Genomic DNA, 55,144 nt, shown 5'->3' with positions numbered 1-55,144 from the left:
TCTGCTTGACTCGGTGATCACGCTGTTTCGCGAAGAGGCCAACAGCCGTGCCCTGCGGCTGTCTACCCGTCGACCCAAACGCCGCATCTACGTGACAGGCGATCCGCTGCTGGTGCGACAATCCCTGATTAACCTGATTCAAAACGCCCTTCGCTACACGCTACAGGGGGGCGTACTGGTCGCCATCCGACCACGCGGTGAGGAGTGTATGGTAGAGGTGTGGGATACGGGTGTCGGTATCGCCGATGACGAGAAAGGTAAAATCTTCTCACCTTACTATCGCCCTGAGCTGGCATGGAAGATAGACAGCGCCGGACACGGGCTGGGACTGGCCGTAGTGGCCCGTTGTGCCAAGCTGATGAAGGTGAAGTACGGGATGCAATCCATTGAGGGTAAAGGCTCACGCTTCTGGATGCGCTTCACTCAATATGCTGGCGAAGACATCACGCTGGACACTCCACCCGCCTGTGATAGCACCGCCACGCCGGTACGCTATGCACCGCTGCACGGTTCCTGCCTGGTCGTCGATGACGACCCGCTGGTGACGTCTGCCTGGGAGAGCCTGATGAGCGTATGGGGAATCAACGTGCGCTGCGCGGCCTCCGCTGAAGAAGCGTTCGCCATAATCGACGAGGGCTTTAAGCCGTTCGCCGTGCTGTGCGACCAGCGCCTGCGATCCGGCGAAAGCGGCTTCGACGTTCTTAAAGCGCTTTTTGAACGTCTGCCGGATATGAGCGGCGCGATAGTCAGCGGCGAATTTAATTCACCGGTTCTGCTGGAGGCAGAACAGGAAGGGTACCTGGTGCTGCGTAAGCCTCTGGAGCCCGCTAAATTGTATGCGCTGCTGACGCAGTGGTCGGGATGACGTGGATAAAAGGGCGTGTAGAAGTCTTGATTTGGTGCCCGGGATCGGGAACTTTCAGTTACTTACCAATTCCGGCCGCTTTCGTCGCAATATGTCCGATCCCATCCCTGTTGTGGTGCTGGGACGCCTGGCGGTAGATCAGTCGCTTCATGGGCTGGGCGTTGGTCGGGCGCTGTTACGCGACGCCGGGCTGCGGGTGATCCAGGTGGCGGAGACCATCGGCATCCGCGGAATGTTGGTTCATGCCCTGTCGGATGAAGCGCGGGAATTTTATCTGCGGGTGGGGTTTGAGCCATCACCGATGGACCCGATGATGTTGATGGTGACGCTGGGGGATTTGGTGAAGAGTATTTAGCAATTATATTTCTACCCTTCCGCTTTAACTAATGTACTTAGATAAAAATACTCGCGGAAGAGGGATGCTGTATCGGGGTGATGAAATACTGGAATATTTGTATTGACCTGCCCCAGAAAGCAAAAAACCAGCCCTAAGGCTGGTTTTTTTAAATAGTGGTGCCCGGACTCGGAATCGAACCAAGGATTCATTGCCACAACAACGAAATCACCGAATAACAGTAAGTTACCTTTACGCTTCGATTCCGAATGTACCACTGTTTTGTACCATCAATCAATAATTGCTTTAGATACAATTAGCGATCACATGGTCAGCTAGCCTGTCATGTTCAACATCCATTTTGTCCATGAGATCAATTTGGTTTGGTGCCCATTGACCACGAACTAAAACCTGTCTAGTTGGGCGCACACTTTGGAGATATTTAAGCGGTACGCTTTGAATAATGCTGTCTGGTGCCATGACGTTTAGGTCTTCTACTTTTGCTACAGGGTCTGAGGTAACAAAACTTGGCACTGCATTGTAAGAAGTTATGGTAGCCAAACTAGGAATTAATGCATTTTGGACTGCCGTGCTAATCACGTTTCTGTGTGCTAGGTCAGCACCTACCTCAGTTGCTACAGTTGCACCCTGTTTTTTTCTCATATCAAAACCATTGAACACCCATCCGGCAAATTTCGGCTGCCCTTTAGTCTGTAAAACGGCATCATGAACATTACCAGCAAGGTAACGTGCTACACCTTGTTGCCAATCAGTCGCAAATTTTGGAAGCATCTCGCCGATCAAACCGATGCAGTAGGCCGAAAACATATCTGCTGTGCATGGGACAATGAAGTAATCGGAGCAGTACAAAGCAGAGCGAACTAACGTATTGAATGAAGGTGGAAGATCAATCAATACGAAGTCGTAATCAACACCACTAGTTTGTGATGCTGCCTCTGAAATTAAATAGGGCATCAGGAAGCGATAAATGCTTGTACCAGCAATTAAGTCTGTACCGACATTGAGCGTGTCTGAAAGGTTGTTAAGCCAGAAGTCGCCCGCCACGATGTCTAAATGACCAGCCTGTCTAGGCATTGGGTGCTTGGGATGATTAATAATTACTTCTGGAGGTCTGTTCTGCTGAATGTAAGGTTGACCAAAAGCCCTAATGGTTTGACCAAAGGGCTTCTGAGCGTTAGTTTCTAAAAGCCTTGCGAAATTTGTATCGCCGAGCGTAGCAATTGAAAGGTTGCATTGAGGATCGAAATCGATCAGCAAAACGGATTTACCTTTGGCTGCTAAAGCAACGCTGAGGTTCCATGTAAGAGTTGTTTTACCTACTCCACCTTTGTTATTAAAAAGAGATAAAGTAACCATAACGTACTGTTGCCCCTGATTTTATCATTTAGGGGGTTACCTTAACATAAGCTCTTATCGGTGGCAGGGCATATCAAACGAATAACGCATTTCTCATATATAGATCACGTAAATTACCTTCAGAGAAAAAATAAGTAGCGGGTTTGCTCTCCAGGCGGGATGGCGATAACTATATGAAAAAACGTCAAATGTTTCGACCTCCTCTTTGACACTTGACTATTATCAAAGAGAAGGCAAATTCATTAACTGGTTAGATGATTACATCACCTTGCTAGTATAGTCCCAGTTCCTGATTTAATTGATGCATCTTAGCTTTGGCTTCATCGATTTGACTATCGGTTACGCCACGCTCCTTAAGGGCTGAGCGTATAGTCTCAATGTGAGGCTAAGGGGACCGGAAACGGCACCCAGAGAGGTGCCGCTATGACAATTACCAGCGAAGATCTGATGTTGGCAAAAATGTTACTGCTTCTACCATTTCTTCCATGTCATATCGTATCTGCATTGTGATAGGAATATGAAAATCCACAACGGTGAAACGTTCAACCCAGCCAATTTCCTGTTTCATAATAACTCTTGGGGGAATGCTATTTTCTGGTTCTCCGAAATTTTCATGTACCCATCGACGTGACATTTCAACTTGGAATGGCGTCGGCAATTCGTTAGGGAAATATCGGTCTCTGCCTTTCTTCAATATTTTAATAATAACTTGCGATAACGTTTTTTCTTGATTGTTTTTGAAAGAAAGAAAAATCCCTTCTTTTTTCATGTCGATAGACAAGAACTCATCACTTTGAGTTCCTTGAGGCCTTGTTTTGTAAGGTATTATTCCAGCATCGAATACAGCTTGATAACCTTTACCCAAGCTTCTAATCAATACTTCAACGTTTGCAGTCATTAGTATAACCCTTCATTTTTGTTAATTTCATGCATCTCTAAACGTTTTTCTTCTAACAGCTTGTCAGTTGCACCTAGCTCTTTTAATGATTCCTTTATTGTATCAAAGTCTTTATCAATAGCCGCTCGTAGATTATAGGAATCGGGACCTTTTTGACTCATGTTCCTTCCACCATAAGTTGCGCTTAGTTTCCTATGAACCTTCGCAGGAATAGCGATTGCAGCAACTCTATCTGACATCTGTTTTATGATTTGATCATCAAGGTCTGGGTATTCGCGTTTCAAATATAGAATAACAGCTTGCCTTGACGGCATATGGTCAACATGGTATTTCCCCTGTCGCGAGCGACCTTCGAAATCGCAATAGCGGGCTACTTCCAGCAGTTCCACAGGAGGCTTGCTGAGGTAGATGTAGATTGGCGGATGTACGTTGCCCGGAAACACCAGAATGTAATCCCGGAAGTCCTTTTCCTGTGGTGGTGGCGTGGTGGTGATGGTCACGCTCTGAATATCCGGGTGCTCAAGCCCCGGTATCGTGACGGTTCCTGCCTGTGGGCTGTTATTCCCTGTGTTCCAGCCAGCTTGTGAACCCGGCGTGTTTGCTGGTGTCCATGTGATTAGCGGCTTATCGCTTCGTTCGTCTCCCCAGAATTCATAACTGCCGTCGCTCTGTTTCTCAAGCATTCGGACCCTGACCTGATCACGTCCACTGGCTGCACTTGTGTGATAGCCAACCGCTTTCAGCTTTCCACTTTCCTCGTCTGTCACCCAATTATAGCGAACACGGGTTGGAACGGTTCCCTTGCTGTGGGCCACGTCTGCCAACTTCTCCGGCGTGAGTAGATCACTCTTCTCACCCTTTAGCTGTGACTGAATGATGGCTCCCATGACTACGAAGGGCAGATTCATCGCCAGCTTACCGTTCCAGATCTCAGGCCCGGAAAGGTGCTTTATCGAGTGTGTTAACGCTTTGGCGGCGTCCTGACTGGCTTTAGCCGTTGCCCCCCCGGCAGAGGCAGCCATCCCGGCTTCGGCGGACCCTGCGACTAGAGGCATAGCTTCCGCTTCACCAAAGAAAAAGCCTGTGACTTTATCGAAGAGTGATTTCTTCGGTGGCTCTGGTGGCTGTGCATTTTTCTTCTTCTTTGCGGCCTGTGCGTGTTGTTCTGGCTCAGGGTCTGGCTGAGTGGGTTGTGACTGATAGAAACTCATTTCGCCGATGTTGCTTTGTGGCTCTTCTGACTCCCCGGCATCGGTATTACCAGTACCACGCAGGACAGACTTTGCAAACACCGGGACAGCGGCTATAGCGGCGGCAGCTATTTTGTTCATGGGCCATTCCGCTGCCCGCTTGCGATGCTCCTCAAAAGGATCGCTCGGACTATCTTCCACCCAAATCGTCGTACTGCCCAGCACCTGATTGTTTTTGCAGTTGCAAAGTACCTGATCGCCCGTGGCTACGCAGGGCTTGTTTTCAGCAAAGTAATACGCAGTGCCATTGATCTGAAATGGCCCGTTGCAGATATCTTTTGGGCACCATGCCATATCGCCATTCAGGGCAATATTCCGGCCTTCAATAATCGTCGAAGAAGCTGAAATCACCTCTCCGCCGCTTGTGGTCTTGTCTCCAAGCCTTACCAGTGCTCTGGTCATAATCCCTCATGAATCATATTGATATCGCGAGCATAATACCCAAGACATGACTAAAGCTAAATCAATCAGGGTGAAAAATGTTCGGTTTGATATAGGGGGCACTATTGACGGCTGGGAAGTGGAGTCAGGGCTGGTGTATTGGTGATTTGAAGTCTGACAGACAAGGCTACAGTGGTCAGAGGGGGGACTTAGAAGAAATGTTTAGGCCGGATGAAAGAGGTAAAGCAGCGACATTAGCGGTCAAAACGACCAGAAATCTACCGGAACCCCAGAAAGCAAAAAACCAGCCCTAAGGCTGGTTTCTTTAAATAGTGGTGCCCGGACTCGGAATCGAACCAAGGACACGGGGATTTTCAATCCCCTGCTCTACCGACTGAGCTATCCGGGCAACGGGGCGCATTAAACCCGATCTGCCCTCTGCCGTCAACGAAAAATGTTGTTTTCGTTACAGACTGCGCAATCTCTCACCATTTCGCCGCACTCTTAAGCGAAAAAGTGCGTCCAGAGCGCGGAGAGCGGCATGGCGAGCAGCAACGCGGGCAGCATGTTCACCACGGCAAACATCTTGATTCCGCAGATACGCAACCCTGTCGCCAGCAGCAGCAGGCCGCCAACCGCGGTGAAGTCCGCCATCATCGCAGGTGTCGTCAGGGGCAGGATCAGCGTGGCGCAGGTGGCAAGCGCCAGCTGGATCAGCAGCATCGGTACGCAAATCGCGGCTACGGCAATGCCGAGCGTGGTGGCAAAAATAGTGGCCGTAAAGAAATCAAGAAACGCCTTCGCAATCAATATGCTTGGGTCACCCGTCATCCCTTCCTGCATGGAACCGAAAATCCCGGTGCCGCTGGCGCAAAACAGAATAATTATCGCGACATAGTTTTGAATAAACGACTCATGGGTGCCGTGTTTCGCCTTGCCCGGGCGGGCGATCAGGTTTTTGGCTTTGCCTACCGCATTATTGATGCCTTTTTCCAGGTAGCAAAATTCACCAATGAGCGCGCCGAGCAGGGTCGCGAGCACCATGACGGGCAGGTTGGCGCATTTGATCACCAAAAGGATGCCGATGCCTAACGAGGCCAGGCCAAATATGGAGGGCATCGAGGTGCGAATACGTTCCGGCAACCGCTGGCTTAACACTGCGCCGAGTACGCCGCCTAACAATACGGCACCGGCGTTGATAAAGGGTCCAATTACCACCGTTAACTCCTGTTACTTAATCATTGGTATTGCATGATTATGACACGACAACGCTGCATCACGCTTAGCTTTGCAAGGCTAAGTGCATACTGATTCCTTCTTGCGCCTAAAAATAAAAGGTGACATTATTGCGCGAATTTTCTCCTCCCTGTCTCACCGCCCGGTGAGGGTAACTGCGCCTATGAAAACCATGAAAATTGCCGTCAGCCGCGAGCTGGTCTCTACTGTGTCTACTCACCGGGAAATGGTGACGCTGGATAACACTGATTTTACCGATGTGGCGGCAGTGGTCATTACGGTCGCTGAAAGCTGTAGCGGCATCCTTGCGCTGCTGAAACGTACGGGCTTTCAGCTTCCGGTATTTATGTTCTCGCAGGAGCAGACGAATGTTCCTGAAGGTGTCACTGCTGTAATAGCAGGAAAAGCGCAGGAGTTCCTGGAACTGGAGTCTGCCGCCTGCCGTTACGAAGAGGATCTGCTGCCGCCTTTCTTCGACACCCTGAGCCAGTATGTTGCGATGGGCAACAGCACTTTTGCTTGCCCCGGGCATCAGCACGGCGCGTTTTTCAAAAAGCATCCCGCCGGGCGGCAGTTTTATGACTTCTTCGGTGAGAACGTGTTTCGCGCCGATATGTGCAACGCCGACGTAAAGCTGGGTGATTTGCTGATTCACGAAGGTTCCGCCAAGCACGCGCAAAAGTTCGCGGCAAAAGTCTTCAATGCCGATAAAACCTACTTCGTGCTGAACGGCACCTCAGCCGCGAATAAGGTTGTTACCAACGCGCTGCTGACCCGCGGCGATCTGGTGCTGTTCGACCGTAACAACCATAAATCGAATCATCACGGCGCGCTGATTCAGGCAGGGGCCACGCCGGTCTACCTTGAAGCGGCACGTAACCCATTTGGTTTTATCGGCGGGATTGACGAGCACTGCTTCGACGATGCGTATCTGCGAAATCAGATCCGTGACGTTGCCCCGGACAAGGCCGATGCGCCTCGCCCGTTCCGTCTGGCCATCATTCAACTGGGCACCTACGACGGGACGATCTACAACGCCCGTCAGGTGATCGATAAGATCGGCCACCTTTGCGACTACATCCTCTTTGACTCTGCCTGGGTAGGTTACGAACAATTTATCCCGATGATGGCGGAAACGTCCCCGCTGTTGCTGGAACTGAACGAGAACGATCCGGGGATTTTCGTGACCCAGTCGGTGCATAAGCAGCAGGCCGGGTTCTCACAAACGTCGCAGATCCATAAAAAGGATAACCACATTCGCGGTCAGGCACGTTTCTGCCCGCACAAGCGGCTGAACAATGCCTTTATGCTACATGCCTCAACCAGCCCGTTTTATCCGCTGTTCGCGGCGCTGGACGTGAACGCCAAGATCCACGAAGGTGAAAGCGGACGCAGGCTGTGGGCGGAGTGCGTCGAACTGGGCATTGAAGCGCGCAAGGCGATCGTCGCCAACTGCCATATGATTAAACCCTTTATCCCACCGGTGGTGGCGGGGCGTCCGTGGCAGGATCATGCGACACACACCATCGCCAGCGAGCGTCGCTTCTTCAGCTTTGAGCCAGGCGCGAACTGGCACGGTTTTGACGGCTACGCCCGTGACCAGTATTTTGTTGACCCGTGCAAGCTGCTGCTGACCACGCCGGGTATCGATGCGGAAACCGGTAACTACACCGCGTTTGGTATCCCGGCGACGATTCTGGCGCACTACCTGCGTGAGAACGGCATCGTGCCGGAGAAGTGCGATCTCAACTCAATCCTGTTCCTGCTGACCCCTGCCGAAAGCAGCGAGAAGCTGGCGCAGCTGGTGGCGATGCTGGGACAGTTTGAACAGCACATTGAAGACGATACGCCGCTGGCCGACGTTCTGCCGACCATCTACCAGAAATATCCCGTTCGCTACCGTGATTACACGATCCGCCAGCTGTGCCAGGAGATGCACGATCTCTACGTCAGCTTTAACGTGAAAGATCTGCAAAAGGCGATGTTCCGCCGGGAAAGCTTCCCCGACGTCGTGGTGAACCCTCAGGATGCCAACCAGGAGTACATTCGCGGGAACGTGGAGCTGGTGCGTATTCGTGATGCCGGAGGACGCATTGCCGCTGAGGGCGCGCTGCCGTATCCGCCAGGGGTGCTGTGCGTGGTGCCGGGTGAAGTCTGGGGCGGGGCGGTACAGCGCTATTTTCTGGCGCTGGAGGAGGGCATCAATATGCTGCCGGGCTTCTCGCCGGAGCTGCAGGGTGTGTACAGCGAGAAGGATGCCGACGGGATTAAGCGGTTGTATGGGTATGTTTTAAAGTAGACCCTCTCTCGAACGTAGGCCGGGTAAGCGTTAGCGCCACCCGGCGATGTGCCCGGTGGCGCAAGCTTACCGGGCCTACAATACTGCATCAGGCTTCTGCGCGGCGGTACATCCTCCTCGGATGCCCAATCTTCCCGTACAGCATCTCTACGCTGAGAAACCCCGCCTCCACGCAGTGTTCCAGATAGCGCCGGGTGGTGGTCTTACTCAAACCCGTTTCGCTCACCACTTCATCCACGGAAAAGCAGTGCGTTGCTTTGGCGTTAAAAAGTGTTTGTACCAGCGCCAGCGTATTCTCTTCAATTCCTTTGCTGCCGTTGTCCTGACGGTAATTTTTTGCCTGCAATTGATAGAGGGAATCCACGTTCTGCTGGTCGACAATCTTCCAGACCCGCTGCTGCTCGGCAAACTGCACAAAGCGCTCCAGCGACTGGCTGAGCCGCTTCCAGGACACCGGTTTGAGGATGTAGTCAAACGCGCCGTTGCGGATGGCCTGGCTGCAGGTGTCCATGTCACTGGCGGCAGTGATGAAAATCACTGAGCAGTTGGCGCGGGCCAGCATGGGGTTGCTGATAAGCGTGATGCCCTTGCCGTCCGGCAGGTAGTTATCCAGCAACATCAGCTGAGGCTGCTTGCTCTCAAGCTGCGTCTGCGCGTCAGCCAGTGAAGAGGCAATCCCGACCAGCCTCAAACGCGGATGTTTACCGATCAGCTCCGCATGCAATTGCGCCAGTTCGTTCTCGTCTTCAACAATCAGTACGTCGATAAGTTCATGTTGCATAATCATTATCTTCCAGTTCTTGTGCGGGACGCCGGGCAGCTCCCGTGGCGGGAATAAACAGTGAGAAAATGGCACCGCGCGGCGTGTTATCAGCAACTTCGATGGCGCCGCCCGCCTGCGTGACGTAGCTTTCAATCAGATACAGGCCAATACCGTGATCGCCGCGCGTTTTGGTGGTAATGCCGCGTTCAAATATTTGTTCACGGATCTCCGGTTTGATGCCAATACCCTGGTCGGCGACTTCGATGATGAGTTCCTGCTCGCTCAGTTTTATCAGCACTTCAACCGGCGCATGCGGAAGCGGTGCGCGCTGCGTCGCTTCAATCGCGTTATCCAGCAAGTTCCCGATAATCGAGATGAGTTCCGATTCAAGCAGCGGCAGGAAAGGTTTATCCATCCGGCAGGCGGGGTCGAAACTCAGCTCCACGCCTTTCTCCCGCGCACGCGCGGCCTTGCCTAACAGCAGGCCGCAGAGCGTCGGGGAGCTAAAGCGCGACGAGATAAAGTCCAGCAGCTCCTGTGCGTGCTCTGACTGCGCCTGAATATAGCCAATCGCCTCTTCATAGCGGCCCATGTGCAGCAGGCCGGAAAGGGTGGTCATCCGGTTGAGCTGCTCGTGGCGCATGATGCGCAGGTTATCAACGTAGCGTTTAACCTGGCTGAGCTGGGCGCTGAGCGTGTCGATCTCATTGCGATCGCGGAAGGTGATCACCCAGCCCTGCAGCGAGTTTTCCAGCATGATCCTTACCCGGCTGGCAATGACCGTAAGATCGTTAAAGCGGCAGATTTCATCATGGGTGTCTTTCGCCAGCATGGTATGCGTATTGAAGAACGGAACAGGATCGATCACCTGGCTAATCAGTTGTCCGCGCAGCTCGCGGGCGGGCTGGCTTAAGCCTAATAACTTGCGTGCCGCCTGGTTGATCACTTCGATGCGCAGATCGTCATCGATAGCGATGACCCCTTCATAGATGGATTCCATCATCGCCTTCTGCTGGCGTACCAGCAGGCCAATTTCGCGTGGCTCCAGCGAGAAGATCTGCTTCTTTATACTGCGGGTGAAAAACCAGGAGAAGATAAACAGGGCGATCAGCAGCAGCACGGCGGCAATCAGAATGTTAACCACTTTATTGACGGTGATGGTATCCAGATAGCTGGTGAGATAGCCCACCGAGACAATCCCCACGACGTGCCCCGCATCGTTAAAAATCGGCGCTTTACTGCGAAGTGAAATACCTAAGCCGCCCTTGCGGATAGTGGTCGTGCTTTTACCCTGCAGAACCTCGTCGTTATCGCCGCCGACCAGCGTTTTTCCCACCCGGTCAGCAAACACCGAATGAAACAAATGCAGCCCTTTATTATCGCCAATCACAATAAAACTGGCGTCGCTGTGGGCCGCTATTTTCTGCATAAAGTCGCTGATGCCATTGATATCTTTCTGTTCGACTTCTTTTCGCAAAGTAGGAATAAGCGCAATTTCTTCGGCCTGTATTTTTGCACGTGCGCTCATTTCCTGATAAAGCTGCCTTCCAACGTCGACGTAATAATATCCACCCAGTAGCGCAAACAGTACCGAGAAAAAAGCGACCAGCGAAATAAACAGCTTGATCTGAAATGACACTTTCATAACTATCACGCCGGGTATCAACAAGGCAGGCTAATATATCATCTTTTCTCGTGGTGACGCCTGCTTTGCAGAAAACTTGTGATCCCTTGCACAGCAGCGCCTGTAAAAGATTTATCCGATACGCCAGGCGTCTTAAGGCTAAATTAATAAATGTTATTTATCTGTTCATTTAAGAAAAGAAACCATTAAAACCACGGAAATAAATAAGGTGTAAATCACATTAAATAAAAGAAACCATTAAAACCATAGCTGCCATTAAAACTTCGCTTTTAATATGCCATTCCTCACATAAAGTAAGCCTTTGTGACTCTAAGCTGAACGCACAAAATAACCAAGGGGCTTATTATGAGCACAACTGACGATTCTTTCTCTGTTACCCACGACCCGATTGAAATTCAGCGACCTTCGCTCAAAGAGCGCTGGTGGCATATTATGGATACCTGGAAAATTGGGATTATTCCTCTGCCGCTGTTCGTTCTGGCGGGCGCGCTGATTGCCATTGATTGCCTGGGCGGAAAACTGCCGAGCGATATCGTGGTGATGGTTGCCACGCTGGCCTTCTTCGGCTTTGCCTGCGGCGAGTTTGGCAAACGCCTGCCGATTGTCGGCAAGCTCGGCGCGGCGGCGATCTGCGCTACCTTTATCCCTTCCGCGCTGGTCTATTACGGCCTGCTGCCGGATGTGGTGGTCGAGTCCACCACTAAGTTCTACAAATCCACCAACATTCTCTATCTCTATATCTGCTGCATTATCGTCGGCAGCATCATGAGCATGAACCGCACGGTGCTGATTCAGGGCTTCCTGCGCATCTTCTTCCCGATGCTATGCGGCGAAATCGTTGGCATGCTGGTGGGGATGGGCGTTGGTCTGGCGCTGGGTCTTGAGCCGTTCCAGATCTTCTTCTTTATCATTCTGCCGATTATGGCGGGCGGCGTCGGGGAAGGGGCAATTCCGCTTTCCATCGGCTATGCCACCCTGCTGCACATGGACCAGGGCGTGGCGCTCGGTCGCGTGCTGCCGATGGTCATGCTCGGCGGCCTGACGGCAATCATCATCTCCGGCTGCCTGAACCAGCTCGGTAAACGTTACCCGCACCTGACCGGTGAAGGCCAGCTGATGCCTAACCGCGCGAATGCCGATGCCACCGTCTCTCAGCCTGCATTTTCCGGCAAAGCGGACGTCACCACTATCGCCTCCGGTGCGCTGCTGGCGGTGCTGCTCTACATGCTGGGCATGCTGGGACACAAGCTGATTGGTCTGCCTGCCCCGGTCGGCATGCTGTTTATGGCGGTGCTGGTGAAGCTCTGCAACGGTGCCTCTCCGCGCCTGCTGGAAGGCTCGCAGGTGGTGTACAAATTCTTCCAGACCTCCGTGACCTACCCAATCCTCTTTGCCGTCGGCGTGGCCATCACCCCGTGGCATGAACTGGTGGCGGCGTTCACCGTCAGCAACCTGCTGGTGATCGTCAGCACCGTTTCCGCACTGGTGGCAACCGGCTTCTTCGTCGGCAAAAAGATTGGCATGCACCCGATTGATGTCGCCATCGTCTCCTGCTGCCAGAGCGGGCAGGGCGGTACCGGCGACGTGGCGATCCTGACCGCAGGCAACCGCATGAGCCTGATGCCGTTCGCCCAGATTGCTACCCGTATCGGCGGGGCGATTAACGTCTCTATCTCACTGCTGATTCTGGGCAACTTCCTCGTTTAAGTTTTCAGGAAAGAACAATGAAACTCGCAAGCTTTTTATACCAGGGAAAACGCAGCTACGGCATCGTCCAGGCCGACGGCGTGATTGATTTAGGCCGCCGTCTCGGCGACCGCTACGGCGACCTCAAGGCGCTGCTGCAGGGCAACGGGCTGGCGCAGGCCACCCGCTATATTAACGACGCGGTGGACGTGCCGCTGAGCGCCATCACCTTCTTACCGGTGATCGTGCAGCCGGAAAAAATCCTCTGCGTGGGCATGAACTACGCCGACAAGCGCAAGGAGTTTGACCAGCATAACCCGGCCCCGACGCTGTTTGTCCGCTTCCCGGATTCACAGACCGGCCACAACGAGCCGGTGCTGAAGCCGCGCCACTCCAGCGAATTTGACTATGAAGGCGAGCTGGCGGTGATCATCGGCAAAGGCGGGGAGAACATCAGCCGCGACGACGCCCTGCGCCACGTGGCGGGCTACAGCTGCTACATGGACGGCTCCGCCCGTGACTGGCAGCACACCTGGTTTACCGCCGGTAAAAACTGGCGTCAGACCGGCGCGTTTGGCCCGTGGATGGCGACAGCGGACGAAATCCCGGACCCGCATCAGCTGGCAATCCGCACCTGGCTGAACGGCCGCATGGTGCAGGAAGACAACACCAGCAGCATGATCCACAAGGTTGCGGAGCTGATCGAGTACATCAGTACCTTTACCCGCCTCAGTCCGGGCGACGTGATCATCACCGGATCCCCGGGCGGGGTGGGTAAAAAGCGTAACCCGCCGCTGTTTATGAAAGAGGGCGATCGCATTGAGGTGGAGATCGAGCATATCGGTCACCTGAGCAACGTGATTATGGAAGCGCCGGCCGTTGGGCTTGCGGCGGCACACTGAGTAAGGCGGCATGAACAGTCAACCCATCGATTTTCGCCACACCCTCGTGGCGAAGCATCCGGAACGCTTAAGCCAGATCCGCTACCTGCTGGCAGACAGCGGCCTTGGCCTGGACAACGACATCACGCTGTTTGTCGAAGCCTGGTCCGGCTCGCAGCTGGTGGGTTGCGCAGGGCTTGCTGCCAACGTCATCAAATGCGTGGCGGTCAACGAGCAGCTTCGCGGCGAGAACCTCAGCGCGCGGCTGCTGGCAGAGGTGGAAAATGCGGCGCTGGAGCGCGGCCATTTTCACCTCTTCCTCTGCACCCGTCCGTGCAACCGGGAGCGCTTTGCCCGCAGCGGCTTCTGGCCGATTGCCCAAAGCGGGAACAACGCGGTGCTAATGGAGAACACCCCGCAGGGGATTGAACGCTACTGCCGTTCCCTGCGCGCGAAGCGCAAGTGCGGGGAGAACATTGGCGCGATAGTGATGAACGCCAATCCGTTCACCCTCGGCCACCGCCATCTGGTGGAGCAGGCGGCGACGCGGTGCGATGCCCTGCATCTGTTCGTGGTGCGTGAAGACGCCTCGTTCTTCCCGTTCAGCGCGCGCCTCGAGATGGTGCGCGCGGGCGTGGCGCATCTGCCGAACGTGGTGGTGCATGAAGGCTCGCAGTACATCATCTCCCGCGCCACCTTCCCGGCCTACTTCCTGAAGGAGACCGGCAGGGTGCAGCAGGCGTGGAGCGAGATCGACGTGCTGATCTTCCGGGACTTTATTGCTCCGGCGCTGGGCATCACGCACCGCTTTATCGGCTCGGAGCCGTTTTGCGATATCACCCGCCAGTACAACCAGACGCTGCACGACCTGCTGGCCTCGCATATCGACGTGGTGGAAATGCCGCGCATCAAGGCCACCGGCAACGCCATTTCGGCCTCGGAAGTGCGCCGCTTACTGAAGACACAGCAGTTTTCCCGGATCCGGGAGATTGTCCCGGACTCCACCTTCGCGCACCTCGAAGCACATTACCGTGCGAGTGCGGAAGTCGCTTAATTACCAGGAATTTATCATGAATATTGTAAGGGAGGCGCTGGCCGGAACGCAGGAGTCCAGCGACCTGATGGTGAAAATCGCTCCCGCTCACGGCGAGCTGGAGATTGTCATCCACAGTGAAGTGATTAAGCAGTTTGGCGAGCAGATCCGCCAGGTGGTCAACGACACATTGCGCGCCATGAACGTGCACCAGGGATTAATCATTATTGAAGACAAAGGGGCGCTGGACTGTGTGATCCGCGCCCGCCTGCAGAGCGCACTGATGCGTGCCGCCGATGAACAGGCCATCAACTGGGGGGCGCTGAAATGAGCAAACTCCGCCGCAGCATGCTGTTCCTGCCGGGTGCCAACGCCGCCATGCTCTCCACCGCCTTTATCTACCGTCCTGACTCCATCATGTTTGACCTTGAGGACGCCGTCGCCCTGCGCGAGAAAGACACCGCGCGCATGCTGGTGTTCCACGCGCTTCAGCACCCGATGTATCAGGATATCGAAACCGTGGTGCGCATTAACCCGCTCAGCACGCCGTTTGGCCTGCTGGATCTGGAAGCCGCCGTGCGGGCAGGCGTGGATGTGATCCGCCTGCCAAAAACCGACACCCCGGACGATATCTACGAGCTGGAAGGCCACCTCGAGCGTATCGAGCAGGCGTGCGGCCGCAAGGTCGGCTCCACCCGCGTGATGGCGGCGATTGAATCAGCCATTGGCGTCATCAACGCCGTGGCGATTGCCCGCAGCTCTCCGCGCCTCATCGGGATTGCGCTGGCCGCCTTTGACTACGTGATGGACATGCAGACCGAGCGCGGCGACGGCACCGAGCTGTTCTACGCCCGCTGCGCCGTGCTGCACGCCGCCCGCGCGGCGGGCATCGACGCCTTCGACGTGGTGTGGTCAGACGTTAACGACGAGGCCGGATTCCTGCGCGAGGTCGATCTGATCCGCAAGATGGGCTTCAACGGCAAATCGCTGATTAACCCGCGCCAGATTGACCTGCTGCACAACGCCTACGCCCCGACTCAGGAAGAGGTGGATCACGCCAAAAGGGTGATTGAGGCGGCAGAAGAGGGCGAGCGTAACGGCCTGGGCGTGGTGTCGCTCAACGGCAAAATGGTGGATGCACCGATTATTAACCACGCGCAGGTGGTGCTGGAGCGCGCGGCGGCCTCCGGCGTGCGTCGGTAAGGATGAGATGATGAATCAGACAGAACTTCTTCACGTGAATTTTCCCCATCTGCGGGACTTAAAACCCTTCGATACCGCCCACAGCGCCACGCCGTGGCTGGCGGACAGCGACGCGAAGCACAGTCGCAAGCTCTGCGCCTCCATTGAAGAGGCGGTGATGCGAAGCGGCCTGCAGGACGGGATGACCATCTCCTTCCACCATGCGTTTCGCGAAGGCGATCGGGTGATCAACACCGTCGTGGCGCTGCTGGCGCGGATGGGTTTCAAAAACCTGACGCTGGCCTCCAGCTCGCTGATGACCTGCAACGACGCGCTGATCGAACATATCGAAAGCGGCGTTATCACCCGGATTTACACCTCGGGGATGCGCGGCAGGCTGGCGGATGCCATCTCCCACGGGCTGATGGACGAGCCGGTGCAAATTCACTCCCACGGCGGGCGCGTGAAGCTGCTCCAGGACGGCGAGCTAAATATCGACGTGGCGTTTCTCGGCGTGCCGTGCAGCGATGAGTTTGGCAACGCCAACGGGACGCACGGCAAATCCTGCTGCGGCTCGCTGGGCTACGCCATGGTGGACGCGCACTTTGCCCGCAAGGTGGTGCTGCTGACGGAAGAACTGGTGCCGTTCCCCAATATGCCCGCCAGCCTGGTGCAGGACCAGGTGGACTACATCGTGCAGGTGGAGAGCGTGGGCGACCCGGCGAAAATCAGCGTCGGCGCGGCGCGCGTCACCAGCAACCCGCGCGAGCTGATGATCGCCCGCTATGCGGCGGACGTCATTGAACACTCCGGCTACTTCAAACCGGGCTTCTCGATGCAGACCGGCTCCGGCGCGGCGGCGACCGCCTGCACGCGCTTTATGGAAGAGAAGATGGAGCGCAGCGGCGTGAAGGCGCGCTTTGCGCTTGGCGGCATCACCGGCAGCCTGGTGGATCTGCACGAGAAGGGGCTGATCGAAAAGCTGCTCGACACCCAGTGCTTTGACGGCCAGGCGGCGGCTTCGCTGGCGCGCAACCCGAACCACGTGGAGATCTCCACTAACGTCTACGCCAACCCCGGCAGCAAGGCAGCAAGCTGCGACCAGCTCGACGTGGTGATCCTCAGCGCGCTGGAAATCGACGTCGATTTCAACGTCAACGTGATCACCGGCTCCGATGGGGTGATGCGCGGCGCGTCCGGCGGGCACTGCGACGTGGCCGCCGCGGCGAACCTGACCATTGTGGTCGCGCCGCTACTGCGCAGCCGTATTCCGACGGTCGTGAAGCGGGTGACCACGCGCCTCACGCCGGGCGAAAGCATTGACGTGCTGGTCACCGACCACGGCATTGCGGTCAATCCGGCGCGCCCGGAGATCCGCGAGCGGCTGCTGGAAGCCGGGCTCAACGTTGTGGATATCAGCGCGCTTTACGCGCGGGCGATTTCCCTGACCGGCGTACCGAAACCGATTGAATTTACCGACAAAATCGTCGGGGTGATCCGCTACCGCGACGGCAGCGTGATCGACACCGTACGACAGGTGAAGGAGTAAGTATGATTTCAGCGACACCCGTGCGGGCGGGTGTCAGCCTGGACGAACTGCTGGCGGCGAAAGATCGCCGTGCGGCGCGCCAGGCCGACATGCTCACGCACTATCAACAACCGGTGATTTCCCTCACGCTGGTCACGCCGGGGGAAATCAAAGACAGCCTGCGCTATCGCAATACCATGGGCGTGGCGCTGCAAATGTGCGACCAGCTGCTGTGGGAGAACCGCTGGCAGGTGCTGGACCGCCAGGTGCTGTGGCTACCGACCGGGCCAGAAGCCCTGTGGTGCGTGGCCCATCCGGCGGCGGAAATCAAAGCGCACTGTGCGGATCTGGAGCAGACGCACTCTCTCGGCAGGCTGTGGGATCTGGACGTGATCTGCCCTCAGCACGGCCACGTCGGGCGTCAGTCGCTGGGGGCGAATCTCAGACGCTGCCTGATCTGCGACGAGCCCGCTCACGCCTGTTCCCGCTCGCGAAAGCATCCTGTTGAGGCGGTGGTTTCCCGCGTGGAGAAGACGATCGATGACTGGTTTGCTCGCGACTAAACAGCGCCCGGTTGACGTGCCCGCGCTTGCCGAAGCGGCGCTGTGGCAGGAGCTGGAGCTGACGCCCAAGCCGGGGCTGGTGGACAAGCTCAATAACGGCTCCCATCGCGATATGGACCACGCGCTGTTCGTCCGCAGCATTGCGGCGATTACGCCTTGGTTTTCGCGCTTTGCTGAGCTGGGTTGCACGCATGCAGATAAACCTGCTGCCGAACAATTAAGGATTATCCGCCCGATGGGGATGGCCTGCGAGCAGGCGATGTACGCCGCGACGAACGGAGTGAACACTCACAAGGGCGGGATTTTTGCCCTGGGTTTACTGTGCTTCGCTGCCGGGCGTGTGAAAAACATCTCCGCAGACAGCCTCTGTTGTGAGGTGAGTAACATCTGCAGCGGGCTGGTATCGCGTGAGCTGGCCGCACGCAGCGGGCAGGCGACGGCGGGCGAGCGGCAGTTTCAGCAGTACGGTTTAACTGGCGCGCGCGGCGAGGCGGAGAGCGGCTTCGCGACAGTGCGTAAGGCTTTGGATTCGTGGAACGGACAGTCGCTTCACGGCCTGCTGTTGCGCCTGATGGCGGTTAATCAGGACAGCAATCTCGTATCGCGCGGCGGCATGGAAGGGTTGCGCTACGTTCAGGGCTACGCGCGGGAATTACTGGCTAACGGCTGGGATCGTGAGGCGTTGCTTAGAATGGATAAGGCATTGATTGAACACAATCTGAGCCCGGGCGGCAGTGCGGATTTGCTGTCGGTGGGGTGGGTGCTCTCTGCAATAAAATAGCCGGGTGGCTAACGCTTACCCGGCCTACTCTCCGTGCTTTTGTAGGCCCGGTAAGGCGAAGCCGCCACCGGGCAAAAGACATCAAGGATCAATGCGCGATCGGCTGCGCACCGTGTGGTTCACGTACGTGCTTGTACTTGAACAGCGCGATAAACGCGAAGAACAGCACCAGCGAGTACGCGGCGAAGATCAGCCACACTGGCTGCCAGTCGGTGATGCCGTTGGTGGTGTACATCTCAACCACTTTACCGCTCACCACGCCGCCCAGAATACAGCCGAAGCCGTTGGTCATCATCAGGAACATGCCCTGCGCGCTGGCGCGGATTTCAGGCTTCACCTCTTTTTCCACAAACACCGAACCGGAGATGTTGAAGAAGTCGAAGGCGCAGCCGTAAACAATCATCGACAGCACCAGCAGCACGGTGCCGAACGCGCTCGGATCACCGTAGGCGAACAGGCCGAAGCGCAGCATCCATGCAGCGATACTGATCAGCATGACGTTTTTGATGCCGTAGCGGCTCAGGAAGAACGGGATGGTCAGGATGAACAGCGTCTCAGAGATCTGAGAGATGGACATCATCACCGACGCGTGCTCGACGATAAAGCTTCCGGCAAACAGCGGGTTGTTATCGAAGCTGTGCAGGAAGGTGTTGCCGAACATGTTGGTGATCTGCAGCTCTGCGCCCAGCAGCATTGAGAAGATAAAGAAGATCGCCATGCGTCTGTTTTTAAACAGCGCGAACGCGTCCAGGCCGAGCATGGCGCTCCAGCTCTGGTTTTTCTGCTGGTTAGAAACTGGAATGTGCGGCAGCGTCAGGGTGAACAGCGCCAGTACCACGGAGAGCGCGGCACCGATATAGAGCTGCATATGGCTCAGCTCAAAGCCCGCGAAGCTCACGCCCCACATCGCCATGATAAAGCCGATGGTGCCCCAGATACGGATTGGCGGGAAGTCGGTCACGATATCCATTCCCGCAGACTTGATGCGGTGGTAGGAGATGGTGTTGATCAGGCCAAGCGTTGGCATATAGGCCAGCGAGTTAAGCAGGATCACCATGAACATCGCCCCCGGCGTGGTCACTTCGGCCGCCATAAACAGCGTCCCCGCACCCACCAGGTGGCAAAGCATGTATAGCCATTTCGCACTTAACCATTTATCCGCCACGATACCGAGCAGTGTTGGCATGAAGACAGCCGCGATACCCAGCGAACTGTATACGGCACCGATAGACGCACCGTCGAACTTGAGCGTCACAAACATATAGGAGCCGAGTGTGGTCAGCCAGCTACCCCACAGGCAGAACTGCAGAAACGACAAAATTTTAAGCTGCAGCTTAAGGTTCATGTTACTTTCCTCACAAGTGAGCGGGAGATATGTTGTTTTGGGAACATTCAGGGTTGTTATTTGATGCAATTCTATCAGTTGGCAACGATATGTTTTGTTACCTCCCGCAAAAAAATGCAATCCACATTAATTTGCAGTTTGGATTGTGATGCAAATAACATTTTCGTATGGGTGTTCACGTTCCCTCTCCCTTTTGGGGAGAGGGTTAGGGTGAGGGGGCGTTTTTTAGCGACGACGATAATTCTTCTGCGCCGTATTCACCTTATACAGATAGCGGCGGGATTCCGCAGACGGGTGGCGGGTGGTGAGGGTTGAGTAGACATCCCCCGGCGCCATGCTGTTGATGATGTTCGCGGCCTGCACCTTATCGCTGGAGAAGACGCGCAGCACGCTGCCCGCACCGCCGTTATAGGCGGTGATCACCGCATAGCGGCGCGACGTTGGGTTATCAATTCCGCCCAGGTACACATTATTCAGCATCGCCAGATAGGCGGTGCCGGTATCGATGTTGCTCTGCGGGTCGAACAGATAGCTGCGGCTCGGCGTGCCGGATTTACCCTGCGAGCGGAAGACGTCTTTACCGGCGCTGTGCTGCACAACCTGCATCAGCCCCAGCGCGTCGGAGCGGCTTACCGCGTACGGGTTGAATGAAGATTCGGTCTGCATAATCGCCAGGATCAGCGACTCATCCACGCCGTATTTACGTGACGCCTGACGCACCATCCCAATGTACTTATGCGCACGCTTGTCGAGGTGGTTCGGCACCAGGTTGATGGTGATGCTGTAGATGATCTTCAGGCCGTTCGAGCGGCTTTTCAGGCGCGTTTGCAGCAGATAATCCGCGAAGTTCGTGGCGCGGCCTTCCCAGCGGATCGGCTGACCGGTCTGATCGACGACCTGGCCGTACAGGAACGGCTCTTTGGAAATGGTAATGTCGTCAGCGTCGGAGTAGAGATCGATAGAGCCCGGATCGTCACCCATCAGCAGGGTTTTGATAATCGCCTGACGCAGGCGCGCAGCAGGGTCAGTGCCTGCGATGGTTTCAACCGTGATCGTACCGTCATCAAAGTTGATGTGGCTACGGGTCTGATAGGCATCGGTGTACTTAACGTAGTCCTTAGGTCCGGCGATAAGAACTTCGTTAAATCCCCATATGTTTTCGATGTTGTGGGCAAACTGCCCCATCAAAATGTCAAAACCGTTGGTGTCCTTAACCCAGGCTTCGTTGTAATCATCGCCTTTTTTGGAAGAACAAGAGACAAGCAACGGCGCAACAAGAGCTAGCGCTAAAAGTTTTTTCATCATTCCGGGAGTGCGTGTTGTGTTTGCTTAGTCGTTGCTATTGCCCGGCGGCGCTACGCTTGCACGGGCCTACGGTTTTGTAGGCCGGGTAAGCGCAGCGCCACCCGGCAACAGCCGCTCAATATTATTTTTCCGGTGGCGTATAGCCTTCGATGTGCACGTCTTTACCTTCGAACAGGAAGCTCACCATCTCCTGCTCCAGCAGCTTCCGGTGTTCAGGGTTCATCATGCTGAGTTTTTTCTCGTTGATCAGCATGGTCTGCTTTTTCTGCCACTGTCCCCAGGCTTCTTTGGAGATTTCATTGTAGATGCGTTTACCCAGGTCGCCCGGATAAAGCTGGAAGTCCTGGCCTTCAGCGTCACGCTGCAGGAAAGTACAAAAAATCGTTCTGGCCATACTCATTCCTCTTTTTCTTGCCGATGCTAAACCATTGCACCGGCACGTAATTGTTGTAACAGGCGCTCCACGGGAGCCGCCAGCCCGACTGAAGGCGGTTGCGCTAAGTTATACCAGAGAGCGGTGCCTTCATCCATGCACGAGGTGAATGAGGACACGGGAAGCCACATGGGCACAATATCCAGATGGAAATGGCTGAAGGTGTGGCGAAACGCCGTCTGCTGCGTCAGGTTATCGGCGGCTATTCCGCGCTGTTTAAGCCATTCACGCAGCAAATCTTCATTTTCAAACTGTGGGAAGCAGTATAGACCGCCCCACAGACCGCTCGGCGGACGCTGGGCAAGGAACACCTCATCGCCGTGTTGCATCAGCAGCATATAGCCGGTGCGCTCCGGCAGCGTCTGTTTGGGTTTCTTACCGGGATACTGCGCCCACGAATGGTTGGCATACGCCACGCAGAGATTATTCACCGGGCAGAGTTCGCATTTTGGTTTTGAGCGCGTGCAGACCATCGCGCCCAGATCCATCATCGCCTGGTTAAAACGCTCCACCCCTTTCACCGGGGTGACCGCTTCGCTGATCTCCCAAAGGCGTTTTTCTACGTCTTTCTTACCCGGCCAGCCGTCGACGGCATAGCAGCGTGCCAGCACGCGCTTCACGTTGCCGTCGAGGATCGGGAAATGCTTGCCTAATGAAAGGGAAAGAATCGCGCCTGCGGTGGAGCGCCCGACGCCGGGGAGATCGGCCACCTCGTCAAAGGTTTCCGGGAATTTACCGTTATGGCGCGTCGCGACCTGCTGCGCGGCCTTGTGAAGATTACGCGCGCGGGCGTAATAGCCCAGGCCTGTCCACAGGTGCAACACTTCGTCTAATGGCGCGTTTGCCAGATCGTTGACCGTCGGGAAGCGCGCCATAAAACGCTCGAAGTAAGGAATGACCGTGGCGACCTGCGTTTGTTGCAACATCACCTCGGAGAGCCATACTTTGTAAGGCGTTTTTTCAATTTGCCAGGGCAGGGTTTTACGCCCGTATTTGTCGTACCAGTCCAGCACCTGGGCTGAAAATTGAGAGGCTTGCATGGTCATCGATTCACATAATCAGGGACGCAGATTGCAGCACAGCGTCAATCTGCTGTAAACCGGATCTTTCCCATGCTTGCATAGAAGCCTTAACTTTGGATAATGCCCGTTTCCCGAACACTCTCACAAGCAGACAACTCTTTTATGAAAAACGACGTCATTTCACCGGAATTTGATGAAAACGGTCGCCCGCTGCGCCGTATTCGCAGCTTTGTCCGCCGTCAGGGCCGCCTGACAAAAGGGCAGCAACACGCGCTGGACAACTACTGGCCGGTGATGGGCGTTGAGTTCACTGAACAGCCTGTCGACTTCGCCGACCTGTTTGGCCGAGAAGCGCCTGTGACGCTGGAGATCGGTTTTGGTATGGGCACCTCGCTGGTGACCATGGCGAAAGCGCGACCGGAGCAGAACTTCCTCGGTATCGAGGTGCATTCGCCGGGCGTCGGTGCATGCCTGGCAACGGCCCACGAAGAGGGCGTTGAGAACCTGCGCGTCATGTGTCACGACGCGGTGGAAGTGCTGCACAAAATGATTCCTGACAATTCTTTGAACATGGTTCAGCTCTTTTTCCCTGACCCGTGGCACAAAGCACGTCATAATAAACGCCGTATCGTTCAGGCACCGTTTGCCGAGCTGCTGAAAAGTAAGTTAAAACTGGGCGGCGTCTTCCACATGGCGACCGACTGGGAACCATATGCGGAACATATGCTGGAAGTGATGTCCTCGCTGGACGGCTATAAAAACCAGTCTGAAAGCAACGACTATGTACCGCGCCCGGATTCACGTCCGGTGACAAAATTTGAACAGCGTGGCCATCGTCTTGGTCACGGTGTATGGGACTTAATGTTCGAGAGGGTGAAATAATGGCAAAGAATCGTAGCCGTCGTCTGCGTAAAAAGATGCACATCGAAGAATTCCAGGAAGTGGGCTTCTCTGTTGCCTGGCGTTTCCCGGAAGGCACCAGCGTGGAGCAGATCGATCAGGACGTTGACGCGTTCATTAATGATGTGATCGAGCCAAACAAGCTGGCCTTCGACGGTAGCGGCTATCTGGCGTGGGAAGGTCTGATCTGCACCCAGGAAGTCGGTAAATGCACCGAAGAACATCAGGCGCTGGTACGCAAATGGCTTGAGGACCACAAACTGGAAGATGTCCGCATCAGCGAACTTTTCGACGTTTGGTGGGACTAATAAAGCAAGTACAGGGCCAGCATTAGCTGGCCCATTTTGTCTGAGGGAGTGTTAAAGATGCGCAAAACGTTGCTGGCGGTTGCTTTACTGGCAATCGGATCCACCGCCCATGCGGAGTATAAATGTAGCGTCACCCCGCGTGACGACGTGGTGTTAAGCCCGCAAACCGTGCAGGTCAAAGGCGAGAACGGCAATCTGGTGATTACGCCGGATGGTAACGTGACGTTTAACGGCAAACCGCAGAACCTGACTGCCGCGCAGCGCGAGCAGGCGAAGGATTACCAGGCCGAACTGCGTACCGCACTGCCGTGGATTAACGACGGCGCGCTGACGCGCGTTGAGAAAAGCCGCGTGGCGCTGGATAAGATCATCACCAAAGAGGTGGGTGAGAGCAGCAATATGCGCACCCGTCTGACCAAGCTGGACAAGCAGCTTAAAGAACAGATGAACCGGATTATCGAGAATCGTACCGATGGTCTGACGTTCCACTACAAGGCGATTGATCAGGTCCGTGCTGACGGGCAGCAACTGGTGAATCAGGCGATGGGCGGCATCCTGCAGGACAGCATCAACGAGATGGGGGCGAAAGCCGTGCTGAAAGGCGGCGGTAACCCGCTGCAGGGCGTGCTGGGTAGCCTTGGCGGCTTGCAGACCTCGATTCAGAACGAGTGGAAAAACCAGGAAGATGATTTCCAGCAGTTCGGCAAAGACGTGTGTAAACGCGTGGTGTCGCTGGAAGATAGCCGGAAGGCGCTGGTGGGGACGCTGAAGTAAGATCTCTGCGCGCTGGGCCCCTCACCCCGGCCCTCTCCCCATGGGAGAGGGGGTTAGAGTTCCCTCTCCCTGTGGGAGAGGGTTAGGGTGAGGGCATCAGGCATTGCAGTCGTTGAAGAATGATATTTAACACTTCATCTTCGTTAACGCGAAATTCATTATTCCAGAACCGTACGACTTCCCACCCGTGCGTATTCAAAAACGCGGTACGACGTGAATCATAGTCCTCTTCACCCTGATGTTGCCCCCCGTCCAGCTCAACGATCAGTTTCGCCTTAAAGCAGGCAAAATCGACGATATACGGGCCAATCGGCATCTGGCGGCGAAACTTATACCCATAGAAGCGACGGCCTCTGAGCAAATACCAGAGGCGTAATTCTTCGGGCGTCATTTGTTTGCGGAGTTGTTTTGATTTGTCCATCCCCACACTCTGCCAGCCTTTCCCTCAGCCGGCAGAACGGGATGCAAAATCCTGAATCAGCCTTCAGGAATCTTCGGCGAGGAACAGCTCAAGAAGGGAGTTTAAGAACAATTTGCCGTGCTCGGTGATCTGCCAGTATTCCTCACACTCGGTCAGATACCCCTGCGCCAGCGCCTCGTCGATCTGCGGGCGAATCACCGATTCCGGCAGACCGGTGTACAGCGCAAACTCCGCGCGCGGCGCGGCTTCCAGCAGACGGAAGCGGTTCATGAAGAACTCAAACGGCTTATCCGCCGCCTCGACGTCGTGCTGACGCTCCAGATAGCGGCCTTCCATATATCCACGCGGGTGCCGGGTCTTAGCGGTGCGCAGAATGCGCCCGTCAGGGAAGGTGACCTTGCCGTGCGCGCCGCAGCCAATCCCCAGATAGTCGCCAAAGCGCCAGTAGTTCAGGTTGTGCTGACACTGGTAGCCCGGCTTCGCGTACGCGGACGTTTCATACTGCTGGTAGCCCGCAGCGGTTAACAGTTGGTGACCCTGCTCGAAGATATCCCACAGCGCGTCGTCGTCCGGCAGCACCGGCGGGCGGGAACCGAACAGCGTGTTTGGCTCGATGGTGAGCTGATACCACGACAGGTGCGGCGGGTTCAGTTCGATCGCCTGGCGCAGGTCGTCCAGCGCTTCTTCCAGCGACTGATCCGGCAGGCCGTGCATCAAATCCAGGTTAAAGCTGCGAAGATTAAGCCTGGTCGCCAGGTTCGCCGCGCGCTTTGCCTCTTCCGGGCCGTGAATGCGGCCCAGACGTTTCAATTTCGGCTCGCTAAAGCTCTGCACGCCGATGGAGATGCGGTTCACCCCCGCACGCTGATAGTCGACAAAACGGTCGGCCTCAACGGTGCCGGGGTTGGCTTCCATCGTAATTTCAGCATCCGCTGCCAGGTTCAGACGCGCGCGTACGCCGTCCAGCAGCGTTTGCATTGCCGGGCCTGAAAGCAGGCTCGGCGTACCGCCACCAATGAAAATGGTCTTAACTTCACGTCCCTGTGCGTAAGCGACATCGGCGTCCAGATCGGCCAGCAGATGCGCAACGTAGTCATCATGCGGCACTTCACCCTTCAGCGCGTGCGAGTTGAAATCGCAGTACGGGCATTTCTGCACGCACCACGGGATGTGAATATAAAGACTCAGAGGTGGCAAATTAGCCATTACGTAACGCTTCCAGTAACAGTTTCAGTGCGCGTCCACGGTGGGATATCGCGCTTTTCTCTTCGCGGGTCAGTTCCGCGGCGGTTTTGTCCTCGGTCGGGACAAAGAAGATCGGGTCGTAGCCAAAGCCGCCGTTGCCCGCTGCTTCACGGGTAATCACGCCCGGCCAGCTGCCGTGGCAGACGATAGGCGTCGGGTCTTCCGCATGACGCATATAAACCAGTACGCAGTGGAACTGCGCGGTGCGCTGTTCGTCCGGTACGTCTTTCAGGGCGACAAGCAGCTTTTCCAGATTCTGCTGGTCGGTGGCGTCCACGCCGGAATAGCGTGCAGAGTAAATCCCCGGCGCACCGCCGAGAAAATCCACGGCCAGGCCGGAGTCATCGGCAATCGCGGGCAGGCCGGTGACCTGTGCGGCGTGGCGCGCTTTGAGGATCGCGTTTTCGATAAACGTCAGCCCCGTCTCTTCGGCGGACTCGACGCCAAGCTCGGTCTGGGCGACCACGTCCAGCCCAAAATCATTTAATAGCGAGGCCAGCTCGCGCACTTTACCGGCGTTACCGGTCGCGAGAACAACTTTCTGCATGGTTTAGTCCTGTTCTGTCAGAGCCGCGACTTCCGTCGGGATTGCTTGCGGATTGAGGATTTTTACCTGTTTATGCCGCCCAAGTTCACCTTTTTCAATGATGACCTGGCTTTTGGCGACGCGAAACTGTTTTGCCAGATATTTGGTCAGATGCGCGTTCGCCTGGCCGTCAACCGGCGGGGCGGTGATGGCGACTTTTAACTCGTCGCCATGCAGCCCAACAATACTGTCACGGCTGGCTTTGGGCTGAATGTACAGCCGCAAAACCAGCCCGTCAGCGCAGGTGCTTACGGCACTCATAGCGCCATCCACAGCCCCGGCAGCAGCATGTTGCCCGTGGACTGTAACAGCTCAGCGATACCCATGTTGACCACATACAGCAGCAGTACCAGGATCATCGGCGAGAAATCAATACCGCCCATCGAAGGCAGCAGGTTGCGAATAGGGCGCAGCAGCGGTTCGGCCAGTTGGATCAGCGCATATTCAACCGGACTACGGCCCTGGCTTACCCAGCTCATTATCGCCATCACCAGCAGCACCCAGAAGATCAGCAACCCGACGGTTTTGACCAGAATCAAGACCGCAGCAATCCAGATAATCGGCTGGAAGGTGATGACCATAAACAGCACGATCGCTTTGATAACGCTCAGAATAAACGCCACCAGCAGAGACGAACTGTCGATGGGACCCATCGCCGGAATAATACGGCGCAGCGGCCCGACAACAGGTTGCGTGATTTTCACAACAAACTGGGAAAACGGATTGTAAAAATCACAGCGGGCCCACTGCATCCAGACGCGCAGTAAAAGCGCCATCGTATACAGCTCAAGCACCGTTGAGAGCAGGAAAGTCAACGTCTTCATGGCGTTCCTCAGGTTTCCTTATTATTTTGAGTAGTCGCGCGCACCGAAAATTGCCGTGCCGATGCGCACCATAGTGCTGCCTGCCGCGATGGCGGCTTCCATATCATCCGACATGCCCAGTGAAAGCGTGTCTACCGTTTCATAGCGCGCTTTAAGCGCCTCAAATGCTACAGCCATTTGCTGTGCCACGGCAAACTGCCTTTCATAACTTGACTCAGGTGCCGGAATTGCCATCAGCCCGCGCAGGGTTAAACGCGGCAGGGCGGCGACTTCTTCTGCCAGCGCATCCAGTTCGCTCAGCGCAATGCCGGACTTGCTGTTTTCATCACTGATGTTGATTTGAATCAGCACGTTAAGCGCGGGCATCTCTGCGGGCCGCTGGTCGTTCAGACGGGTAGCAATGCGCAGTCGGTCAACGGTATGGCACCAGTCGAAATGCTCTGCCACCAGACGGCTTTTGTTCGACTGCAGCGGGCCGATAAAGTGCCACTGCAGATCTGAATTCCCCTGCTCCTGGAAGGCGCGAATTTTATCGACGCCTTCCTGCACGTAGTTTTCGCCAAACGCCCGGTGGCCTGCCGCTATCGCTTCTGCGATGGCGCTCGCAGGCTTAGTTTTGCTGACTGCAAGCAGGGTAATTTCTTCTGAAGCACGGCCGCAACGCGTTGCAACGGCTGAGATTTTGTCCCGGACCTGTGCCAGGTTATGCGCAATGTCGTTCATTTTCCGAGGAGTAGTCTATGGATGTGGAAGAAATTGTGGCCCTTAGTGTAAAGCATAACGTCTCCGATCTACACCTGTGCAGTGATTCACCGCCGCGCTGGCGCAGATTAGGCCGCCTTGAACCGGCCCCGTTTCCAGCCCCCGACGTTGAGGCGCTATTAAAAACCTGGCTCAACGATGAACAGCAGGGCGCGTGGTGGGCAAACGGACAGGTAGACTTTGCCGTCACGCTCACAGGCAATCAGCGTCTTCGCGGCAGTGCGTTTACGCATATGAAGGGGGTGTCGATCGCTTTGCGACTGTTGCCGCTCGCGTGCCCGCAGCTTTCTGCACTGGGTGTGCCCAGGGCTATCCCGGAACTGCTCTCCAGTGACAGCGGGTTGATTCTGGTGACGGGTGCGACCGGAAGCGGAAAATCCACGACGCTCGCGGCGATGGTGGATTTTCTCAACCATCACACTGACGGCCATATTCTGACGCTCGAAGATCCGGTGGAGTTTATGTACCAGAGTGAACGCTGCCTGATACAGCAGCGGGAGATGGGTCAGCACAGTCTCTCCTTTGCCGAGGCGCTGCGTAGTGCGCTGCGCGAAGATCCGGACGTTATTCTGCTGGGAGAGCTGCGCGACAGCGAAACCATCCGCCTTGCGCTGACGGCGGCCGAAACCGGGCACCTGGTGCTGGCGACGCTGCATACACGCGGCGCTTCGCAGGCGATTGAACGGCTGGTGGATACCTTCCCGGCGCAGGAGAAAGATCCGGTGCGTAACCAGCTGGCAGGCAGCCTTCGCGCTGTACTGGCGCAAAAACTGCTCCAGGACGTGCAGGGCGGACGCGTGGCACTTTATGAACTGCTGGTGAACACCTCGGCGGCGGCGAATCTCATCCGCGAAGGGAAAACGTGGCAACTACCCGGCATCATACAAACGGGTCAGCAGGTGGGGATGCAGAACTTTGAGCAGAGTCTGGCGGAAAGGCGGGCGCAGGGGCGGCTGTAGGCCCCGGCGCTCAGTAACCTTGTTCGAAATAGCTTTCGAGAATGATGACAGCTGAGGCGGAGTCGACGCTGCCTTTGTTCAGCGCCCGGAAACCACCGTGCTCAAACAGGCCTGCGCGCGCTTCGACGGTACTCAGACGTTCATCGTGGAGCTTTACCGACACGCCAAAGCGGCCATGAATTTTGTTGGCGAACTTACGCGCGCGGGCGGTGAGTGGCTGTTCGGTGCCGTCCATGTTCAGCGGCAAGCCTACAATCACGTCGTCCGGCTGCCACTCTTTGAGCAGGCGCTCGATGAGGTTCCAGTCCGGCGTGCCGTCGTTGGCCTTGAGTGCCGTCAACGGGCGCGCCGTGCCTGTGATGCGCTGACCCACGGCGACGCCGATGCTTTTGGTACCAAAATCGAAGGCCAGAAGCGTTCCGCTCATTACGCGTGCCCCGCTACGCCTGGCATGGTCAGAATATCGATGCCAATCAGTTTCGCCGCGTCACGCCAGCGATCGGCGATAGGCGTTTTAAACAGGATGTTCATATCGGCAGGTGCGGTCAGCCACGCGTTATCCAGTATCTCTTGTTCAAGCTGGCCTTTCTCCCACGAGGAGTAGCCCAGCGCGACAAGCACTTCGGAAGGTTGCTCGGCAGTGCCCAGCGTTTCAAGCACGTCGCGAGAGGTCGTGACGACGGTGTTGTCGGAGATACGAATACTGGAAGAGAAGACCGGCGGCGTATGCAGGATAAAACCACGATCTTCCGCGAGCGGGCCACCCAGCATCACCGGTTTATCGAGACGGATCTCCGGGAGACGCGCTTCAGCGGTGATTTTCAGCTTGTCCAGAATTCCTTCAACCTGCAGGTTTTCCAGCGGCTTGTTGATGATAATCCCCATCGCACCGTCTTCGTTGTATTCGCAAATATAAACCACGGCGCGGCGGAAAATCGGATCCTGGAGAGCAGGCATGGCAATAAGAAAGTGATGCTGTAAATTCATTGTCAGAGGTACTGTTTCCTGGTTTAAAAAGCGACAGCGCCCAGTATGGGGATAAACCTGGGCGCTGTCACAGATTATTTCTGTAAACGTTTTTCGATAGCGTCCATCAGCATTCCGGTGATCGAGATCGGGAACTCCGCTTCGATTTCACGGATGCAGGTCGGGCTGGTGACGTTCACTTCGGTCAGGCGATCGCCGATGATATCCAGCCCAACGAAGATCAGGCCTTTGGCCTTCAGCGTCGGCCCGACGCGGCGAGCAATTTCCCAGTCGCTTTCGGTCAGCGGACGGGGTTCACCCCGGCCACCAGCGGCCAGATTACCGCGGGTTTCGCCACCCTGAGGAATACGCGCCAGGCAGTAAGGTACAGGTTCGCCATCTACAACCAGCACGCGCTTATCGCCGTCTTTGATCGCCGGAATGTAGTTCTGCGCCATGCAGTAACGCGTACCCAGTTCGGTGAGGGTTTCGGCAATCACGCCGATGTTCGGGTCGCCTTCCTTCACGCGGAAAATCGACGCGCCGCCCATGCCGTCTAGCGGTTTCATGATGATATCGCCGTGCTTCTGCCAGAACGCTTTCAGCTGCGCCTTGCTGCGGGTCACCAGCGTTTCCGGCGTCAGGTCAGAGAACCAGGCGGTGTAGAGCTTCTCGTTACAGTCGCGCAGGCTTTGCGGCTTGTTGACGATCAGCGTGCCTTTCTCTTCAGCACGTTCGAGAATATAGGTGCTGTAGATGTATTCGGTGTCGAACGGCGGATCTTTACGCATCAGGATCACGTTAAGGTCGGCCAGGGCGATGTCCTGCTCGGTGCCGAATTCGTACCATTTGTCGTAGTTCTGCTCGACGTTAACGATGCGGGTGCGCGCGCGCGCTTCACCGTTGATCAGGTAAAGATCGTTCATCTCCATATAGTGGAGTTCATAGCCGCGACGCTGCGCTTCCAGCAGCATGGCGAAGCTGGAATCTTTCTTGATGTTAATGTTTGCGATGGGGTCCATCACGATGCCGAGCTTGATCATGTTCTTCTCCGTTATTACTTCAACCCAGATCGCCAAACCGTACCTGTAGCGCGGTAATGGCCGTGAGTGCCGTTGTCTCAGTGCGCAGAACGCGAGGTCCCAACAGAATATCAGTAAACTGGTAACGTGCCGTCATCGCAATTTCGTCCGCCGACAGGCCGCCTTCGGGGCCAATCAGCAGGCGTACGCGCTCGACGGGCAATGGCAGCGTATTGATGCTGGCGCTGGCGCGCGGATGAAGATTGAGCTTCAGCCCGCTGTCCTCTTCTGCACACCAGTCTTCCAGGTCCATCGCCGGGCGGATCTCCGGAATACGGTTGCGGCCACTCTGTTCACACGCCGCAATGGCAATTTTCTGCCACTGCTGGATCTTTTTGTTCAGACGTTCCGCATCCAGTTTAACGCCACAGCGCTCAGAAAAAAGTGGCGTAATGAGGCTTACACCCAGTTCAATGGATTTCTGAATCGTGAATTCCATTTTCTCACCGCGCGACATTACCTGGCCCAGATGGATGTGCAGCGGCGATTCCCGGTCATCCACGTCGCCACGCAGCACGTTAACGTGCACGCTTTTTTTATCAGACCGCGTGATTTGGGCGTCGAAAACCTGGTTCGAGCCGTCGAACAGCTGTATTGCCTGACCTGCACCCATGCGCAGCACGCGGCCCACGTGGTTGGCGGCGTCATCAGACAGGGCGATTTCACGGCCTGCGGTAATCAGTTCAGGATGGTAAATGCGGGGAATGCGCATAGTCAGAAATTCCATGTGTCATGCGATATAAGCGAATTGCCGTAGTGTAGGTTAGCTCTTTTGCGCCTGGCAAGCCCGCTGGACGTAAGGGTTGTGATTCCCCTGGACTTTGGCGATGCGCTCGTCGCGCTGGCATTCCCACTCGGTTACCGGGTACTGCTTGTCCCAGGCGTTGAACAGCTGCGTCTGCTGGCGGGAGAGGTTGAGGTCGTAACGGTCACGCATATAGAAGTAGGTGCGGGCGATACTGCCGCGCGCGCGGGCAGGGGGCTCGGCGACTTTCTCTTTGAAATCCACCTTCATGCCGCACTGACCGTACTGGCCTTCGCCACCGTTCCACTGGCTGTACATAAAGTTGCCGCGGTCACCGTTCACTTCGCCAACCGCAGGCTGCAGGTTGTGCATATCGCTTTCCATCTGGCGATAAACCGGATCTTTGGAACAGTTTTTACGCCCGCCATCCTGCCAGCACTGGCGCTGGTGGCCAAACTGCCACGCCGGGACGACATGTTCCCATTCAATGCGGCTGGCGCGGTTTTCATTTTTACGCACCTTATAGCCGCAGGATTCGAGGTCAACGACGCCTTTTTTACCCTGCCAGTTAATTTTACAGCCGCAGTAGAAATCACCCGGCACATCAGCGTTCACCTTCACGCCAGCGGCTTTGGCCTGAGAGAAACTGTTGATACCGTCGGCCAGAGCATGGCCGGAGAGCGCCGTCGCCAGAAGGGCAACCGCGAGAGAAACATTACGGGACATCTTACACTCCGTGTCAAAACGAGCCCGCAACGTAACGAATGTTGTTCCCGTATGCAATCAGTCAGATCAGGAAAGTTCCTGAAAGTTCAGATAATTATTCGGCGACCAGCGGTTCGCCGCATTTTACGCAGCGGTAGGTTGCCTCGCCGCGCACCACGCGGTTATGACGGCGGACGGTGAGCTGGTGCTGCTGGCATCGGCAGCGGTAGGAAAATGTATTGCGACGTACTGATTCCAGTTCGAACTGATGCGTGCGGCGAGCCGGAACGCCGAGCACGGCTTCCATCATCCACTTCCACTCTTTCCCGTGGGGCGCGACGCGGCCAAAGTGCTTCCACACCAGCAGATGCGCCAGCTCGTGCGGCACCACTTCCTCAATAAACGCCTGCTGGTTTTCCATCATCAGCACCGGGTTCAGGCGGATCTCATACGATTCCAGCCAGGCGGTGCCTGCTGCGGTTCCACGCTGCTGATAAACCAGCTTCGGTTCAGGATAGTTGCGGCCGAGCTTAAGGTTGGCCTGGGCGAGTTTTTCCCGCAGGCTGCGCATAACGGCTTGCTGAATGGCGATGGGGAGACGGGGAGCTTTCATAGGGGCAGAGCATAAAGCGCGAAGCAGGGAGGTGCAAGGGGCACCTCCCGCCAGAGAATTAGTCGTGTGCGCCGATTTCGCGCAGAGGACGACCTTTCATCAGGTTACGTTCAATGTGTTCCAGTGAAACGTGTTTGGTTTCTGGAACCAGCCAGATAGTCAGAACAATAAAGAACAGGTTCAGACCGGCGTAGACCCAGAAGGTGTTGGCATTGCCCAGGGTATTGAGCATGGTCAGGAACGTTGCGCCGACGATCATGTTGGCAATCCAGTTTGTCGCGGTGGAGCAGGTGATACCAAAATCACGCCCTTTCAGCGGCTGGATCTCAGAGCACAGCACCCAAATCAGCGGACCGGCGCTCATTGCAAACCCGACGATAAACATCAGCAGCATTGCCACCGCGAAGTACTGGGCGGTTGGAGAGTGAATGCCCACATGCATCATGGTGCCCAGCACGCCCATGCCGACGGCCATCACCAGGAAGCCCAGCGTCAGGGTAGGCTTACGCCCCCAGCGGTCCACCAGTCCGATGGCGATAAAGGTCGCCAGCACGTTGGTCAGGCCGACAATAACGGTGCCCCACATCTGCTCGGTCGTGTTGGTATAACCCGCCAGCTCAAAGATTTTTGGCGCGTAGTACATGATGACGTTCATCCCGGTGAACTGCTGCATCACCTGCAGAAGCACGCCGAGGAATACCGCGCGGCGGAAGTTGCTGTTCTCTTTAAACAGCGCCCAGCCGGACTGTTTCACCTTCAGGCTTTCGCGGATCTCTTCCAGCTCGTTTTTCGCCTCTGCGCTGGTATCGCGCAGGCGGAGCAGCACGCGTTCAGCATCAACGAAGCGGCGTTTTGCGGCAAACCAGCGCGGGCTGTCCGGCAGGAAGAAGACGCCAATCAGCAGCAGGATGGCAGGAATGATGATTACGCCGAGCATCCAGCGCCATGCGCCGCTGTAGCTAAACGCGGTATCGGAAAGGTAAGCACCCAGAATACCGATGGTGATCATCAGCTGGTACATGGAAATCATGCTGCCGCGGATTTTCTCCGGCGCGATTTCGGAAAGATACAGCGGTGCGGTATAGGAAGCGACGCCGACAGCCAGGCCCAGCAAGACGCGGGAAAGAATGAGCACTTCAACGTTAGGGGCAGCAGCAGAGAAGAGTGAACCGGCAACGAACAGGATCGCGCCGATCATCAGGCTCTTTTTGCGTCCGAGCTTGAAGGAGAGCCAGCCGCTGCCAACGGCACCGACTGCCGCACCAAACATCATGGAGCTGACCACCCATTCCTGGGTATGCGCGGTAATCTGGAACTCGTCTGCGATGAAGGGAAGTGCGCCGGCAATCACGCCGATATCCAGGCCAAAAAGTAATCCTGCCAGGGCGGCGAGGAAGCAGACGAAGAATGTCATCGCCTTGTTGGACGTACGCCCTTGTTTATTATTGTCAGGCATTATGCCCTCCATTTGATTTATCAGTTTTGTCGATGTTAAGGGTAGGTGAGTGACCCGTAAAAATATGTGAGACAAATCACATTGGTGTAATCGGTTACACTAACGTGCAACCGTAAAAATAATTAAAGCTTTGAAAATATAGAGGTAAATGAGGTGATGCGCATCGCGTTTGTTTGAATTTCAGACTTAACTGAAATGAAATGTAACAGCAGAAGAAAGGCGATCATGCAAAGAGATTATTCTGAAAGCGGGATATATTCGGCAGGGTGTAAGCGGTTTCAAAGGGTGTGGCTTTGAGCCGCCACCGACATAAAAAAGGCCAGCACAAAGGCTGGCCTGTTAAACACTGTCAGTCGATTACTTCAGACCGGCAGCCTCACGCAGCAGGGCGGCTTTGTCGGTTTTTTCCCATGGGAAATGTTCGCGACCAAAGTGACCGTATGCCGCGGTTTCTTTGTAGATTGGGTGCAGCAGATCCAGCATCTGAATCAGGCCGTATGGACGCAGGTCGAAGAACTCGCGCACCAGCAGGGTCAGCTGTTCTGAAGGCACTTTCTCTGTACCGAAAGTTTCCACCATGATGGAGGTCGGTTCAGCCACGCCGATTGCGTAGGAAACCTGAATCTCACAGCGGTCAGCCAGGCCAGCAGCAACGATGTTTTTCGCAACATAACGTGCAGCGTACGCGGCAGAACGGTCAACTTTAGACGGGTCTTTACCGGAGAATGCACCGCCGCCGTGACGCGCCATGCCGCCGTAGGTATCCACGATGATTTTACGACCGGTCAGGCCGCAGTCGCCCATTGGGCCGCCGATAACAAAGCGTCCGGTTGGGTTGATGAAGAATTTGGTTGCAGAGCTCAGCCATTCGGTTGGCAGAACTGGCTTGATGATCTCTTCCATCACGGCTTCCTGCAGCGATTTCTGATCGATATCTTCAGAATGCTGAGTGGAGAGAACTACCGCATCAATGCCAACGATTTTACCGTCGTCATACTGGAAGGTAACCTGGCTTTTCGCATCCGGACGCAGCCATGGCAGGGTGCCGTTTTTACGCACTTCAGCCTGACGCTGCACCAGACGGTGTGCGTAGGTAACCGGTGCTGGCATCAGCACGTCGGTTTCGTTAGTTGCGTAGCCGAACATCAGGCCCTGGTCGCCCGCGCCCTGCTCCAGTGGATCGGCGCGATCAACGCCCTGGTTGATGTCCGGGGACTGTTTGCCGATGGCGCTCAGTACCGCGCAAGAGTTGGCATCAAAGCCCATATCAGAATGTACATAGCCGATCTCACGCACCGTGTTACGGGTGATCTCTTCGATATCAACCCATGCGCTGGTGGTGATCTCACCGCCGACCAGAACCATGCCGGTTTTGACATAGGTTTCACACGCTACGCGCGCTTTAGGATCCTGGGCAAGGATCGCATCCAGCACCGCATCGGAGATTTGGTCAGCAATTTTATCAGGATGTCCTTCTGATACGGACTCGGACGTAAACAGGTGTTTTGCCATGTTTTATTTCACCTAAGAGGAATTTGGTTAGCTCGAACTGCTGTGTGGAATAGCCAAAGGAGAGTATTCTACCAAGGCCTGCAGGTTTTTGACACTGGCAGTCTGAGTGTTAATCAGTATAGATGGATTAACATCTGGACGTCCATTTTAGGTCACTTCTTCACCCGATTTCCAGTTTTTTTTGACTTACCTCTCACTGTGTTGAAAACAAAGCTGGAAATATTTCCTGACGGCACTGGCAACCCACGCATTTTTGTTTTGCATTTTCCCCACCTTCTCGGTATAAAACGCGGCACGCGGCTCATACAAAAAAGCGCTCGATGACCTCATCGTGTCGCCACTTCCAGCCGGGTTAAGCAGTGAACATTTAGCTTTGGCTTGTGGTCCGTTTCAGCAGAGGCGGCCGTGGAGGTGATACGAGATAATGAACCATCGTTTTCCGCTAATTCAGCGCAGCCGTTCTGGCGCGCAGTTGATTCCCGCAACCCGCATTTCTAGTCTGCAAACCTGCCGATGTTATACCCATCTCGGCGCTTCTCAGGATCCCAGGGCCGGTTACGCTCTGTGACAACTGAACAAGGGCGCTCTTGTTAATACAAGAGTTTTCTCGTGGTTTCGCCGAACCTTGTCATACAGAGTTCGGATACGTGTTTTACAATGATATGAATAAGAAACCGGTCGCACGGTCTGGATTTCAGCATACTCTGCTGGGAAACGGAGCCGTTTATGGGTTGTTATCGCCGTATAACGCTGCGATAGTAGTCAACTGTTTTACACTTAATACAAAGAGTTGAGGTTCGCTATGTCTGACGACATGTCTTCTTTTTCGCCTTCGTCAGCGGGCGAACAGGGTGTACTACGTTCTATGCAGGAGGTTGCGATGAGCTCCGAGGAAGCCAGCAAGATGCTGCGCACTTACAATATTGCCTGGTGGGGCAATAACTACTACGACGTTAACGAACTGGGCCACATCAGCGTCTGCCCGGATCCGGACGTCCCTGAAGCGCGCGTCGATCTCGCCAAACTGGTGAAAGCCCGAGAAGCACAGGGCCAGCGTTTGCCTGCACTGTTCTGCTTCCCGCAGATCCTGCAACATCGCCTGCGTTCTATTAACGCCGCGTTCAAACGCGCGCGTGAATCCTACGGCTATAAAGGCGACTATTTCCTGGTTTACCCGATCAAGGTGAACCAGCACCGCCGCGTGATTGAATCCCTGATCCACTCCGGCGAGCCGCTGGGCCTGGAAGCAGGCTCCAAAGCGGAACTGATGGCCGTTCTGGCGCACGCGGGCATGACCCGTTCGGTGATCGTCTGTAACGGCTATAAAGACCGCGAATACATTCGTCTGGCGCTGATTGGCGAGAAGATGGGCCACAAGGTTTATCTGGTTATCGAGAAGATGACCGAAATCGCCATCGTGCTGGAAGAGGCTGAGCGTCTGAACGTCATTCCACGCCTCGGCGTGCGTGCGCGTTTGGCGTCGCAGGGTTCCGGTAAATGGCAGTCCTCCGGCGGTGAAAAATCCAAGTTCGGCCTCGCGGCGAACCAGGTGCTGCAGCTGGTGGAAATTCTGCGCGAGCGCGGTCGTCTGGACAGCATTCAGCTGCTGCACTTCCACCTCGGCTCGCAGATGGCCAACATTCGCGACATCGCCACCGGCGTGCGTGAATCGGCGCGCTTCTACGTTGAGCTGCACAAGCTCGGCGTGAACATTCAGTGCTTCGACGTGGGCGGTGGCCTGGGCGTGGATTATGAAGGTACCCGCTCGCAGTCCGACTGCTCCGTGAACTACGGCCTGAACGAATATGCCAACAATATTATCTGGGCGATTGGCGATGCCTGTGAAGAGAACGGCCTGCCGCACCCGACGGTGATCACCGAATCTGGCCGCGCGGTTACCGCGCACCATACGGTGCTGGTCTCTAACATCATCGGCGTTGAGCGTAGCGAAATCACTGAAGCGACGCCTCCGGCAGACGATGCTCCGCGTTCCCTGCAAAGCATGTGGGAAACCTGGCAGGAGATGCACGAGCCGGGCACGCGCCGTTCCCTGCGCGAATGGCTGCACGACAGCCAGATGGACCTGCACGATATTCACGTGGGCTATTCCTCCGGCACCTTTAGCCTCCAGGAGCGCGCGTGGGCGGAGCAGCTCTATCTGAACATGTGCCATGAAGTGCAGAAGCAACTCGACCCGAGCAACCGCGCGCACCGTCCGATTATCGACGAGCTGCAGGAACGTATGGCGGACAAAATGTACGTCAACTTCTCGCTGTTCCAGTCGATGCCGGATGCCTGGGGTATCGACCAGCTGTTCCCGGTTCTGCCGCTGGAAGGGCTAAACCACGCCCCGGAACGTCGTGCGGTGCTGCTGGACATCACCTGTGATTCCGACGGCGCTATCGACCATTACGTTGACGGCGACGGTATCGCAACGACGATGCCAATGCCGGAGTACGACCCGGAGAACCCGCCGATGCTGGGCTTCTTTATGGTCGGCGCGTATCAGGAGATCCTCGGCAACATGCACAACCTGTTCGGTGATACCGAAGCGGTTGACGTGTTCGTCTTCCCTGACGGCAACGTGGAAGTCGAGCTGTCTGACGAAGGGGACACCGTAGCGGACATGCTCGAATACGTTCAGCTGGATCCGAAAAAACTGCTCACCCAGTTCCGTGACCAAGTGAAAAACACCGGTCTGGACGACGCGTTACAGCAGCAGTTCCTGGAAGAGTTTGAAGCGGGTCTGTACGGGTACACCTACCTGGAAGACGAGTAGGAAAACCTCCCTCTCCCTGTGGGAGAGGGGTGGGGTGAGGGCAACAGGCTGCTGCGCCGCTGATGCCCGGTGGCGCTGTGCTTACCGGGCCTACGAATGTAGGCCGGATAAGGCGGAGCCGTCATCCGGCAGAATGCTATACTCACTTGAACCCGTCTGCATTACCGGCGATAATTCGCCCCAATTAGCGATTTACGAATCAATCCCTTCCTCGTCGGGTTTAACGACGCGGAGGGGATTTTTTTTCATCTGTTTTTAATGTATCGACTTTAAAAGAGGTCAGGACATGAGCACTTTAGGTCATCAGTACGATAACTCTCTGGTATCTAACGCGTTTGGTTTTTTACGCCTTCCAATGAACTTCCAGCCGTACGACAGTGACGCTGACTGGGTGATCACCGGCGTACCGTTCGACATGGCAACGTCCGGTCGCGCGGGCGGTCGTCACGGCCCGGCAGCGATCCGTCAGGTTTCTACCAACCTGGCCTGGGAGCACAACCGCTTCCCGTGGAACTTCGATATGCGCGAGCGCCTGAACGTGGTGGACTGCGGTGACCTGGTGTACGCCTTCGGTGACGCGCGTGAGATGAGCGAAAAGCTGCAGGCGCACGCCGAGAAGCTGCTGGCTGCCGGTAAGCGCATGCTCTCCTTCGGCGGCGACCACTTTGTGACCCTGCCGCTGCTGCGCGCCCACGCGAAGCACTTCGGTAAAATGGCGCTGGTGCACTTCGACGCGCATACCGACACCTACGCGAACGGCTGCGAGTTCGACCATGGCACCATGTTCTTCACCGCGCCGAACGAAGGCCTGATCGACCCGAACCACTCCGTGCAGATCGGTATCCGCACCGAGTTCGACAAAGACAACGGCTTCACCGTGCTGGATGCGGGCCAGGTCAACGATCGCGGCGTGGACGATATTCTGGCGCAGGTTAAGCAGATCGTCGGCGATATGCCTGTGTACCTGACTTTCGATATCGACTGTCTGGATCCGGCATTTGCGCCGGGCACCGGTACGCCTGTTATCGGCGGCCTGACCTCTGACCGCGCGATCAAGCTGGTGCGCGGCCTGAAGGATCTGAACATCGTCGGGATGGATGTGGTGGAAGTGGCACCGGCCTATGACCAGTCCGAGATCACCGCGCTGGCCGCGGCGACCCTGGCGCTGGAAATGCTCTACATCCAGGCGGCGAAAAAAGGCGAATAAGCCTTACGCGCTCACTGCTGCTGCGCGACGCATGCGCAGCAGCAGCATTCCTCCGGCGAGCAGGGTAATCACCTGCGAGACGACCAGCACCGAAAAGCCAGAGCTGACCGACCCCACCGATTTCATCACCATCCCCATCAGCAGCGGAATAAACGCCGCGCAGATATTGCCTATCCCATTAATAATGCCGTACGCGCTGCCCACGGCGTCCCGCGCGGCGTGATGCTGGATTACCGCAGGAATAGCCGCTCCCTGAAGTCCCCAGAACACGTTGGCAGACAGCATAAACAGCGCCAGCCATGCGGGTTGATGGCTGAGCATCAGCGCGACCACGGAGAGTGCCGTCAACGTACCGCCCACCACAAACAGTACCGGCGCCTGTTCCGGCCGCATTTTGTCGAGCAGCACGCCGCCCAGAAACTTTGACCCCAGGCTCAGCAGGAAGGGGACCGCCGCAAGCATGCCCGTCGCGTGCAGCGAGAAGTGGTGCTCGTCACGCAGCCATGCGGGCAGCCACGCGCTGCTGCCCCACAGATAGCTCAGCGTGGCGATTTCAACCAGCAGGATCCAGCCCAGTAGCGGCGTCTGCCAGGCCAGCGTGAAGGTGCGAACAAACCCCGGTTTTTTCATCTTCACCGGGCTGTGCGGCGCGGGCAGAAAACGCCAGATGAGCCCGCCGCCCAACACCAGATTCATCACCGCCAGCGCGTAAAACGACCCGGCCCAGCCCAGATGCGCCATCAGCCAGGTGACCAGCGGAAAGCCCACGGCCAGCCCGAGCGAGACGCCCAGCGCGGTGACGGCGTTGGGTTTGCCGATCTCTTCCGCGCTAAAGTTATCGCTGATAAAGCGCGTCTTCAGCGAAAAGAGCGGCCCTTCGGCAACACCCAAAATCACGCGGGCGATAAGCATGCCCATTAGCGAACCCAGCAGCGGAGAAATTGCGCAGACCGCGGCCCAAATCGCAATGCTGCTTAATAATCCCTGACGGTAATGGAGTTTGCTTTCGATAACCGGCGTTAATAATAAAGCCGAAAAACCATAACCCAGCAGGAAGCAGGTCATGAGCATGCCTTGTAACATTCTGTTTTCATTTAGCTGAAAATGTTCGGCAAATTCCGGGTTTAAAATCATTACTGAGATATTAACCCGGTCGACGTAGGAAATAATAATCAGTAATAACAGTGCAATTGTACCTTGCCATCTTGCCGTCATCATGCCCGCCTTACGTTTTCATCTATTTATATTTTTATCAAAGTGATTGTCACGGATCTAAAATGGTTCACTGGTGAAACTAGTTGTTTATTAAGAGTAAATAAATTTTTTGTTTCACAGGTGAAACGCCGAAGATGTGACGTTACTTTATTTTTAAGGAACAAAAAGAAAAGAAGTCAATATCTTTTATTGAAATGTCGAGGGCATTAATAAATCGTATTTATCACGCCGTAATAATGAAAATTTCATATCGCTGCATTTTTTCGTGATCCTTTGCACACTTAGTTAATTAATTACTATCGAATTAACAAATTCGTCACATTGACGCTTGACGAAACATTCATCGCTTTTATATTGACCGTATTAAATAAGAAACAGAGTTTCATATATGAAACAAAAGCCTGGAGGATCGTGATGAGCTGGATAGGCGTATGTGACGCAGAACAAGTACAGGAAGATTTCCCTTTTAGCGGTAGCGTCGAGGGGAAAGAGATCGGCGTTTACCTGATTGACGGTGAATATTACGCGCTGGAAGACGTATGCCCGCACGCCTATGCCCTGCTGAGCCAGGGCTTCGTGGAAGACGGCAAAGTGGAATGCCCGCTGCACGAGGCGGTGTTCGACGTCAAAACTGGCCAGTGCCTGCACGGCCCCGGTGGTCGCAACCTCAACCGCTACCCGGTTCGGGTCTTTGAAAACCAAATCCAGATTACCTTCGTCGAGGAGACCGTGGCATGAGCGACACCCTGAACTATAACCCGGCGCTGCCGGAAAGCCGCCAGTTTACCCCGCCTGCAGAGGGCGGCAATGGTGCCATTCATAAGCCGGGTGATTACACCAACCTGATCTGGCAAACCCGCAGCCGCGAGCCGGAAAGCTGGGAGGTGAACCTGATTGCCACGCTGGAAGATCTCTTCGAACAGGGCGTTGAAACTCTACCGGAACTGGTGAACGGGCTGAACGCGGTGCGCATGCATGACCAGCAGGGTGAGCCGTGGCGCGAGGCCAGCTTCCAGGCATTCTTACAGGTTAACGGCTACTGAGGACAACGCGATGACGACGACCGTACAAAACTATCTCGATAAAGGCCTGCGCGGCCTCTGGTATCCGGTACTGGCAAGCTGGGAAGTGCAGTCTGCTCCTGTGGGCATCACCCGCCTGGGCGAGCAGATTGTGGTCTGGCGTAATAAAGACGGCCAGGTGCAGGCACTGGAAGACCGCTGCCCGCACCGCGGCGCGCGCCTGTCGATGGGCTGGAACCTCGGCGACCGCATTGCCTGCTGGTATCACGGCGTGGAAGTGGCGGGCAACGGCGAAGTGAAGGATGTGCCCGCCGTGGACAAATGCCCGCTGGTCGGCCAGCAGTGCGTGCGCAGCTATAACGTGCAGGAGGCGCACGGCGCCATCTTCCTGTGGTTTGGCGTCACCGCTGACCAGCAGCCGGACGCGCTGACCTTCCCGGATGAACTTGCCGATACGGAGAACTTCAGCAACTTCCTCTGCACCGCCGCGTGGAAGTGCAACTACCAGTACGCGCTGGAAAACGTGATGGACCCGATGCACGGCACCTATCTGCATTCGTCCTCGCACTCAATGGCGGAAGGGGATCGCAAGGCCGACATGGTGCTCCAGCCGACCAAAACCGGCTTTATTTTCGAGAAAAAAGGGCAGAGCGGCGTCAACTTCGACTGGGTTGAGCTGGGCAACAGCGGCACCTGCTGGATGCGCCTCTCTATTCCTTACAAGAAGCGCTTCGGACCGGGCGGCCACTTCTTTATCGTCGGCATGGTGGTGCCGGAAGATAACGACAACTGCCGCGTCTTCTTCTGGCGCATCCGCCGCGTGCAGGGCTGGCAGCGCGACATGTGGCGCTTCATGTACCGCAACCGTCTGGAAAAACTGCACTGGGAAGTACTGGAGCAGGACCGCGTGGTGCTGGAAAGCCTGGCCCCGAACGCCCGCGACCATGAATACCTCTATCAGCACGACGTCGGCCTCTCCCGCCTGCGCCGCATGATGCAAAAGGCCGCGAAAGAGCAGCTGGCCGCACGTGAAGAACAGCAGGGAGCCGCCTGATGAACCGGCTGCTGAGCGGCAAGCGCATCGTGGTGACCGGCGCCGCGCGCGGGCTGGGCTATCACTTTGCCAAAGCCTGCGCGGAGCAGGGCGCCGCGGTGGTGATGTGCGACATCCTCGAAGGCGAGCTGGCTGAACGTGCGCACGGGCTGGGCGAGCAGGGCTATGCGATCGAATCGCACGTTATCGATCTGGCCGATCCGCATTCCATCGAGCAGGTCTTTAGCGCCATTGGCGAGCAGGGGCAGATTGACGGCCTGGTGAACAACGCGGCCATGGCGACGGGCGTGGGCGGCAAAAACATGCTCGATTACGATCCAGACCTGTGGGACCGCGTGATGAGCGTGAACGTCAAAGGCACCTGGCTGGTGACGCGCGCCGCCGTGCCGCTGCTTCGCGAAGGGGCGGGCGTTGTGAACGTAGCGTCCGACACCGCGCTGTGGGGCGCGCCGCGCCTGATGGCCTACGTCGCCAGCAAGGGCGCGGTGATTGCCATGACGCGTTCAATGGCGCGCGAGTTGGGTGAAAAACGCATTCGAATCAATGCCATCGCCCCGGGATTAACCCGCGTCGAGGCAACCGAATATGTGCCGGCCGAGCGGCATCAGCTTTACGAAAACGGTCGCGCATTAACGGGGGCGCAGCAGCCGGAGGATGTCACCGGCAGCGTGGTCTGGTTGTTAAGCGATCTGTCGCGGTTCATCACCGGACAGCTGATCCCGGTCAACGGCGGTTTTGTCTTTAATTGAGGTAGGGCGATGATGGCAAACGATCGGGAAGTGAAGTATCTGGTGCCGGGGCTGGAGCGCGGTTTACAGCTGCTGTTGGCCTTTGGCGAGCAGCATCGCGAACTGACCTTTGCCGAGCTGCACCGGCTGGTGGATATGCCGAAGGCCACCGCCTACCGCGTGGTACAGACGCTGGAGTTCATGGGCTTTCTGGAGCGCAACGCGCGCACCAATACCTTCTCGCTGGGCATGAACGTGCTGCGCCTGGGCTTTGAGTACATCGCCTCGCTGGACGTGGCGCAGGTTGGCCAGCCGGTCATCGAGCAGTTGCGCGACGTGAGCCAGTGCAGCAGCCATCTGGCGATCCGCGACGGGCGCGACATTATCTACATCGCCCGCGTCAGCGCCGCCGGGTCGCGCATCAATCAGGTCAGCATTGGCACCCGCCTGCCGGTGCACTGCACCTCGCTCGGCCGCATGCTGCTGACCGATATTTCCCGCGCCGAGTTTGAACAACTGTTCCCGCACGAGCGCCTGCCGGGCAACACGCCGGGGCAGCTTCACGACCGCGAAGCCCTGTGGCAGATGGTGCAGCAGGACAAAGCCCGCGGGTACGTGATCGGCGAATCCTTCTTCCGCCACGGCATCTCCTCCATCGTCTACCCGGTGTATGACCGAAGCGGCCGCGTGGCGGCGGTGGTCAGCATTCTGGTGCCGTCGGAGGAGATCCCGCAGACCGACCGCGAGCGCCTGCAAAACGAGGTTCGCCTCGCGGCGGATAAAATTTCTGGCTTCTTAGGGTATCTGTCACAGGCCAGTTAAATCATTGAGTTAACGTCAGGCGCTTGACCGCGTCGGGCATGTTTTACGCCCAATTTGGGCCAGATGAGGCAACGAACGATGAGTGTAACCGGAATTGAAAAGCTGGAATTTGGCGTGGAAGACCTGACGCACTGCGCCAAATTTATGCGTGATTTTGGCCTGACGGGCGATGCCAGCGGCCAGCGATTTACCACCCTGAGCGGCGCGCGCGTGGAGCTTAACCCGATTGACAGCCCCGACCTGCCGCCGGCGTTTGAAGCGGGCAACACCCTGCGCCGCATGACCTGGGCGGTTGCTACCCGGCAGGATCTAGAGGCGCTGCGCCCAAAGCTTGCGCAGCAGCCCGGCTTTCGCGAAGTGGGTGACGCGCTGGAGTGCCTCGACCCGAACGGCATGACGCTGCGCGTGCAGGTCAGCCAGCAGACCGACGTGGAGCTGAACGTTGAGCCGATCAACCAGTGGGGCGACGTTCGCCGTATCGACACGCCCAGCCCGGTTTACGATCGCGCCCAGCCCATCAACGTGGGGCACGTGGTGTTCTTCGTGGAGGAGTTGGCGGCGGTGGAAAAATTCTACCGTGAGGTGCTCGGCTTCCAGGTCTCTGACCGCTACATCAACCGCGCCGTGTTCCTGCGCTGCGGCGCGCGCGGCGGTCATCACAACCTGTTCCTGCTGCAGCTGCCGAACCGCAGGCGCGGGCTGAACCACGTGGCCTTCACCGTGCGCGACATCCACGAGGTGATCGGCGGCGGTATCGCGATGAATAAAAATGACTGGAGCACCTTTATCGGGCCGGGCCGCCATCCGGTTTCGTCGGCGTACTTCTGGTACGTCAACAGCCCGACCGGCGGCGCGTTTGAGTATTACACCAACGACGATTATCTGACCGAAAACTGGCAGCCGCGCGAGCTGGAGCACTCGCTGGTCTCCTTTACCGAATGGGCGGTGGAAGGTGGGATCGACCACGACACGCGCCGCCAGCAGAAAAAACCGGAGGCAGTATGACGTCGCGGATTGTCATTATCGGCGGCGGCCAGGCGGGTGGCTGGGCGGCGAAAACCCTGCGCGACGAGGGCTTCGACGGCGAGATTTGCGTGGTGGCGGAAGAAGAGTGGGATTTCTACGAGCGTCCGCCGCTGTCGAAAGCCTCTCTGCTGGAGCCGGACGCGGCACTTCCGCGCCTGTTTTCCGACGAAGCGCAGCGGGCGCTGAACCTGACCTGGCACCGGCCGCTGCGTGCAGAGCAGATCGACCGCGAGGCGAAAACGGTGCGTTTAAGCAACGGCGATCTTCTTAGTTACAACATCCTTTTAATTGCTACTGGAGGGCGGGCGCGCGTGCCGGGTGAGGCGTGGGCGGCGCATCCGCAGGTCTATACCCTGCGCCACTGGCAGGACGCGCAGCGCCTGAAAGGTCGGCTGGCGGAAAGCCAAACCCTGGCGATTGTCGGCGGCGGCTGGATCGGCCTGGAAATTGCCGCGTCCGCACGCAAAAGCGGCGTGGCGGTCACCCTGTTCGAGCAGCAGCCCGCGCTCTGCATGCGCTCGGTGAGCGGCGAGGTATCGCAGCGCTTAGAGGCCCTTCACCGCGAGCAGGGCGTGGATATCCGAACCGGCTGCGGCGCGCTGGAGCTGGAGGACGATAACGGCCTGCCGGTTATCCACTGCGACGGCCAGCGTGAAACCTTTGATGCGGTGGTGGTGGGGATCGGCGTCGATCTCAATCTGGAGCTGGCCCGCGACGCGGGGCTGAAGACTGAACGCGGGATCGTCGTGGATGTCCAGGGGCGAACGTCGGATCCGTTCATCTTTGCCGCCGGTGATGTGGCGCAACATCATCACTACGGCCTGTGCATTCAGTCCTGGGCCTTCGCCCAGAACCAGGCGGTGGCGACGGCGAAAGCGATGCTCAACCCCGATGCGCCGGGCTACGACGACGCGCCGTGGCTGTGGTCGGATCAATACCAGCACAACATTCAGATCCTCGGCATTCCGCAGCTGGGCAGCAGAACGGTCGTGCGTGAAGAGGCGCTGTACTTCTCGCTGGACGAGAGCGGGCGGCTGACGCAGCTGGTGGCGTTCAACGACGCGCGCACCGTCAAGCTCGCGAAGCGCTGGATGGCAGCGGGGCGGGATTTATCAGATGTACCGCTCGGCGACCCGACCTTTTCACTGATGTCACTGCGATAGCTAACCCGCACCCGTAGGGGGAGACATGACCACATTAGAGACCAACACCGCGCCCGTTGAGGCGAGCGGTGAGGGAACCCGTACGCCTGAAAAAGCGGTGCGCTGGGCCATCCCGCTGTCGCTGCTGGCCTGCGTGCTGCTGGCGTTCTTCGACAAAATCAGCATCGCGGCGCTCTTTTCTGATACCCATTTCCAGCAGGCGATGGGCATTGATTTCGACACCACGCGCCTCGGCATTTTGATGAGCGCCTTTCTGCTCAGCTACGGCTTTTCGTCGGTGTTTTTAAGCGGGCTGGGCGACAAAATTGCGCCGCTGCGCCTGCTCACCGGGATGATGGCGGTGTGGTGCGTGCTGATGGTGGCGATGGGCTTCACCCATAACTACACGCTGATGATCGTCCTGCGCATTTTGCTGGGCGTGGCGGAAGGGCCGCTGTTCCCGCTGGCCTTCGCCATCGTGCGCCACAACTTCCCGCAGCATCTGCAGGCGCGCGCCACCATGCTCTGGCTGCTGGGCACGCCGGTGGGCGCGGCGATTGGCTTCCCGCTTTCCCTCTGGCTGCTGAACACCTTCGGCTGGCAGAGCACCTTTTTCGTGATGGCGATGCTCACCGTGCCGGTGCTGATCTTTGTGCGCATCGGCCTGCGCGGGATCCGTCTGGATACGAAGCCCGGTACTTCGCAGGCGTCTCAGGACGAGCGCCGCGCCGCGCGCCGCGAGCTGTTTGTCAGCCCGCACTTCTGGATCATCTGCATCTTTAACATCGCTTTCCTGACCTACCTGTGGGGCATCAACGGCTGGCTGCCGGGCTACCTGATTAAGGGCAAAGGCATTCACCTGGAGCACGCGGGCTGGCTGTCGTCGATGCCGTTCATCGCCATGCTGGCGGGCGAGGTCATTGGGGCGTGGCTGTCGGACCGGGTCGATAAGCGCGCGGCGGCCTGCTTTATCTCGATGGCGGGGGCGGCGGCAGGACTGGCGGCGGTGATGCACCTCGACACCCCGCTGGCCATCATCGCGGCGATGAGCTTCAGCACCTTTATGTGGGGCACCGGCGCACCCAATATTTTCGCCCTGCTGGCGAAGGCCACCCATCCGCGGGTGAGCGCCACGGCGGGCGGCATTTTCAACGGGCTGGGAAACTTTGCGGGCGCGCTGTCGCCGGCGGTGATGGGCGCGCTTATCGCCTTCACCCACAGCATGGATTCCGGGCTGATTTTTCTGGCGGTGATGGCGGCGGTGGGCTGCGTCCTGTTACTGCCGCTGCTGAGACGTTACTGAGGAGAGTGTCATGACTGATTCAACCGTAACCAACAAAACGGGCATCAAACCTGGCCATCTGACGATGGAAGAGTGGGTCGAGTCGCGCATCGCGCGCTTCGAAGGGCGTAAATACGACTGGAACGCGCTGAAGTTCCAGGCCGATTTTGACCCGAAATACCGCCGGGCGCAGATGCGCTACATCGGCACCGGCGCAACGGGCGTCGCGAACGACACCAACACCGTGCAGGCGGACCATTTTACCTTCTCCACCATGGTGCTGCCGTCGAAGTGCGAAGGGCCGCTGCACCTGCACGACGACGTGGAAGAGGTGTTCTTCATGCTTAAAGGGCAAATCACGCTGATGATCCAGGACGGCGACAACTACACCGAAACCGTGCTGCGCGAGCGTGACCTGATCTCCGTTCCGCCGGGCATCTATCGCGGGCTGTTTAACCACGGCGAAGAAGAGGCGCTGATGTGCGTCATGCTGGGGACCAACAAGCCGGAAATCCCGACCTACCCCGCCGATCATCCGCTTTCCAAAGTGAAGCGGAACTAAGGGGGCATGATGACGGGTTTTCGTGAACAGGGAAGCGGCATCCCGCTGATGCTGCTGCACGGTATCAGCTCCGGCGCGACCTCCTGGCACAAGCAGATGTCGCTGGACGGCTTTCGCGTGCTGGCGTGGGACATGCCCGGCTATGGCGAAAGCCCGATGCTGGCGGTTGAGCGGGCAAACGCGGGGGATTACGCCGACGCGCTGGCGGCGATGCTTGACCGCGCGGGCGTCTGGCAGGCGGTGCTGGTCGGCCATTCGCTCGGCGCACTGGTCGCCAGCGCCTTTGCGGCGAAGTTCCCGGATCGCGTCATCCATCTGGTGCTGGCGGACGCCGCGCAGGGCTACGGCAATGCCGCACCGGCGCAGCGCGAGCAGGTCTGGCGCAGCCGCGAACAGCAGATGGCATTGGGCGGTGAGATCCTCGCCCAGACCCGCGCCGCGAAATTGCTGCGCCCCGGCTCGCGAGAGGAAGATGTTGCCACCGTGGCGGCGGGCATGCGCACGCTGCGCCCGGAAGGCTACCTCGCGGCCGCGTGGATGCTAGTGCACGACGACATTCACGGCTGGCTTAAGCGCTTCCCGGGCAATTTTGAAGTCTGGTGCGGCGAGCAGGATGCCATCACCCAGCCGGAGCTGGTGCAGGGGCTGGCGCTGCGCTACGGCATGCCGTTTATCGCGATCCCGCAGGCCGGACACGCCAGCTATCTCGACAACGACGCGTTTTTTAACCAACAGCTTTTACGCATTAACGAAGAGGTGCGCGATGAATGCACACATTGACGGCCGCGTGGCGGTCGTTACCGGCGGTTCGTCCGGCATTGGCTTTGAAACGCTGCGCCTGCTGCTGGGCGAGGGGGCAAGGGTAGCCTTCTGCGGCCGCGATCCGGACCGGCTCGCCAGCGCCCACGCGGCGCTGCAAAACGAATACCCCAACGGGGAGATTTTCTCTTATCGCTGCGACGTGCTGAACGCCGACGAGATTCAGGCCTTCGCGGACGCGGTGCAGGCTCGCTTTGGCGGGGCGGACATGCTGATCAACAACGCCGGGCAGGGCTACGTGGCGCACTTCCACGACACCCCGCGTGAGGCGTGGCTGCACGAGGCCGAGCTGAAGCTGTTCGGGGTGATCAACCCGGTGCAGGCGTTTCAACCGCTGCTGGAGCAGTCCGACATCGCCTCTATCACCTGCGTGAACTCCCTGCTGGCGCTGCAGCCGGAGGAGCACATGATCGCCACCTCCGCCGCCCGCGCCGCGCTGCTGAATATGACGCTCACGCTCTCAAAAGAGCTGGTGGGCAAAGGCATCCGTGTCAATTCCATTCTGCTCGGCATGGTGGAGTCCGGGCAGTGGCAGCGTCGCTTTGAGAACCGGGCGGACAAAAGCCAGAGCTGGCTGGAGTGGACGGCGGATATCGCGCGCAAGCGCGGCATTCCGATGGCGCGCCTCGGCAAGCCGCAGGAGCCCGCGCAGGCGCTGCTGTTTCTCGCTTCGCCGCTGGCCTCGTTTACCACCGGCGCCGCGCTGGACGTTTCCGGCGGCTTCTGCCGCCACCTGTAAGGACGCATCATGAAAAAGGTAATGTTAATTGGATTCGGTGCCATGGCGCAGGCGGTGATTGAACGCCTGCCTAAGGGCGTCGCTATCGGCTGGATCGTGGCGCGCGAGTCTCACCACGCGGCGATCCGCGCGCAGCTTGGCGAGGATGTGGTGGCGCTGGCCTCCCCGATGGAGTGCGCGCATACGCCCGATCTGGTGCTGGAGTGCGCCAGCCAGCAGGCGGTGGCGCAGTATGGCGAAGCGATTTTAAGACGCGGCTGGCATCTGGCGGTGATCTCCACCGGTGCGCTGGCGGACAACGCGCTGGAGCAGCGGCTGCTTGCGGCGGGAGGCAAACTGACTCTGCTCTCCGGTGCGGTTGCCGGTATCGACGGGCTGGCGGCGGCGAAAGAGGGTGGGCTTGAGCGCGTGACCTACCGGTCGCGCAAAAGCCCGGCCAGCTGGCGCGGCAGCTACGCTGAGCAGCTTGTCGATCTCAGTTCTGTTTCTGAAGCAAAGGTCTTCTTCGAGGGCAGCGCCCGCGAGGCGGCGCGTTTGTTTCCGGCCAACGCTAACGTGGCGGCAACCGTGGCGCTTGGCGGTATGGGAATGGATGAGACCCGCGTGCAGCTGATGGTCGACCCGTTAACGAAACGCAATACCCACACGCTGCACGTGGAAGGATTGTTCGGCGAGTTCCATCTTGAGCTGAGCGGGCTGCCGCTGGCTTCTAATCCTAAAACCTCCACCCTGGCGGCACTGAGCGCGGTGCGCGCCTGCCGTGAACTGGCCCTGAGCTGAGGAGTGACGATGGACGATCTGAAGATTTTTATCGGCGGCCAGTGGCGACACGGCAGCGGCAGGCCGATGCAGAGTCACTTCCCGGCTGACGGGTCAATTAACGCTACGCTGAACGCGGCAAGTCTCGACGATCTGCAGGAGGCGATTGAGGCCGGAGAGCGCGCCTGGCGCGATCCGGCGTGGCGCGGCTGCCTGCCGCACGTCCGGGCGAAGATCCTGCATAAGGTTGCCGATCTGATTGAGTCCCGCGTGGATGAACTGGCGCAGATGCAGAGCCGCGATAACGGCAAGCCGCTGGCGGAAGCGCGCGGGTTGGTGATGAGCGCGGCGGGAACGGCACGCTACTTTGCCGCCGCCTGCGAGCTGCTGGAGGGTGAGCTTCCAACGCCGCGCCAGTTGGATTTGCTGACGCTGAGCCGCTACGAGCCGCTCGGCGTGGTAGCCGCCATCACGCCGTGGAACTCGCCGATTGCCAGCGAGATGCAGAAGGTCGCGCCGGCCATTGCTGCCGGTAACGCGGTGATCCTCAAGCCCGCCGAAGCGACGCCGCTGATGGCGCTGGAGCTGGCGCGGATTTTCGAACAGGCCGGGCTGCCCGCCGGGCTGCTGAGCGTGCTGCCGGGCAAAGGCTCGGTGATTGGCGATGCGCTGGCGCGCCACCCTCGCGTGCGGAAAATTTCCTTTACCGGCGGCACCACCACGGGCCGTCATCTGGCGCACGTGGCGGCGGAAAAGCTGATCCCGGCCTCGCTGGAGCTGGGTGGAAAATCCCCGACCATCGTGCTGGAAGATGCAGACCTCGAGCAGGCCGCGCGCGGGATCTGCTACGGCATTTTCAGCTCGGCGGGGCAGGCGTGCATTGCCGGATCGCGGCTGTTCATTCACGAGAGCATTTACGCGCCGCTGATGGCGCGGCTGCTGGAGTTAACTCGCGGGCTGCGCGTCGGGCACCCGTTTACCGACGGCGTCCACGTGGGGCCGCTGATCAACGACGGGCATCGTCAGAGCGTGCAGGCGTACGTTGAGCTGGCGAAGCGCGAGGGGGGCCGCGTGCTGTGCGGCGGGGAGATCCCTGCCGATCCCAATCTTTGTAACGGCAGCTTTTTCCAGCCCACGATTATCGAGGGGCTGAGCAACAGCGCCCGCGCGTGTCAGGAGGAGATCTTCGGCCCGGTGCTGGTGGCGATGCCGTTTCGCGATGAAACGGCGCTTATTCGCGAAGCGAACGACTCGGTTTATGGCCTGGCAGCGGGGATCTGGACGCGCGATACCGGGCGTGCCCTGCGGTTAAGCGACCAGCTGGAAGCGGGAACCGTGTGGATCAACACCTACAAGGTTTTTGCCATTTCGACCCCATTCGGGGGCTTTAAAGAGAGCGGTCTGGGCCGCGAAAAGGGTATTCAGGGGCTAAAAGCCTGGATGCAGCAAAAGAGCATTTATCTGGCGACGGGTAACGGCGTCAACCACTGGTGCGACTGAGAAAGGGTGTGCAATGAGCGAAATGATAACCGTCGGCGACGCCATCGCCAGAACGCTGGAGCAGTATCAGGTTGATGCCATTTACGGCGTCATCTCCATTCACAACCTGCCGATTGCTGACGCGGTGGGGCAGCGGGGCAACATCCGCTTCGTGCCCGCGCGCGGCGAGGCGGGCTCCGTCACTATGGCCGATGCCCACGGGCGCTTTTCCGGCCTCGGCGTGGCGCTGACCAGCACCGGCGCAGGCGCGGGTAACGCCGTAGGTGCGCTGGTGGAAGCCATGAACGCCTGCACGCCGCTGCTGCATTTAACCGGGCAGGTAGAGAAAGCCTGGCTGGATGCCGACACCGGGTTTATCCACGAAACCCGCGACCAGTTGACCTTCCTGAAGGCCAGCTCAAAGCGGGCGTACCGCATCAGCAACGCTAACCAGGCGATGGCCATTCTGCATAAAGCCATTCAGGAGGCACAGACGCCGCCGTGCGGGCCGGTCTCTGTGGAAATCCCGATTGATATTCAGGGTGCAAAAATTCCGCTGTCGCTGGTGACGAAACCGGTGAAACCGGCTTCGGTTCAAGCCGTCGATCCCATGACGGTTGATGCGCTGTGGACGCAGCTTAAGCTGGCAAAACAGCCGCTGTTGTGGCTGGGCGGCGGGGCGCTGGGAAGCGCTGAGGCGGTGAAAAAGCTGGCGGATGCGGGCATCACCGTGATTTCCAGCACCCACGCGCGCGGCGTGCTGCCGGACGGCCATCGCGCCAGCCTGCGGGCGTTTCACAACTCGCCGTCGGTGGAGGCGCTTATCGCGCAGTGCGATTTTACGCTGGTCGCCGGTTCACGCCTGCGCAGCAACGAAACCCGTTCCTGGACGCTTGAGCTGCCGCATCCGCGCGTGCAGATTGATATCGACCCGGTGGCGGCAAGCCGTAACTATCTGATGGACAACACGCTGGTAGCCGACTGTTCCGCGTTGCTTGGCGCGCTTGCAGACAAAATTCAGGGCCGCGAGTGGGGCAACGCACAGTGGGATACGCAGGTGCAGCAGGCGGTTGAGCAAGCCGAACAGGGGCTGCGCGAGCAGTGCGGCGCCTACGCGAAGCTCAACGACGCCATCGAGAAAGCGCTGCCGAAAGATGGCCTGCTTGTGCGTGATATCACCGTGTCTGGCAGCCTGTGGGGCAGCCGTCTGTTTCGCGCCAACGGACCTCTGATGAACATTCACTCTTTGGCCGGGGCGATTGGCATGGGGCTGCCGATGGCGATCGGCACCGCGATTGCTAACCCGCAGCGCAAGGTGGTGGGGCTGGTGGGCGACGGCGGCCTGAGCCTGAACTTGGGCGAGCTGGCGACGCTGGCGCAGGAGAAAGCCAACGTGACGCTGCTGATCATGAACGACGGCGGTTACGGCGTGATGCGCGGTATTCAGGACAAGTATTTCGGCGGGCGTCAGTACTATAACGAACTGCATACGCCGGACTTTACCCTGCTGGCGCAGGCGATTGGCCTTCAGGCGTGGAGCGTTGAGCGGGCAGAGGATTTTTATGCGGTGATGACGGAGGCGCTGGCGATGCCGGGGCCGTCGGTAGTGGAAGTTCGGATGGGGCAGATTGGCGCGCTGAAGTTTGCCGGGCCGCCGCAGAAGACGCTTTACTAGCTGTGCAGTGCGGTCTGAAGCCCTCACCCCAGCCCTCTCCCCGTGGGTGTACAGTCCGGGGACATGGTAGACAGGTGTTCGGGGACATGGTGAACACTTTTTAACATCCTTTACCCATGGTGATCGACTTTTTCTTCAGGTCGATCACCCCCACTTTCGTGCTGTACCA

The 55,144-nt window shown here is 57.4% G+C and carries 57 protein-coding genes, 1 tRNA gene and 1 pseudogene (1 of these 59 cut by a window edge); 33 read left to right on the top strand and 26 right to left on the bottom strand.

The genetic code is table 11. The features are described 5' to 3' along the window. Together AC2T6E_RS13170 and AC2T6E_RS13165 are read left to right on the top strand one after the other, a co-directional pair. Positions 1 to 865: the 3' end of a hybrid sensor histidine kinase/response regulator gene (locus AC2T6E_RS13170; RefSeq protein WP_174341545.1), read on the top strand. It extends 914 nt beyond the left edge of the window; only the last 865 of its 1,779 coding nucleotides appear in the window; the start codon falls outside the window, past its left edge; the stop codon is at positions 863 to 865. A gap of 64 nt (positions 866 to 929) precedes the next feature. Further along, positions 930 to 1,220 (top strand): annotated as a pseudogene (locus AC2T6E_RS13165) (GNAT family N-acetyltransferase); the annotation flags it as partial. A gap of 285 nt (positions 1,221 to 1,505) precedes the next feature. Here AC2T6E_RS13165 and AC2T6E_RS13160 read toward each other — a convergent pair. The 5 genes from AC2T6E_RS13160 to AC2T6E_RS13140 form a co-directional block, all read right to left on the bottom strand. Continuing rightward, complete coding sequence (locus AC2T6E_RS13160; RefSeq protein WP_447854442.1) at positions 1,506 to 2,576, bottom strand: ParA family protein; 1,071 nt, start codon at positions 2,574 to 2,576, stop codon at positions 1,506 to 1,508. Between the two features lie 430 nt (positions 2,577 to 3,006). Further along, positions 3,007 to 3,474, bottom strand: a complete 468-nt coding sequence (locus AC2T6E_RS13155; RefSeq protein ID WP_447854443.1) for a DUF6392 family protein — start codon at positions 3,472 to 3,474, stop codon at positions 3,007 to 3,009. Continuing rightward, positions 3,474 to 5,126, bottom strand: coding sequence for an S-type pyocin domain-containing protein (locus AC2T6E_RS13150; protein WP_447854444.1), 1,653 nt, complete (start codon positions 5,124 to 5,126; stop codon positions 3,474 to 3,476). Before AC2T6E_RS13150 ends, AC2T6E_RS13155 begins: the two co-directional genes overlap by 1 nt. 312 nt (positions 5,127 to 5,438) lie before the next feature. Then, positions 5,439 to 5,514 (bottom strand) — tRNA-Phe (locus AC2T6E_RS13145). Positions 5,515 to 5,609: 95 nt separating this feature from the next. Next, entirely contained in the window at positions 5,610 to 6,323 is a 714-nt protein-coding gene (locus AC2T6E_RS13140; RefSeq protein ID WP_108416254.1) for a DUF554 domain-containing protein, read from the bottom strand. A 181-nt stretch (positions 6,324 to 6,504) separates the two neighbouring features. Between AC2T6E_RS13140 and AC2T6E_RS13135 the strand changes: the two genes are divergently transcribed. After that, positions 6,505 to 8,640, top strand: coding sequence for an ornithine decarboxylase (locus AC2T6E_RS13135; RefSeq protein ID WP_447854445.1), 2,136 nt, complete (start codon positions 6,505 to 6,507; stop codon positions 8,638 to 8,640). Between the two features lie 88 nt (positions 8,641 to 8,728). Here the strand turns inward: AC2T6E_RS13135 and AC2T6E_RS13130 are convergent, their stop codons facing one another. Beyond that, positions 8,729 to 9,421 carry a response regulator gene (locus AC2T6E_RS13130; protein ID WP_108416530.1) on the bottom strand — a complete coding sequence of 231 codons (693 nt, stop codon included), beginning with the start codon at positions 9,419 to 9,421 and terminating at the stop codon, positions 8,729 to 8,731. After that, positions 9,411 to 11,048 carry an ATP-binding protein gene (locus AC2T6E_RS13125; RefSeq protein ID WP_120158649.1) on the bottom strand — a complete coding sequence of 546 codons (1,638 nt, stop codon included), beginning with the start codon at positions 11,046 to 11,048 and terminating at the stop codon, positions 9,411 to 9,413. Before AC2T6E_RS13125 ends, AC2T6E_RS13130 begins: the two co-directional genes overlap by 11 nt. Before the next feature lie 345 nt (positions 11,049 to 11,393). Between AC2T6E_RS13125 and AC2T6E_RS13120 the strand changes: the two genes are divergently transcribed. Genes AC2T6E_RS13120 through citG form a run of 8 tightly spaced genes read left to right on the top strand, consistent with a single transcriptional unit; the run spans position 11,394 to position 18,702 of the window. After that, on the top strand, positions 11,394 to 12,755 hold the full coding sequence (locus AC2T6E_RS13120; protein WP_023333366.1) for a 2-hydroxycarboxylate transporter family protein: 1,362 nt from the start codon (positions 11,394 to 11,396) through the stop codon (positions 12,753 to 12,755). A 17-nt stretch (positions 12,756 to 12,772) separates the two neighbouring features. Beyond that, a complete protein-coding gene (locus AC2T6E_RS13115) occupies positions 12,773 to 13,636 on the top strand; it encodes a fumarylacetoacetate hydrolase family protein (RefSeq protein WP_108416258.1) in 864 nt (287 codons plus the stop codon). A 10-nt stretch (positions 13,637 to 13,646) separates the two neighbouring features. Next, complete coding sequence (citC, locus tag AC2T6E_RS13110) at positions 13,647 to 14,669, top strand: [citrate (pro-3S)-lyase] ligase (protein ID WP_174340126.1); 1,023 nt, start codon at positions 13,647 to 13,649, stop codon at positions 14,667 to 14,669. 16 nt (positions 14,670 to 14,685) lie between these two features. After that, positions 14,686 to 14,979: a citrate lyase acyl carrier protein gene (gene citD, locus AC2T6E_RS13105; protein ID WP_010435508.1), complete on the top strand. Its 294-nt coding sequence runs from the start codon at positions 14,686 to 14,688 to the stop codon at positions 14,977 to 14,979. Beyond that, positions 14,976 to 15,851 (top strand): citrate (pro-3S)-lyase subunit beta, encoded by an 876-nt coding sequence (gene citE, locus AC2T6E_RS13100; RefSeq protein WP_010435505.1) that lies wholly within the window; start codon positions 14,976 to 14,978, stop codon positions 15,849 to 15,851. Before citD ends, citE begins: the two co-directional genes overlap by 4 nt. A 10-nt stretch (positions 15,852 to 15,861) precedes the next feature. Then, positions 15,862 to 17,379: a citrate lyase subunit alpha gene (gene citF, locus AC2T6E_RS13095; RefSeq protein ID WP_262186354.1), complete on the top strand. Its 1,518-nt coding sequence runs from the start codon at positions 15,862 to 15,864 to the stop codon at positions 17,377 to 17,379. Between the two features lie 2 nt (positions 17,380 to 17,381). Continuing rightward, positions 17,382 to 17,921 carry a citrate lyase holo-[acyl-carrier protein] synthase gene (gene citX, locus AC2T6E_RS13090; protein WP_486692100.1) on the top strand — a complete coding sequence of 180 codons (540 nt, stop codon included), beginning with the start codon at positions 17,382 to 17,384 and terminating at the stop codon, positions 17,919 to 17,921. After that, positions 17,899 to 18,702 (top strand): triphosphoribosyl-dephospho-CoA synthase CitG, encoded by an 804-nt coding sequence (citG, locus tag AC2T6E_RS13085; protein ID WP_174340130.1) that lies wholly within the window; start codon positions 17,899 to 17,901, stop codon positions 18,700 to 18,702. Before citX ends, citG begins: the two co-directional genes overlap by 23 nt. A gap of 88 nt (positions 18,703 to 18,790) precedes the next feature. On the opposite strand, the gene AC2T6E_RS13080 is transcribed toward citG, so the two are convergent. The 4 genes from AC2T6E_RS13080 to mutY form a co-directional block, all read right to left on the bottom strand. After that, positions 18,791 to 20,047, bottom strand: a complete 1,257-nt coding sequence (locus AC2T6E_RS13080; RefSeq protein WP_120158656.1) for a nucleoside permease — start codon at positions 20,045 to 20,047, stop codon at positions 18,791 to 18,793. A 225-nt stretch (positions 20,048 to 20,272) separates the two neighbouring features. Further along, complete coding sequence (gene mltC, locus AC2T6E_RS13075; protein ID WP_108416264.1) at positions 20,273 to 21,349, bottom strand: membrane-bound lytic murein transglycosylase MltC; 1,077 nt, start codon at positions 21,347 to 21,349, stop codon at positions 20,273 to 20,275. A 124-nt stretch (positions 21,350 to 21,473) separates the two neighbouring features. Beyond that, positions 21,474 to 21,746 carry an oxidative damage protection protein gene (locus AC2T6E_RS13070; protein ID WP_023309138.1) on the bottom strand — a complete coding sequence of 91 codons (273 nt, stop codon included), beginning with the start codon at positions 21,744 to 21,746 and terminating at the stop codon, positions 21,474 to 21,476. Positions 21,747 to 21,772: 26 nt separating this feature from the next. Continuing rightward, positions 21,773 to 22,825 (bottom strand): A/G-specific adenine glycosylase, encoded by a 1,053-nt coding sequence (gene mutY / locus AC2T6E_RS13065; RefSeq protein ID WP_200832790.1) that lies wholly within the window; start codon positions 22,823 to 22,825, stop codon positions 21,773 to 21,775. 144 nt (positions 22,826 to 22,969) lie between these two features. Between mutY and trmB the strand changes: the two genes are divergently transcribed. The 3 genes from trmB to AC2T6E_RS13050 are packed head-to-tail and all read left to right on the top strand — an operon-like array spanning position 22,970 to position 24,789. Beyond that, positions 22,970 to 23,689, top strand: a complete 720-nt coding sequence (trmB, locus tag AC2T6E_RS13060) for a tRNA (guanosine(46)-N7)-methyltransferase TrmB (RefSeq protein WP_089599965.1) — start codon at positions 22,970 to 22,972, stop codon at positions 23,687 to 23,689. Beyond that, the gene (locus AC2T6E_RS13055; RefSeq protein WP_010435485.1) at positions 23,689 to 24,015 is read left to right on the top strand and encodes a YggL family protein; all 327 of its coding nucleotides are present in this window, start codon (positions 23,689 to 23,691) and stop codon (positions 24,013 to 24,015) included. Before trmB ends, AC2T6E_RS13055 begins: the two co-directional genes overlap by 1 nt. Positions 24,016 to 24,072: 57 nt before the next feature. Then, entirely contained in the window at positions 24,073 to 24,789 is a 717-nt protein-coding gene (locus AC2T6E_RS13050; RefSeq protein ID WP_126815894.1) for a YggN family protein, read from the top strand. A gap of 82 nt (positions 24,790 to 24,871) precedes the next feature. Here the strand turns inward: AC2T6E_RS13050 and AC2T6E_RS13045 are convergent, their stop codons facing one another. The 6 genes from AC2T6E_RS13045 to AC2T6E_RS13020 form a co-directional block, all read right to left on the bottom strand. After that, positions 24,872 to 25,210, bottom strand: a complete 339-nt coding sequence (locus tag AC2T6E_RS13045; RefSeq protein WP_148400589.1) for an endonuclease domain-containing protein — start codon at positions 25,208 to 25,210, stop codon at positions 24,872 to 24,874. A 63-nt stretch (positions 25,211 to 25,273) separates the two neighbouring features. Then, on the bottom strand, positions 25,274 to 26,416 hold the full coding sequence (gene hemW / locus AC2T6E_RS13040; protein WP_148400590.1) for a radical SAM family heme chaperone HemW: 1,143 nt from the start codon (positions 26,414 to 26,416) through the stop codon (positions 25,274 to 25,276). After that, on the bottom strand, positions 26,409 to 27,002 hold the full coding sequence (locus AC2T6E_RS13035) for an XTP/dITP diphosphatase (protein ID WP_047743815.1): 594 nt from the start codon (positions 27,000 to 27,002) through the stop codon (positions 26,409 to 26,411). Before AC2T6E_RS13035 ends, hemW begins: the two co-directional genes overlap by 8 nt. Positions 27,003 to 27,005: 3 nt before the next feature. Next, on the bottom strand, positions 27,006 to 27,302 hold the full coding sequence (gene yggU / locus AC2T6E_RS13030; protein WP_120158660.1) for a DUF167 family protein YggU: 297 nt from the start codon (positions 27,300 to 27,302) through the stop codon (positions 27,006 to 27,008). Beyond that, positions 27,299 to 27,865, bottom strand: coding sequence for a YggT family protein (locus AC2T6E_RS13025; RefSeq protein WP_010435467.1), 567 nt, complete (start codon positions 27,863 to 27,865; stop codon positions 27,299 to 27,301). The genes yggU and AC2T6E_RS13025 overlap by 4 nt, the downstream gene beginning before the upstream one ends. Positions 27,866 to 27,886: 21 nt before the next feature. Beyond that, positions 27,887 to 28,588, bottom strand: coding sequence for a YggS family pyridoxal phosphate-dependent enzyme (locus tag AC2T6E_RS13020; protein ID WP_148400591.1), 702 nt, complete (start codon positions 28,586 to 28,588; stop codon positions 27,887 to 27,889). A 17-nt stretch (positions 28,589 to 28,605) separates the two neighbouring features. Here AC2T6E_RS13020 and AC2T6E_RS13015 point away from each other — a divergent pair, with 17 nt between their 5' ends. Beyond that, positions 28,606 to 29,586, top strand: coding sequence for a type IV pilus twitching motility protein PilT (locus AC2T6E_RS13015; RefSeq protein WP_148400592.1), 981 nt, complete (start codon positions 28,606 to 28,608; stop codon positions 29,584 to 29,586). A gap of 10 nt (positions 29,587 to 29,596) precedes the next feature. Here AC2T6E_RS13015 and ruvX read toward each other — a convergent pair whose 3' ends face one another. From ruvX to metK, 8 genes are all read right to left on the bottom strand, one after another. After that, positions 29,597 to 30,013 (bottom strand): Holliday junction resolvase RuvX, encoded by a 417-nt coding sequence (gene ruvX / locus AC2T6E_RS13010; RefSeq protein ID WP_006811925.1) that lies wholly within the window; start codon positions 30,011 to 30,013, stop codon positions 29,597 to 29,599. After that, the gene (locus AC2T6E_RS13005) at positions 30,013 to 30,573 is read right to left on the bottom strand and encodes a YqgE/AlgH family protein (protein ID WP_010435456.1); all 561 of its coding nucleotides are present in this window, start codon (positions 30,571 to 30,573) and stop codon (positions 30,013 to 30,015) included. The genes ruvX and AC2T6E_RS13005 overlap by 1 nt, the downstream gene beginning before the upstream one ends. A gap of 74 nt (positions 30,574 to 30,647) precedes the next feature. Beyond that, entirely contained in the window at positions 30,648 to 31,595 is a 948-nt protein-coding gene (gene gshB, locus AC2T6E_RS13000) for a glutathione synthase (RefSeq protein ID WP_010435454.1), read from the bottom strand. 19 nt (positions 31,596 to 31,614) lie between these two features. Continuing rightward, positions 31,615 to 32,346: a 16S rRNA (uracil(1498)-N(3))-methyltransferase gene (gene rsmE, locus AC2T6E_RS12995; RefSeq protein WP_148400660.1), complete on the bottom strand. Its 732-nt coding sequence runs from the start codon at positions 32,344 to 32,346 to the stop codon at positions 31,615 to 31,617. Between the two features lie 51 nt (positions 32,347 to 32,397). Further along, entirely contained in the window at positions 32,398 to 33,105 is a 708-nt protein-coding gene (gene endA / locus AC2T6E_RS12990) for a deoxyribonuclease I (RefSeq protein ID WP_458667572.1), read from the bottom strand. A 94-nt stretch (positions 33,106 to 33,199) separates the two neighbouring features. Beyond that, positions 33,200 to 33,697, bottom strand: coding sequence for a SprT family zinc-dependent metalloprotease (locus AC2T6E_RS12985; protein ID WP_010435446.1), 498 nt, complete (start codon positions 33,695 to 33,697; stop codon positions 33,200 to 33,202). A gap of 58 nt (positions 33,698 to 33,755) precedes the next feature. After that, positions 33,756 to 35,153 carry a galactose/proton symporter gene (galP, locus tag AC2T6E_RS12980; RefSeq protein WP_089599979.1) on the bottom strand — a complete coding sequence of 466 codons (1,398 nt, stop codon included), beginning with the start codon at positions 35,151 to 35,153 and terminating at the stop codon, positions 33,756 to 33,758. Between the two features lie 357 nt (positions 35,154 to 35,510). Continuing rightward, positions 35,511 to 36,665, bottom strand: coding sequence for a methionine adenosyltransferase (gene metK, locus AC2T6E_RS12975; protein ID WP_010435443.1), 1,155 nt, complete (start codon positions 36,663 to 36,665; stop codon positions 35,511 to 35,513). A gap of 424 nt (positions 36,666 to 37,089) precedes the next feature. On the opposite strand from metK, the gene AC2T6E_RS12970 reads away from it, so the two are divergent. The 4 genes from AC2T6E_RS12970 to speB all read left to right on the top strand — a co-directional run bounded on the left by AC2T6E_RS12970 (position 37,090) and on the right by speB (position 40,651). Next, positions 37,090 to 37,233 carry a hypothetical protein gene (locus AC2T6E_RS12970; protein ID WP_419716700.1) on the top strand — a complete coding sequence of 48 codons (144 nt, stop codon included), beginning with the start codon at positions 37,090 to 37,092 and terminating at the stop codon, positions 37,231 to 37,233. Positions 37,234 to 37,327: 94 nt separating this feature from the next. Then, on the top strand, positions 37,328 to 37,459 hold the full coding sequence (yqgB, locus tag AC2T6E_RS12965; RefSeq protein ID WP_127312443.1) for an acid stress response protein YqgB: 132 nt from the start codon (positions 37,328 to 37,330) through the stop codon (positions 37,457 to 37,459). A gap of 8 nt (positions 37,460 to 37,467) precedes the next feature. Beyond that, positions 37,468 to 39,444 carry a biosynthetic arginine decarboxylase gene (speA, locus tag AC2T6E_RS12960; RefSeq protein WP_120158664.1) on the top strand — a complete coding sequence of 659 codons (1,977 nt, stop codon included), beginning with the start codon at positions 37,468 to 37,470 and terminating at the stop codon, positions 39,442 to 39,444. Between the two features lie 286 nt (positions 39,445 to 39,730). Then, positions 39,731 to 40,651 (top strand): agmatinase, encoded by a 921-nt coding sequence (speB, locus tag AC2T6E_RS12955; RefSeq protein ID WP_008499737.1) that lies wholly within the window; start codon positions 39,731 to 39,733, stop codon positions 40,649 to 40,651. A gap of 3 nt (positions 40,652 to 40,654) precedes the next feature. Here the strand turns inward: speB and AC2T6E_RS12950 are convergent, their stop codons facing one another. Further along, on the bottom strand, positions 40,655 to 41,866 hold the full coding sequence (locus AC2T6E_RS12950; protein ID WP_126545030.1) for an MFS transporter: 1,212 nt from the start codon (positions 41,864 to 41,866) through the stop codon (positions 40,655 to 40,657). A 414-nt stretch (positions 41,867 to 42,280) separates the two neighbouring features. Between AC2T6E_RS12950 and AC2T6E_RS12945 the strand changes: the two genes are divergently transcribed. The 14 genes from AC2T6E_RS12945 (at position 42,281) to AC2T6E_RS12880 (ending at position 54,975) form a co-directional block, all read left to right on the top strand. Continuing rightward, a complete protein-coding gene (locus AC2T6E_RS12945) occupies positions 42,281 to 42,604 on the top strand; it encodes a Rieske (2Fe-2S) protein (protein WP_061097121.1) in 324 nt (107 codons plus the stop codon). Continuing rightward, entirely contained in the window at positions 42,601 to 42,909 is a 309-nt protein-coding gene (locus AC2T6E_RS12940; RefSeq protein ID WP_045347329.1) for a recombinase-like helix-turn-helix domain-containing protein, read from the top strand. Before AC2T6E_RS12945 ends, AC2T6E_RS12940 begins: the two co-directional genes overlap by 4 nt. 10 nt (positions 42,910 to 42,919) lie before the next feature. Then, positions 42,920 to 43,942: an aromatic ring-hydroxylating oxygenase subunit alpha gene (locus AC2T6E_RS12935; protein WP_212474517.1), complete on the top strand. Its 1,023-nt coding sequence runs from the start codon at positions 42,920 to 42,922 to the stop codon at positions 43,940 to 43,942. Then, positions 43,942 to 44,691 (top strand): SDR family oxidoreductase, encoded by a 750-nt coding sequence (locus tag AC2T6E_RS12930; RefSeq protein ID WP_486692085.1) that lies wholly within the window; start codon positions 43,942 to 43,944, stop codon positions 44,689 to 44,691. The genes AC2T6E_RS12935 and AC2T6E_RS12930 overlap by 1 nt, the downstream gene beginning before the upstream one ends. A 12-nt stretch (positions 44,692 to 44,703) precedes the next feature. Next, complete coding sequence (locus tag AC2T6E_RS12925; protein WP_010435418.1) at positions 44,704 to 45,492, top strand: IclR family transcriptional regulator; 789 nt, start codon at positions 44,704 to 44,706, stop codon at positions 45,490 to 45,492. A 78-nt stretch (positions 45,493 to 45,570) separates the two neighbouring features. Then, complete coding sequence (locus tag AC2T6E_RS12920) at positions 45,571 to 46,497, top strand: VOC family protein (protein WP_454539437.1); 927 nt, start codon at positions 45,571 to 45,573, stop codon at positions 46,495 to 46,497. Beyond that, entirely contained in the window at positions 46,494 to 47,681 is a 1,188-nt protein-coding gene (locus tag AC2T6E_RS12915; protein WP_486692082.1) for an NAD(P)/FAD-dependent oxidoreductase, read from the top strand. The genes AC2T6E_RS12920 and AC2T6E_RS12915 overlap by 4 nt, the downstream gene beginning before the upstream one ends. A 25-nt stretch (positions 47,682 to 47,706) precedes the next feature. Next, a complete protein-coding gene (locus tag AC2T6E_RS12910) occupies positions 47,707 to 48,963 on the top strand; it encodes an MFS transporter (protein WP_431642880.1) in 1,257 nt (418 codons plus the stop codon). Positions 48,964 to 48,973: 10 nt separating this feature from the next. Next, on the top strand, positions 48,974 to 49,504 hold the full coding sequence (locus AC2T6E_RS12905; RefSeq protein ID WP_486692080.1) for a cupin domain-containing protein: 531 nt from the start codon (positions 48,974 to 48,976) through the stop codon (positions 49,502 to 49,504). Positions 49,505 to 49,513: 9 nt separating this feature from the next. Next, complete coding sequence (locus AC2T6E_RS12900) at positions 49,514 to 50,284, top strand: alpha/beta fold hydrolase (protein WP_486692312.1); 771 nt, start codon at positions 49,514 to 49,516, stop codon at positions 50,282 to 50,284. Next, a complete protein-coding gene (locus AC2T6E_RS12895; protein ID WP_042719034.1) occupies positions 50,268 to 51,062 on the top strand; it encodes an SDR family oxidoreductase in 795 nt (264 codons plus the stop codon). The genes AC2T6E_RS12900 and AC2T6E_RS12895 overlap by 17 nt, the downstream gene beginning before the upstream one ends. Positions 51,063 to 51,071: 9 nt before the next feature. Continuing rightward, positions 51,072 to 51,842: an aspartate dehydrogenase gene (locus AC2T6E_RS12890; protein WP_214605847.1), complete on the top strand. Its 771-nt coding sequence runs from the start codon at positions 51,072 to 51,074 to the stop codon at positions 51,840 to 51,842. A gap of 9 nt (positions 51,843 to 51,851) precedes the next feature. Continuing rightward, positions 51,852 to 53,321, top strand: coding sequence for an aldehyde dehydrogenase (locus AC2T6E_RS12885; protein ID WP_486692077.1), 1,470 nt, complete (start codon positions 51,852 to 51,854; stop codon positions 53,319 to 53,321). Between the two features lie 13 nt (positions 53,322 to 53,334). Next, on the top strand, positions 53,335 to 54,975 hold the full coding sequence (locus tag AC2T6E_RS12880) for a thiamine pyrophosphate-binding protein (protein WP_486692075.1): 1,641 nt from the start codon (positions 53,335 to 53,337) through the stop codon (positions 54,973 to 54,975). Positions 54,976 to 55,144: the final 169 nt, after the last annotated feature.

The sequence above is a fragment of the Enterobacter sp. B79-1 genome, assembly GCF_057444735.1.
Note: the sequence above shows the minus strand (reverse complement) of the source record. Positions and strands in the feature narration are given on the sequence as shown.

What these genes read in the sequence shown, in the direction of transcription:
- AC2T6E_RS13125 (WP_120158649.1), bottom strand. Translation starts at nt 11,048, where the DNA reads ATGAAAGTGTCATTTCAGATCAAGCTGTTTATTTCGCTGGTCGCTTTT.
- AC2T6E_RS13115 (WP_108416258.1), top strand. Translation starts at nt 12,773, where the DNA reads ATGAAACTCGCAAGCTTTTTATACCAGGGAAAACGCAGCTACGGCATC.
- AC2T6E_RS12940 (WP_045347329.1), top strand. Translation starts at nt 42,601, where the DNA reads ATGAGCGACACCCTGAACTATAACCCGGCGCTGCCGGAAAGCCGCCAG.
- AC2T6E_RS13055 (WP_010435485.1), top strand. Translation starts at nt 23,689, where the DNA reads ATGGCAAAGAATCGTAGCCGTCGTCTGCGTAAAAAGATGCACATCGAA.
- AC2T6E_RS13015 (WP_148400592.1), top strand. Translation starts at nt 28,606, where the DNA reads ATGGATGTGGAAGAAATTGTGGCCCTTAGTGTAAAGCATAACGTCTCC.
- AC2T6E_RS13035 (WP_047743815.1), bottom strand. Translation starts at nt 27,002, where the DNA reads ATGCAGAAAGTTGTTCTCGCGACCGGTAACGCCGGTAAAGTGCGCGAG.
- yggU (WP_120158660.1), bottom strand. Translation starts at nt 27,302, where the DNA reads ATGAGTGCCGTAAGCACCTGCGCTGACGGGCTGGTTTTGCGGCTGTAC.
- citE (WP_010435505.1), top strand. Translation starts at nt 14,976, where the DNA reads ATGAGCAAACTCCGCCGCAGCATGCTGTTCCTGCCGGGTGCCAACGCC.
- AC2T6E_RS13045 (WP_148400589.1), bottom strand. Translation starts at nt 25,210, where the DNA reads ATGGACAAATCAAAACAACTCCGCAAACAAATGACGCCCGAAGAATTA.
- AC2T6E_RS13080 (WP_120158656.1), bottom strand. Translation starts at nt 20,047, where the DNA reads ATGAACCTTAAGCTGCAGCTTAAAATTTTGTCGTTTCTGCAGTTCTGC.
- AC2T6E_RS12910 (WP_431642880.1), top strand. Translation starts at nt 47,707, where the DNA reads ATGACCACATTAGAGACCAACACCGCGCCCGTTGAGGCGAGCGGTGAG.
- citG (WP_174340130.1), top strand. Translation starts at nt 17,899, where the DNA reads ATGACTGGTTTGCTCGCGACTAAACAGCGCCCGGTTGACGTGCCCGCG.
- AC2T6E_RS13120 (WP_023333366.1), top strand. Translation starts at nt 11,394, where the DNA reads ATGAGCACAACTGACGATTCTTTCTCTGTTACCCACGACCCGATTGAA.
- AC2T6E_RS12970 (WP_419716700.1), top strand. Translation starts at nt 37,090, where the DNA reads ATGAACCATCGTTTTCCGCTAATTCAGCGCAGCCGTTCTGGCGCGCAG.
- AC2T6E_RS13005 (WP_010435456.1), bottom strand. Translation starts at nt 30,573, where the DNA reads ATGAATTTACAGCATCACTTTCTTATTGCCATGCCTGCTCTCCAGGAT.
- AC2T6E_RS13155 (WP_447854443.1), bottom strand. Translation starts at nt 3,474, where the DNA reads ATGACTGCAAACGTTGAAGTATTGATTAGAAGCTTGGGTAAAGGTTAT.
- citF (WP_262186354.1), top strand. Translation starts at nt 15,862, where the DNA reads ATGAATCAGACAGAACTTCTTCACGTGAATTTTCCCCATCTGCGGGAC.
- citD (WP_010435508.1), top strand. Translation starts at nt 14,686, where the DNA reads ATGAATATTGTAAGGGAGGCGCTGGCCGGAACGCAGGAGTCCAGCGAC.
- citX (WP_486692100.1), top strand. Translation starts at nt 17,382, where the DNA reads ATGATTTCAGCGACACCCGTGCGGGCGGGTGTCAGCCTGGACGAACTG.
- endA (WP_458667572.1), bottom strand. Translation starts at nt 33,105, where the DNA reads ATGTCCCGTAATGTTTCTCTCGCGGTTGCCCTTCTGGCGACGGCGCTC.
- AC2T6E_RS12925 (WP_010435418.1), top strand. Translation starts at nt 44,704, where the DNA reads ATGGCAAACGATCGGGAAGTGAAGTATCTGGTGCCGGGGCTGGAGCGC.
- AC2T6E_RS13020 (WP_148400591.1), bottom strand. Translation starts at nt 28,588, where the DNA reads ATGAACGACATTGCGCATAACCTGGCACAGGTCCGGGACAAAATCTCA.
- AC2T6E_RS12945 (WP_061097121.1), top strand. Translation starts at nt 42,281, where the DNA reads ATGAGCTGGATAGGCGTATGTGACGCAGAACAAGTACAGGAAGATTTC.
- metK (WP_010435443.1), bottom strand. Translation starts at nt 36,665, where the DNA reads ATGGCAAAACACCTGTTTACGTCCGAGTCCGTATCAGAAGGACATCCT.
- AC2T6E_RS13050 (WP_126815894.1), top strand. Translation starts at nt 24,073, where the DNA reads ATGCGCAAAACGTTGCTGGCGGTTGCTTTACTGGCAATCGGATCCACC.
- AC2T6E_RS12885 (WP_486692077.1), top strand. Translation starts at nt 51,852, where the DNA reads ATGGACGATCTGAAGATTTTTATCGGCGGCCAGTGGCGACACGGCAGC.
- mltC (WP_108416264.1), bottom strand. Translation starts at nt 21,349, where the DNA reads ATGAAAAAACTTTTAGCGCTAGCTCTTGTTGCGCCGTTGCTTGTCTCT.
- AC2T6E_RS12920 (WP_454539437.1), top strand. Translation starts at nt 45,571, where the DNA reads ATGAGTGTAACCGGAATTGAAAAGCTGGAATTTGGCGTGGAAGACCTG.
- trmB (WP_089599965.1), top strand. Translation starts at nt 22,970, where the DNA reads ATGAAAAACGACGTCATTTCACCGGAATTTGATGAAAACGGTCGCCCG.
- AC2T6E_RS12900 (WP_486692312.1), top strand. Translation starts at nt 49,514, where the DNA reads ATGACGGGTTTTCGTGAACAGGGAAGCGGCATCCCGCTGATGCTGCTG.
- AC2T6E_RS13070 (WP_023309138.1), bottom strand. Translation starts at nt 21,746, where the DNA reads ATGGCCAGAACGATTTTTTGTACTTTCCTGCAGCGTGACGCTGAAGGC.
- speA (WP_120158664.1), top strand. Translation starts at nt 37,468, where the DNA reads ATGTCTGACGACATGTCTTCTTTTTCGCCTTCGTCAGCGGGCGAACAG.
- gshB (WP_010435454.1), bottom strand. Translation starts at nt 31,595, where the DNA reads ATGATCAAGCTCGGCATCGTGATGGACCCCATCGCAAACATTAACATC.
- AC2T6E_RS13130 (WP_108416530.1), bottom strand. Translation starts at nt 9,421, where the DNA reads ATGCAACATGAACTTATCGACGTACTGATTGTTGAAGACGAGAACGAA.
- yqgB (WP_127312443.1), top strand. Translation starts at nt 37,328, where the DNA reads ATGAATAAGAAACCGGTCGCACGGTCTGGATTTCAGCATACTCTGCTG.
- speB (WP_008499737.1), top strand. Translation starts at nt 39,731, where the DNA reads ATGAGCACTTTAGGTCATCAGTACGATAACTCTCTGGTATCTAACGCG.
- AC2T6E_RS13160 (WP_447854442.1), bottom strand. Translation starts at nt 2,576, where the DNA reads ATGGTTACTTTATCTCTTTTTAATAACAAAGGTGGAGTAGGTAAAACA.
- AC2T6E_RS12915 (WP_486692082.1), top strand. Translation starts at nt 46,494, where the DNA reads ATGACGTCGCGGATTGTCATTATCGGCGGCGGCCAGGCGGGTGGCTGG.
- ruvX (WP_006811925.1), bottom strand. Translation starts at nt 30,013, where the DNA reads ATGAGCGGAACGCTTCTGGCCTTCGATTTTGGTACCAAAAGCATCGGC.
- AC2T6E_RS12985 (WP_010435446.1), bottom strand. Translation starts at nt 33,697, where the DNA reads ATGAAAGCTCCCCGTCTCCCCATCGCCATTCAGCAAGCCGTTATGCGC.
- AC2T6E_RS13150 (WP_447854444.1), bottom strand. Translation starts at nt 5,126, where the DNA reads ATGACCAGAGCACTGGTAAGGCTTGGAGACAAGACCACAAGCGGCGGA.
- citC (WP_174340126.1), top strand. Translation starts at nt 13,647, where the DNA reads ATGAACAGTCAACCCATCGATTTTCGCCACACCCTCGTGGCGAAGCAT.
- AC2T6E_RS12880 (WP_486692075.1), top strand. Translation starts at nt 53,335, where the DNA reads ATGAGCGAAATGATAACCGTCGGCGACGCCATCGCCAGAACGCTGGAG.
- AC2T6E_RS13025 (WP_010435467.1), bottom strand. Translation starts at nt 27,865, where the DNA reads ATGAAGACGTTGACTTTCCTGCTCTCAACGGTGCTTGAGCTGTATACG.
- AC2T6E_RS12895 (WP_042719034.1), top strand. Translation starts at nt 50,268, where the DNA reads ATGAATGCACACATTGACGGCCGCGTGGCGGTCGTTACCGGCGGTTCG.
- AC2T6E_RS12930 (WP_486692085.1), top strand. Translation starts at nt 43,942, where the DNA reads ATGAACCGGCTGCTGAGCGGCAAGCGCATCGTGGTGACCGGCGCCGCG.
- rsmE (WP_148400660.1), bottom strand. Translation starts at nt 32,346, where the DNA reads ATGCGCATTCCCCGCATTTACCATCCTGAACTGATTACCGCAGGCCGT.
- AC2T6E_RS12890 (WP_214605847.1), top strand. Translation starts at nt 51,072, where the DNA reads ATGAAAAAGGTAATGTTAATTGGATTCGGTGCCATGGCGCAGGCGGTG.
- AC2T6E_RS13135 (WP_447854445.1), top strand. Translation starts at nt 6,505, where the DNA reads ATGAAAACCATGAAAATTGCCGTCAGCCGCGAGCTGGTCTCTACTGTG.
- mutY (WP_200832790.1), bottom strand. Translation starts at nt 22,825, where the DNA reads ATGCAAGCCTCTCAATTTTCAGCCCAGGTGCTGGACTGGTACGACAAA.
- hemW (WP_148400590.1), bottom strand. Translation starts at nt 26,416, where the DNA reads ATGGCTAATTTGCCACCTCTGAGTCTTTATATTCACATCCCGTGGTGC.
- galP (WP_089599979.1), bottom strand. Translation starts at nt 35,153, where the DNA reads ATGCCTGACAATAATAAACAAGGGCGTACGTCCAACAAGGCGATGACA.
- AC2T6E_RS12950 (WP_126545030.1), bottom strand. Translation starts at nt 41,866, where the DNA reads ATGACGGCAAGATGGCAAGGTACAATTGCACTGTTATTACTGATTATT.
- AC2T6E_RS12935 (WP_212474517.1), top strand. Translation starts at nt 42,920, where the DNA reads ATGACGACGACCGTACAAAACTATCTCGATAAAGGCCTGCGCGGCCTC.
- AC2T6E_RS12905 (WP_486692080.1), top strand. Translation starts at nt 48,974, where the DNA reads ATGACTGATTCAACCGTAACCAACAAAACGGGCATCAAACCTGGCCAT.